The sequence below is a fragment of the Candidatus Pantoea floridensis genome, from assembly GCF_900215435.1.
Lineage (GTDB): Bacteria > Pseudomonadota > Gammaproteobacteria > Enterobacterales > Enterobacteriaceae > Pantoea > Pantoea floridensis.
The window spans coordinates 1,495,641-1,553,311 of record NZ_OCMY01000001.1 but is presented as its reverse complement, the minus strand read 5'-3'; the positions used below and the strand labels follow the sequence as shown (position 1 = coordinate 1,553,311).

Annotated in this window: 55 protein-coding genes (2 of these 55 cut by a window edge); 36 read left to right on the top strand and 19 right to left on the bottom strand. The window is 53.2% G+C overall.

What is annotated here, in order from left to right; genetic code table 11:
- The 4 genes in view from ugpA to ugpQ are tightly spaced (each overlapping or abutting the next) and all read left to right on the top strand, a layout consistent with a single transcriptional unit that may run on beyond the window.
- Positions 1–504: the 3' portion of a sn-glycerol-3-phosphate ABC transporter permease UgpA gene (gene ugpA / locus CRO19_RS07275; RefSeq protein ID WP_049851264.1), read on the top strand. 384 nt of this gene lie to the left of the window's left edge; the window shows 504 of its 888 coding nt (coding positions 385–888); the start codon falls outside the window, past its left edge; its stop codon occupies positions 502–504.
- Positions 501–1,346: a sn-glycerol-3-phosphate ABC transporter permease UgpE gene (gene ugpE / locus CRO19_RS07270; protein ID WP_097095250.1), complete on the top strand. Its 846-nt coding sequence runs from the start codon at positions 501–503 to the stop codon at positions 1,344–1,346. Before ugpA ends, ugpE begins: the two co-directional genes overlap by 4 nt.
- Entirely contained in the window at positions 1,347–2,420 is a 1,074-nt protein-coding gene (locus CRO19_RS07265) for a sn-glycerol-3-phosphate import ATP-binding protein UgpC (protein WP_097095249.1), read from the top strand.
- Positions 2,417–3,160, top strand: a complete 744-nt coding sequence (gene ugpQ, locus CRO19_RS07260) for a glycerophosphodiester phosphodiesterase (protein ID WP_097095248.1) — start codon at positions 2,417–2,419, stop codon at positions 3,158–3,160. The genes CRO19_RS07265 and ugpQ overlap by 4 nt, the downstream gene beginning before the upstream one ends.
- On the opposite strand, the gene CRO19_RS07255 is transcribed toward ugpQ, so the two are convergent.
- A complete protein-coding gene (locus tag CRO19_RS07255; protein WP_097095247.1) occupies positions 3,157–3,441 on the bottom strand; it encodes a DUF2756 domain-containing protein in 285 nt (94 codons plus the stop codon). The two genes, ugpQ and CRO19_RS07255, sit on opposite strands and share 4 nt — an antisense overlap.
- Positions 3,442–3,649: 208 nt before the next feature.
- On the opposite strand from CRO19_RS07255, the gene ggt reads away from it, so the two are divergent.
- Positions 3,650–5,401 (top strand): gamma-glutamyltransferase, encoded by a 1,752-nt coding sequence (ggt, locus tag CRO19_RS07250; protein ID WP_097095246.1) that lies wholly within the window; start codon positions 3,650–3,652, stop codon positions 5,399–5,401.
- A gap of 114 nt (positions 5,402–5,515) precedes the next feature.
- Here ggt and CRO19_RS07245 read toward each other — a convergent pair whose 3' ends face one another.
- Entirely contained in the window at positions 5,516–9,601 is a 4,086-nt protein-coding gene (locus tag CRO19_RS07245; protein WP_097095245.1) for an Ig-like domain-containing protein, read from the bottom strand.
- Positions 9,602–10,235: 634 nt separating this feature from the next.
- Here CRO19_RS07245 and CRO19_RS07240 point away from each other — a divergent pair.
- The 4 genes from CRO19_RS07240 to gntU all read left to right on the top strand — a co-directional run bounded on the left by CRO19_RS07240 (position 10,236) and on the right by gntU (position 14,099).
- A complete protein-coding gene (locus tag CRO19_RS07240) occupies positions 10,236–10,931 on the top strand; it encodes a pirin family protein (protein ID WP_097095244.1) in 696 nt (231 codons plus the stop codon).
- 151 nt (positions 10,932–11,082) lie between these two features.
- The gene (gene gntR / locus CRO19_RS07235) at positions 11,083–12,078 is read left to right on the top strand and encodes a gluconate operon transcriptional repressor GntR (protein WP_097095243.1); all 996 of its coding nucleotides are present in this window, start codon (positions 11,083–11,085) and stop codon (positions 12,076–12,078) included.
- A 141-nt stretch (positions 12,079–12,219) separates the two neighbouring features.
- Positions 12,220–12,756 carry a gluconokinase gene (gene gntK / locus CRO19_RS07230; RefSeq protein ID WP_097095242.1) on the top strand — a complete coding sequence of 179 codons (537 nt, stop codon included), beginning with the start codon at positions 12,220–12,222 and terminating at the stop codon, positions 12,754–12,756.
- A gap of 2 nt (positions 12,757–12,758) precedes the next feature.
- A complete protein-coding gene (gene gntU, locus CRO19_RS07225; RefSeq protein WP_097095241.1) occupies positions 12,759–14,099 on the top strand; it encodes a gluconate transporter in 1,341 nt (446 codons plus the stop codon).
- A gap of 85 nt (positions 14,100–14,184) precedes the next feature.
- On the opposite strand, the gene CRO19_RS07220 is transcribed toward gntU, so the two are convergent.
- From CRO19_RS07220 to CRO19_RS07195, 6 genes are all read right to left on the bottom strand, one after another.
- Complete coding sequence (locus CRO19_RS07220) at positions 14,185–15,810, bottom strand: Na/Pi cotransporter family protein (RefSeq protein WP_097095240.1); 1,626 nt, start codon at positions 15,808–15,810, stop codon at positions 14,185–14,187.
- Between the two features lie 110 nt (positions 15,811–15,920).
- A complete protein-coding gene (locus CRO19_RS07215) occupies positions 15,921–16,913 on the bottom strand; it encodes an ABC transporter ATP-binding protein (protein ID WP_097095239.1) in 993 nt (330 codons plus the stop codon).
- 2 nt (positions 16,914–16,915) lie between these two features.
- Positions 16,916–17,701, bottom strand: a complete 786-nt coding sequence (locus tag CRO19_RS07210) for an ABC transporter permease (protein ID WP_097095238.1) — start codon at positions 17,699–17,701, stop codon at positions 16,916–16,918.
- 10 nt (positions 17,702–17,711) lie between these two features.
- Entirely contained in the window at positions 17,712–18,557 is an 846-nt protein-coding gene (locus CRO19_RS07205) for an ABC transporter permease (RefSeq protein ID WP_097095237.1), read from the bottom strand.
- A complete protein-coding gene (locus CRO19_RS07200) occupies positions 18,557–19,366 on the bottom strand; it encodes an alkaline phosphatase family protein (RefSeq protein WP_097095236.1) in 810 nt (269 codons plus the stop codon). Before CRO19_RS07200 ends, CRO19_RS07205 begins: the two co-directional genes overlap by 1 nt.
- A 186-nt stretch (positions 19,367–19,552) precedes the next feature.
- Positions 19,553–20,614, bottom strand: a complete 1,062-nt coding sequence (locus CRO19_RS07195) for an ABC transporter substrate-binding protein (protein WP_097095235.1) — start codon at positions 20,612–20,614, stop codon at positions 19,553–19,555.
- Positions 20,615–20,838: 224 nt separating this feature from the next.
- On the opposite strand from CRO19_RS07195, the gene CRO19_RS07190 reads away from it, so the two are divergent.
- The 4 genes from CRO19_RS07190 (at position 20,839) to ubiA (ending at position 23,518) form a co-directional block, all read left to right on the top strand.
- Positions 20,839–21,537, top strand: a complete 699-nt coding sequence (locus tag CRO19_RS07190; protein WP_097095234.1) for a UTRA domain-containing protein — start codon at positions 20,839–20,841, stop codon at positions 21,535–21,537.
- 68 nt (positions 21,538–21,605) lie between these two features.
- Entirely contained in the window at positions 21,606–22,016 is a 411-nt protein-coding gene (gene psiE, locus CRO19_RS07185; protein ID WP_097095233.1) for a phosphate-starvation-inducible protein PsiE, read from the top strand.
- Positions 22,017–22,108: 92 nt separating this feature from the next.
- On the top strand, positions 22,109–22,627 hold the full coding sequence (ubiC, locus tag CRO19_RS07180; protein WP_097095232.1) for a chorismate lyase: 519 nt from the start codon (positions 22,109–22,111) through the stop codon (positions 22,625–22,627).
- 6 nt (positions 22,628–22,633) lie between these two features.
- Positions 22,634–23,518 (top strand): 4-hydroxybenzoate octaprenyltransferase, encoded by an 885-nt coding sequence (ubiA, locus tag CRO19_RS07175; RefSeq protein WP_097097606.1) that lies wholly within the window; start codon positions 22,634–22,636, stop codon positions 23,516–23,518.
- A gap of 47 nt (positions 23,519–23,565) precedes the next feature.
- Here the strand turns inward: ubiA and plsB are convergent, their stop codons facing one another.
- Complete coding sequence (plsB, locus tag CRO19_RS07170) at positions 23,566–25,989, bottom strand: glycerol-3-phosphate 1-O-acyltransferase PlsB (RefSeq protein WP_097095231.1); 2,424 nt, start codon at positions 25,987–25,989, stop codon at positions 23,566–23,568.
- Positions 25,990–26,116: 127 nt separating this feature from the next.
- Between plsB and CRO19_RS07165 the strand changes: the two genes are divergently transcribed.
- From CRO19_RS07165 to CRO19_RS07150, 4 genes are all read left to right on the top strand, one after another.
- Positions 26,117–26,485: a diacylglycerol kinase gene (locus CRO19_RS07165; RefSeq protein WP_097095230.1), complete on the top strand. Its 369-nt coding sequence runs from the start codon at positions 26,117–26,119 to the stop codon at positions 26,483–26,485.
- Between the two features lie 105 nt (positions 26,486–26,590).
- Positions 26,591–27,205: a transcriptional repressor LexA gene (gene lexA / locus CRO19_RS07160; protein ID WP_097095229.1), complete on the top strand. Its 615-nt coding sequence runs from the start codon at positions 26,591–26,593 to the stop codon at positions 27,203–27,205.
- A 134-nt stretch (positions 27,206–27,339) separates the two neighbouring features.
- The gene (dinF, locus tag CRO19_RS07155; RefSeq protein ID WP_097095228.1) at positions 27,340–28,662 is read left to right on the top strand and encodes an MATE family efflux transporter DinF; all 1,323 of its coding nucleotides are present in this window, start codon (positions 27,340–27,342) and stop codon (positions 28,660–28,662) included.
- 164 nt (positions 28,663–28,826) lie between these two features.
- A complete protein-coding gene (locus tag CRO19_RS07150; protein ID WP_097095227.1) occupies positions 28,827–29,039 on the top strand; it encodes a CsbD family protein in 213 nt (70 codons plus the stop codon).
- 71 nt (positions 29,040–29,110) lie between these two features.
- Here the strand turns inward: CRO19_RS07150 and zur are convergent, their stop codons facing one another.
- Entirely contained in the window at positions 29,111–29,632 is a 522-nt protein-coding gene (zur, locus tag CRO19_RS07145; protein WP_097095226.1) for a zinc uptake transcriptional repressor Zur, read from the bottom strand.
- A gap of 452 nt (positions 29,633–30,084) precedes the next feature.
- Here zur and CRO19_RS07140 point away from each other — a divergent pair, with 452 nt between their 5' ends.
- The 3 genes from CRO19_RS07140 (at position 30,085) to pspG (ending at position 32,969) form a co-directional block, all read left to right on the top strand.
- On the top strand, positions 30,085–31,335 hold the full coding sequence (locus tag CRO19_RS07140; protein ID WP_097095225.1) for a conjugal transfer protein TraF: 1,251 nt from the start codon (positions 30,085–30,087) through the stop codon (positions 31,333–31,335).
- A 108-nt stretch (positions 31,336–31,443) separates the two neighbouring features.
- Entirely contained in the window at positions 31,444–32,442 is a 999-nt protein-coding gene (gene dusA, locus CRO19_RS07135) for a tRNA dihydrouridine(20/20a) synthase DusA (protein ID WP_097095224.1), read from the top strand.
- A gap of 260 nt (positions 32,443–32,702) precedes the next feature.
- Positions 32,703–32,969: an envelope stress response protein PspG gene (gene pspG / locus CRO19_RS07130; RefSeq protein ID WP_097095223.1), complete on the top strand. Its 267-nt coding sequence runs from the start codon at positions 32,703–32,705 to the stop codon at positions 32,967–32,969.
- A 195-nt stretch (positions 32,970–33,164) separates the two neighbouring features.
- Here the strand turns inward: pspG and CRO19_RS07125 are convergent, their stop codons facing one another.
- Positions 33,165–34,148 (bottom strand): quinone oxidoreductase, encoded by a 984-nt coding sequence (locus CRO19_RS07125; protein ID WP_097095222.1) that lies wholly within the window; start codon positions 34,146–34,148, stop codon positions 33,165–33,167.
- A gap of 73 nt (positions 34,149–34,221) precedes the next feature.
- Here CRO19_RS07125 and dnaB point away from each other — a divergent pair, with 73 nt between their 5' ends.
- The 7 genes from dnaB to CRO19_RS07090 all read left to right on the top strand — a co-directional run bounded on the left by dnaB (position 34,222) and on the right by CRO19_RS07090 (position 40,929).
- On the top strand, positions 34,222–35,628 hold the full coding sequence (gene dnaB / locus CRO19_RS07120) for a replicative DNA helicase (RefSeq protein ID WP_097095221.1): 1,407 nt from the start codon (positions 34,222–34,224) through the stop codon (positions 35,626–35,628).
- A 128-nt stretch (positions 35,629–35,756) separates the two neighbouring features.
- Positions 35,757–36,248 carry an Lrp/AsnC family transcriptional regulator gene (locus CRO19_RS07115; protein WP_097095220.1) on the top strand — a complete coding sequence of 164 codons (492 nt, stop codon included), beginning with the start codon at positions 35,757–35,759 and terminating at the stop codon, positions 36,246–36,248.
- A gap of 227 nt (positions 36,249–36,475) precedes the next feature.
- Positions 36,476–37,090: a YitT family protein gene (locus tag CRO19_RS07110; RefSeq protein ID WP_097095219.1), complete on the top strand. Its 615-nt coding sequence runs from the start codon at positions 36,476–36,478 to the stop codon at positions 37,088–37,090.
- 48 nt (positions 37,091–37,138) lie between these two features.
- Complete coding sequence (locus CRO19_RS07105) at positions 37,139–38,332, top strand: amino acid aminotransferase (protein WP_097097605.1); 1,194 nt, start codon at positions 37,139–37,141, stop codon at positions 38,330–38,332.
- 176 nt (positions 38,333–38,508) lie between these two features.
- On the top strand, positions 38,509–40,050 hold the full coding sequence (locus CRO19_RS07100) for a catalase (RefSeq protein ID WP_370659784.1): 1,542 nt from the start codon (positions 38,509–38,511) through the stop codon (positions 40,048–40,050).
- Between the two features lie 108 nt (positions 40,051–40,158).
- On the top strand, positions 40,159–40,575 hold the full coding sequence (locus CRO19_RS07095) for a secondary thiamine-phosphate synthase enzyme YjbQ (RefSeq protein ID WP_097095217.1): 417 nt from the start codon (positions 40,159–40,161) through the stop codon (positions 40,573–40,575).
- A gap of 3 nt (positions 40,576–40,578) precedes the next feature.
- Positions 40,579–40,929 carry an MmcQ/YjbR family DNA-binding protein gene (locus CRO19_RS07090; protein WP_097095216.1) on the top strand — a complete coding sequence of 117 codons (351 nt, stop codon included), beginning with the start codon at positions 40,579–40,581 and terminating at the stop codon, positions 40,927–40,929.
- 6 nt (positions 40,930–40,935) lie between these two features.
- On the opposite strand, the gene CRO19_RS07085 is transcribed toward CRO19_RS07090, so the two are convergent.
- Positions 40,936–42,000, bottom strand: a complete 1,065-nt coding sequence (locus CRO19_RS07085) for an NAD(P)-dependent alcohol dehydrogenase (protein ID WP_097095215.1) — start codon at positions 41,998–42,000, stop codon at positions 40,936–40,938.
- A gap of 219 nt (positions 42,001–42,219) precedes the next feature.
- Entirely contained in the window at positions 42,220–45,048 is a 2,829-nt protein-coding gene (gene uvrA / locus CRO19_RS07080; RefSeq protein WP_097095214.1) for an excinuclease ABC subunit UvrA, read from the bottom strand.
- Positions 45,049–45,270: 222 nt separating this feature from the next.
- Between uvrA and ssb1 the strand changes: the two genes are divergently transcribed.
- Complete coding sequence (ssb1, locus tag CRO19_RS07075) at positions 45,271–45,819, top strand: single-stranded DNA-binding protein SSB1 (RefSeq protein ID WP_097095213.1); 549 nt, start codon at positions 45,271–45,273, stop codon at positions 45,817–45,819.
- 85 nt (positions 45,820–45,904) lie between these two features.
- Here ssb1 and CRO19_RS07070 read toward each other — a convergent pair whose 3' ends face one another.
- The 3 genes from CRO19_RS07070 to CRO19_RS07060 form a co-directional block, all read right to left on the bottom strand.
- On the bottom strand, positions 45,905–46,366 hold the full coding sequence (locus CRO19_RS07070; RefSeq protein ID WP_097095212.1) for an RES family NAD+ phosphorylase: 462 nt from the start codon (positions 46,364–46,366) through the stop codon (positions 45,905–45,907).
- On the bottom strand, positions 46,363–46,806 hold the full coding sequence (locus CRO19_RS07065) for an Xre family toxin-antitoxin system antitoxin (protein ID WP_097095211.1): 444 nt from the start codon (positions 46,804–46,806) through the stop codon (positions 46,363–46,365). Before CRO19_RS07065 ends, CRO19_RS07070 begins: the two co-directional genes overlap by 4 nt.
- Before the next feature lie 72 nt (positions 46,807–46,878).
- Complete coding sequence (locus CRO19_RS07060) at positions 46,879–47,406, bottom strand: isochorismatase family protein (RefSeq protein WP_097095210.1); 528 nt, start codon at positions 47,404–47,406, stop codon at positions 46,879–46,881.
- A 122-nt stretch (positions 47,407–47,528) separates the two neighbouring features.
- On the opposite strand from CRO19_RS07060, the gene CRO19_RS07055 reads away from it, so the two are divergent.
- Together CRO19_RS07055 and CRO19_RS07050 are read left to right on the top strand one after the other, a co-directional pair.
- Complete coding sequence (locus tag CRO19_RS07055; protein WP_097095209.1) at positions 47,529–48,359, top strand: AraC family transcriptional regulator; 831 nt, start codon at positions 47,529–47,531, stop codon at positions 48,357–48,359.
- 73 nt (positions 48,360–48,432) lie between these two features.
- A complete protein-coding gene (locus tag CRO19_RS07050) occupies positions 48,433–49,374 on the top strand; it encodes a DMT family transporter (protein WP_097095208.1) in 942 nt (313 codons plus the stop codon).
- Positions 49,375–50,307: 933 nt separating this feature from the next.
- Here CRO19_RS07050 and CRO19_RS07045 read toward each other — a convergent pair.
- Positions 50,308–50,703: a transposase gene (locus CRO19_RS07045; protein WP_097095207.1), complete on the bottom strand. Its 396-nt coding sequence runs from the start codon at positions 50,701–50,703 to the stop codon at positions 50,308–50,310.
- Between the two features lie 527 nt (positions 50,704–51,230).
- Here CRO19_RS07045 and CRO19_RS07040 point away from each other — a divergent pair.
- Entirely contained in the window at positions 51,231–52,487 is a 1,257-nt protein-coding gene (locus tag CRO19_RS07040) for an oligosaccharide flippase family protein (protein ID WP_097095206.1), read from the top strand.
- An 8-nt stretch (positions 52,488–52,495) separates the two neighbouring features.
- Positions 52,496–53,446 (top strand): ATP-grasp fold amidoligase family protein, encoded by a 951-nt coding sequence (locus CRO19_RS07035; RefSeq protein WP_097095205.1) that lies wholly within the window; start codon positions 52,496–52,498, stop codon positions 53,444–53,446.
- 56 nt (positions 53,447–53,502) lie between these two features.
- Here CRO19_RS07035 and CRO19_RS07030 read toward each other — a convergent pair whose 3' ends face one another.
- Both CRO19_RS07030 and soxS read right to left on the bottom strand, forming a co-directional pair.
- A complete protein-coding gene (locus CRO19_RS07030) occupies positions 53,503–53,784 on the bottom strand; it encodes a YjcB family protein (protein WP_097095204.1) in 282 nt (93 codons plus the stop codon).
- A 254-nt stretch (positions 53,785–54,038) separates the two neighbouring features.
- Positions 54,039–54,470, bottom strand: a complete 432-nt coding sequence (gene soxS, locus CRO19_RS07025) for a superoxide response transcriptional regulator SoxS (RefSeq protein ID WP_097095203.1) — start codon at positions 54,468–54,470, stop codon at positions 54,039–54,041.
- A gap of 98 nt (positions 54,471–54,568) precedes the next feature.
- Between soxS and soxR the strand changes: the two genes are divergently transcribed.
- The 4 genes from soxR to CRO19_RS07005 form a co-directional block, all read left to right on the top strand.
- Positions 54,569–55,045 carry a redox-sensitive transcriptional activator SoxR gene (gene soxR, locus CRO19_RS07020; protein WP_008109977.1) on the top strand — a complete coding sequence of 159 codons (477 nt, stop codon included), beginning with the start codon at positions 54,569–54,571 and terminating at the stop codon, positions 55,043–55,045.
- Positions 55,046–55,089: 44 nt separating this feature from the next.
- Entirely contained in the window at positions 55,090–55,755 is a 666-nt protein-coding gene (locus tag CRO19_RS07015; RefSeq protein WP_097095202.1) for a glutathione S-transferase family protein, read from the top strand.
- Between the two features lie 300 nt (positions 55,756–56,055).
- Positions 56,056–57,405: an NCS2 family permease gene (locus CRO19_RS07010; protein WP_097095201.1), complete on the top strand. Its 1,350-nt coding sequence runs from the start codon at positions 56,056–56,058 to the stop codon at positions 57,403–57,405.
- Positions 57,406–57,529: 124 nt separating this feature from the next.
- Positions 57,530–57,671, top strand: the beginning of a protein-coding gene (locus tag CRO19_RS07005; RefSeq protein ID WP_097095200.1) for a Na+/H+ antiporter. The gene runs 1,508 nt beyond the window's last position; 142 of the gene's 1,650 nt are visible here — the first part of the coding sequence; it begins with the start codon at positions 57,530–57,532; its stop codon lies beyond the right edge, outside the window.

The following is a 57,671-nucleotide window of genomic DNA, read 5'->3' as shown; positions in this document are numbered from 1 at the left end:
CTGTTCAATCCAGGGCTAGGGTTATTCAGCCACCTGCTGAACCAAATGGGCTACAACTGGAACTATGCGCAAAACAGCGGCCAGGCGATGTTCCTGATTGTACTGGCGTCGATCTGGCAGCAAATGAGCTACAACTTCCTGTTTTTCTTCGCGGCGTTACAGTCAATTCCCAAATCGCTGGTGGAAGCCGCCGCCATCGACGGTGCCGGTCCGGTGCGCCGTTTCTTTAATTTGTCGCTGCCGCTGATTACGCCGGTAAGTTTTTTCCTGCTGGTAGTGAATTTGGTTTACGCCTTCTTCGATACCTTCCCGGTGATCGATGCCGCAACCGGCGGCGGCCCGGTACAGGCGACCACTACGCTTATCTACAAAATCTATCGCGAAGGCTTCACCGGGCTGGATCTCTCCTCCTCTGCGGCGCAGTCGGTGGTGCTGATGCTGCTGGTGATTGGCCTGACTATCCTGCAATTCCGCTTTGTCGAGCGTAAGGTGCAATACCAATGATTGAGAATCGACGCGGGCTGGATATCTTCAGCCATACCTTGCTGGTGCTGGGCGTGCTGACCATTCTGTTCCCGCTTTATATCGCCTTTGTGGCGGCGACGCTGGATAACGAGGCGGTGTATCAGGTGCCAATGACGCTGGTACCGGGATCGCATCTGTGGGAGAACATCTCGCGCATCTGGACGCACGGCGTCAACGGCAATGGTCCGGCATTTGGCATGATGATGCTTAACAGCCTGCTGATGGCGCTCGGCATTACCGTCGGCAAAATCACCGTCTCAATGCTCTCCGCCTTCGCGCTGGTGTGGTTCCGTTTCCCGCTGCGCTCGCTGTTTTTCTGGCTGATTTTCATCACGCTGATGCTGCCGGTTGAAGTGCGTATTTTCCCGACGGTGGAAGTGATTTCGACGCTGAATATGCTCGACAGCTACAGCGGTTTGACGCTGCCGCTGATGGCGTCCGCTACCGCCACCTTCCTGTTCCGCCAGTTCTTTATGTCGCTGCCGGACGAGCTGATAGAGGCGGCGCGTATCGACGGCGCCAGCCCGATGCGCTTCTTCTGGGACATTGTGTTGCCGCTATCCAAAACCAATCTCGCCGCGCTGTTTGTGATCACCTTTATTTATGGTTGGAACCAATATCTTTGGCCGCTGCTGATCATCAACGACGCCAGCCTCAGCACTGCGGTAGCGGGAGTGAAAAGCATGATCAACACCAGCGGTGGCCCAACGCAATGGAATGAAGTGATGGCGGCAATGTTATTAACCCTGATTCCACCGGTGGTGGTGGTACTTGTGATGCAACGTGCCTTTGTGCGTGGCCTGGTGGAGAGTGATAAATAAATGGCAGGCGTAACCCTTCAGACCGTTACCAAATCGTATGACGGCAAAAATCAGATCATTCAGCCACTGAATATCACCATCAACGATGGCGAATTTATGGTGATGGTGGGGCCTTCCGGCTGCGGCAAATCGACGCTGCTACGCATGGTGGCGGGGCTTGAACGCGTATCGTCTGGCGATATCTATATCGACGACAAACGCGTCACCAACATGGAGCCGAAAGATCGCGGCATCGCCATGGTGTTCCAGAACTACGCGCTCTATCCGCATATGACGGTGGGCGAAAACATGGCCTATGGCCTGAAAATTCGTGGCATGGGCAAAGTGCAGATCGCGCAGCGGGTGATGGACGCGGCGCGCAGCCTGGAGTTGGATCATCTGCTGCATCGCCGTCCGCGCGAGCTGTCGGGCGGACAACGCCAGCGCGTGGCGATGGGCCGCGCCATCGTACGTGAACCGGCGGTGTTCCTGTTTGATGAGCCTTTATCGAATCTGGATGCGCGCCTGCGCGTGCAGATGCGTCTGGAGCTGCAACAGCTGCATCGCCGCTTGAAAACCACCAGCATCTACGTGACGCACGATCAGGTTGAGGCGATGACGCTGGCGCAGCGCGTGATGGTGATGAACAAAGGGGTGGTGGAGCAGGTGGGTACGCCGGTGGAAGTTTACGAACGTCCGGCCAGCCAGTTTGTTGCCTCCTTTATCGGCGCGCCGGCCATGAACCTGCTGCCGGGTCAAATTAACAGCGATGGCACGCGCTTTACGCTGGATGCACTTAACAGTTTGTTGCTGGGTGAGAGTAAAGCCAAATGGGCCAACCGCCCGCTAACGCTCGGCATTCGTCCGGAACATATTCAGCTCAGCAGTCGCGATGCCGGCGGTATTCCGCTGGTGGTCGAGACGCTGGAGATGCTCGGTGCCGATAATCTGGCGCATGGCCGCATTGGCAACGCGCGCATGGTGGTGCGTTTGCCACACAGCGAACGTCCGCAGGCGGGCAGCACCTTATGGCTGCATCTGCCGTCAGATGCGTTACACTTCTTCGATTCAACCTATGGAAAGCGTCTGGAATGAGTCAACACAACTGGCCTTACCCGCACATTGTTGCGCATCGCGGGGGCGGAAAACTGGCCCCGGAAAATACCCTCGCGGCGATTGATGTCGGCGCGCAGCATGGTCATACCATGATCGAGTTTGATGCCAAACTATCGGAAGATAAGCAAATTTTCCTGCTGCATGATGACACGCTCGATCGCACCAGCAATGGCTGGGGCGTGGCCGGCGATCTGTCGTGGCACAAGTTGTCACAGCTGGATGCCGGCGCTTGGTTTAGCCGTGATTATGAAGGCGAGCCGCTGGCGCTGCTGAGCGAAGTGGCAGAACGTTGCCGCCAGCATCAGATGATGGCGAACATTGAGATCAAACCGACCACCGGTAAAGACGTTGAAACCGGCCGCAACGTGGCGCTGGCCGCGCGTGAACTGTGGCAAGGACAAACGGCGCCGTTGCTATCCTCGTTCTCTTACGCCGCGCTGGAAGCGGCAATGCAGGCGGCACCAGAGCTGCCGCGTGGTTTGCTGCTGGATACGTGGCCTGACAACTGGCAGGCGCTGACTGCGGCACTGGATTGCGTGTCGATCCACCTGAATCACAAATTACTCGATGCCGAACGCACCGCGCAGCTGAAAGCGGCCGGTTTGCATATTCTGGTGTATACCGTGAATCAGCCCGCACGGGCGCGCGAGCTGCTGAGCTGGGGCGTCGACGCCATCTGCACCGATAGCATCGACATTATTGGTCCTGATTTCCGCTAGTTTTGCTGCTGTTTTTGGCCCGGCTGCGATTGAATCACCTGCTGCTGGGCACTGTTCCGCTGTTCCTGCACTTTGCGCTGCACGTCCTGGCTCTGCTGCTGTTGATCCTGCTGCAGCTTGCGCTTCTGCTGTTGCTGCTGATTCTGCATTTGCGACTGCATACGCTGCTGGCTCGGGTTGTAGCCGGGCTGATTCGGGTCGTTAGTGCTGTTCAAGGTATTCGCCATGCTGCTTAACGGCAGCAATGCTGCGATCATAATTAGCCATTTGTTTTTGTTCATGGTCTTCCTCCATCAATGCAGCCTGCTGCTGTGTGGTGTTATTGCCTGACTGGCAACAACGGCTACTTGTATAAGTTTATGCTATATCTCAAACACCTCTTCCAGGAGTGCGCCTAATTTAACTTTACTGCTACTCTTTTTACTGTGTTTGCAAACACTTGCATCAATTGATAACAAATGTAAATAACTTAAAAAGGGTGGTAGCAGGATGAGAATTAAGAGCAACCTACGTCAGCTCAGTTGGGCGTTGCTGATGAGTTTTACCGTCGTGCAGGGGGGACAAGCCGCGCCAGCCAATGCGCCGCCGGTCTCTTACGGCATTGATAGCGATACCTTTCATCCGGTGAAAGCCAAACATGGCATGGTCGCATCGGTTGATGCGATGGCGACCGAAGTGGGTGTTGATATTCTCAGGCAGGGCGGTAACGCGGTAGATGCGGCAGTCGCGGTAGGCTTTGCGCTGGCGGTGACGCATCCGCAGGCCGGTAACCTTGGCGGTGGCGGCTTTATGCTGCTGCGTACCGCGTCCGGCCGCACCACCGCAATCGATTTCCGCGAAATGGCTCCGGCGCGAGCTTCGCGCGATATGTTCCTTGATAAGCAGGGCAATGCGGATAGTAAGTTATCACTCACTTCTCATTTAGCTTCTGGCACGCCAGGCACCGTTGCCGGGTTTGCGCTGGCCGCGCAGAAATATGGCACCTTGCCGCTGAGCACTTTGCTGGCCCCGGCGATCAAACTGGCACGTGACGGCATCGTGGTTAATGATGCGCTGGCTGACGATCTCGCCACCTACGGCAAAGAGACGCTGATTAACCACGACAACAGCCGGGCGATTTTCTACAAAGCGGACGGCCAGCCGTATCAGAAAGGCGAACGGCTGGTGCAGAAGAATCTCGCGCGTAGCCTGCAGCTGATTGCCCAGCAAGGGCCGGATGCGTTCTATAAAGGTACAATTGCCGATGAAATTGCCGGTGAAATGGCGCAGCACGACGGATTGATTGGCAAGCCGGATCTGGCTGCCTACCGTGCCGTGGAGCGCAAGCCGGTCAGCGGCACCTATCGCGGCTATGAAGTCTTCTCCATGCCGCCGCCGTCGTCCGGCGGGATTCACATCGTACAAATCCTTAATATTCTGGAAAACTTCGATCTGGCGAAATGGGGCTTTGGTAGCGCCGATGCGATGCAGGTGATGGCGGAGGCGGAAAAATATGCTTATGCCGACCGTTCAGAATATCTTGGCGATCCTGATTTCGTTAACGTGCCGCAGCAGGCGCTAACCAGCAAAGCCTATGCCAAAACGCTGGCGCAGCAAATTGACGTGAATAAAGCGCGCCCCTCCAGCGAGATCAAACCGGGCAAGCTGGCACCCTATGAAAGCAATCAAACCACGCACTTTTCCGTAGTGGATAAAGACGGCAACGCGGTAGCGGTCACCTATACGCTGAATACCTATTTCGGCAGCGGCATCGTGGCCGGAGAGAGCGGCATCCTGATGAACAATGAAATGGATGACTTCTCGGCGAAACCGGGCACGCCAAACGTGTATGGCTTAGTAGGTGGCGAGGCGAATGCGGTACAACCGGCCAAACGTCCGCTGTCATCAATGTCGCCCACCATCGTGGCGAAAGACGGCAAAACCTGGTTAGTCACCGGTAGCCCGGGCGGTAGCCGTATTATCACCACCGTGCTGCAAATGGTGGTGAACAGCATTGATTTTGGTATGAACGTGGCAGAAGCCACCAATGCACCGCGTTTCCATCATCAGTGGTTGCCGGATCAGCTGCGCGTAGAAAAAGGTTTTAGTCCCGATACGCTGCGCCTGCTGGAAAGCAAAGGTCAGCATGTGAAGGTGATGCCAGCCATGGGCAGCACGCAGAGCATTATGATTGGGCCGGATGGCACGCGCTATGGCGCCTCGGATCCGCGTTCAGTGGATGATTTGAGCGCGGGTTATTAAAAACGGTTGGTAAAAGCCAATCAGCCGTTTAGTAAACCATAAAAAATGCCAGTCAGTTTTGCTGACTGGCAGAATGGTAAATTAGTGGGTCTAATTAAAGTAGACGCAGGTGTATTATTTTACGCAAACATACTCTACACCCGCGAAGTTGGTGAGATCACCTTTTTCTCCATTGTTACGGTATAAATCAATTGCTTTACTGTTCCAATAATCTGAGACCCTCAGCCAGGCATTCGTATATTCACTTGATACTTTTTTATCGCGGAAGTCGCCACCATTTTGGAGGAAGGCTAATCCTTCTTTTGAACTAAGTACATGTCCTTGACCATAAATATTACAGTAGTTCTGTGCAGTACTTAAATTATCGGTATTGTGATCGCTAACCATTGACCAGTAATAAACGCCATTCAGTTTAAATACGGTACGAATAATAACGTCACGAGTTTGATTATTCACGCTTGTGCTGGCGCTTATCGTCGCTGTGATATTGCTCTGCTCCATATAGTCCATCCCATTCAGCGTTATTTCGGCTTTACCTGAATCATCCGTATTAGAAACTGGCGCGCTCAATGTAGAAAGCGTGGTTGTCCATTGCACAGGATAATTGGCGACTTTATTACCGTTTGCATCTTCAACGATTGCCGTCAGGATGGCGGTATCGTGGCTGTTGCCGGTAATTTTCACTTTATTACTGGTGAGGGTTTTGATCTGGGCCGTCGTCACATCAGCGGTGAAAGTCACGTTCGCCGCATTCACATTGTTTCCACCACTCAGAGCAGCATTCAGGATGGCATCACCTGACACTTTACTACTCAGTTGAATAGTGGCTTCGCCCGCTCCGTTTGTGCTGCTGCTGGTTGCACTCAGATCGCCACGATTGGTCTTCCAGTTTACCTTAATGTTTGGCAGCGGATTGCCGTGAGCATCTTTAACCTGTGCGGTGTAGGTAACCGCTTCAGTACCATTCGCAATCACGGTCGTTTTGTCAGCTTTCACCTCGCTATCCAGAGCGGCCGTACTGTTATCGGCAATAAAGGTCACCGCAGTTGCAGGAGTGGCGGCACCCTTGTTAACGGCGGCGCTTACCACGGCCGTGCCTGCTAAGGTACTCGAAAGCTGGATGGTTGCCTTGCCTGCCTGATCGGTATTACTGCTATTGCTTTTCAGATCGCCATGATCGCTGGTCCAGCTAACGGCGATGCCCTGAACAGGGTTGCCGTGTGCATCTTCGACCTGCGCCGTATAGGTAACGGCTTCATTGCCATTGGCAATAGCACTGCTCTTATCGGCCTGAAGGTTGCCGCTACCAATTGTGGCACTAGCCTGATCGGCTGAGAAGCTCACGGCTTGCGCATTTATCGCCGCTTTATTGTTAACCGTTGCGCTAACGATGGCATCACCGGCGGCGGTACTGCTCAGATGGACTTCGGCTTTACCTGCATTATCCGTCGTGCTGCTGGACACATTGAGGTTACCGCGATCGCTACTCCAGCTAACCGCCATACCGACGACAGGATTACCTTGAGCATCTTTAACGAGCGCACTGTACGTGATGGCATCGCTGCCATTGGCCACTGCGTTCGTTTTGTCTGCTGTCAGGTCGTTGGTACCGATGCTAGCGCTGCTGCTATCGGCGATAAAGGTAACGATAGGTGCGTTTGTGACGGCACCATTATTTACCGATGCGCTGATGGTGGCCGTTCCAGCTCGTGTGCTGCTCAGCGTCACGCTGGTGTTGCCATCCTTATCCGTTACCGTGCTGTTTTTATCCAGATTGCCGCGATCGTTCGCCCAGCTGATAGTGGCGCCTGTGACCGGGTTGCCATGCGCATCTTTGGCTTGTGCAGTATAAGTAACGGTATCGATGCCATTCGCCAGGGCGCTGGTTTTACTGGCTTTAAGGTCATCTTTCCCCAGTTGGGCACTTGAACTGTCGGCGACAAAAATAACCGAGGTTGCTTTGACTTCTGCTGCGCCATTAACCGAAGCGGCGAGCGTAGCCAACCCTGCCTGGGTGCTGGTCAGATTTACAGTGGCTTTACCATTGGCATCAGTACTGCTGTCAGCGCTACTTAGTTTGCCTAAATCCGTCGTCCATTTGACGTTAGCTGCGGGAATTGGGTTGCCATTGGCATCTTTCACCAGCGCGGTATAAATAATCGGGCTAGCACCATTTGCGGGCGCATCGTTACGATCGTGAGTGAGATCGCCCTGATCGATGACGGCAGAAGAATTGTCTGCAATGAAGCGACTTTCGACCTGGGTACTCCCGCCATTGGCGGTTTTGGCCATGACCGTTACCGTTTCAGCGACGGTATTAGTAAACAGTAGGTTGGCATAACCTTGATTATCACTGATAACGTTTAGACTTCCGCTGTTCACAACCTGTGCGGAGCCGCTCAGGCTAAAGGTGACGTTGATTCCCGCTACTGGGTTTCCGCTGGCATCCGTTACGCGCGCACGTACTCGATTCTCGCTTTTGCCATTCGCGATAGTTGCGTCCTGCTCTAACTTGAGATCGCCGTCCTGAACGACCGCTGAATCGGCATCACTGATTTGCTGTATGGAAAGAGCAGGTAATGCCTGGGCGTTCACCGTGGTAGCAATATTTAAGGTTGCCACGCGCGTTCCAGCGGTTATCAACGCAATATAGCTGCCATCAGTTTGTTCACTGATTTCTCCAATTGAGGCAGGTACTGCAGGAACCTGTACAGCCTGTGTTTTAATACGGCTGGTTTTCGCAGTGGAAATATCTTCTTTGAGCGCGACTTTAATATCTGCCGCCATTCCCCGAATAGGTTGCGAACTATCATCAATGAGTTTAATCACCAGCTGCGTAGTGGCGCTGCCATTGGCGATAATGGAATTTGCAGCGCTGCCCACGCTACTGTTTTTCATACTCAAGGCAGGCGGAGTGACTTTAATCGTGGTATAGGCGGCTTTAGAAACATTACCGCGTGTATCGTGAGCAATACCGCTAAACGCATAGCTGTTGGCACTACCGGCAAGATATTTCGGTAAGGCCAGCTGATAACTGCCGTTACCTTGATCGATGACTTTGCCGCCTGCCGCTACGAGCGCGGCGTCATTCCATACAACGGTGGAAAAACCATATTTTCCCTGTGTTTTATAAACGAGTGGAATAACCTTGCTGCTTTCACCGGTAATTTCAGCCGCCATGAATAAATCAATTAGCTGTTGTTTGCGATACTCAAGCACAATGTTGTTATTACGCTCAACCAGATCCATTGCACTGCCAGCCAGCGTGCGTTTATCACCCACTCGAGTGGGATCAATCTGTGAAGCCAGAGATTGGCCAAGTTGCCAGGATAATTGCAATCCGAATGCCGTCTCACTATTTTGACCGCCTTTTTTATGATCGGCAGTGAAAGAGATGAGGGGAATCGGCGTCCAGCTCAATCCTGCGGTAACAGCATCCGGGTTACGCTGACGCTTATCTTTACCGAACAGTGCGACTTCATCACCATAATACTTCTCATACATCATACGTCCGCCAAGCGCGGGATAGGCAGGGAGCCAGGCTTCAGCACGCAGATCAAAACCGTTAGCCGGGCGCGCATCATAATCGGTAACATCGCCGGAATTACGCCAGTCAGAAAGACGCCAATAACCGTTACCCGAGAGTTTGACGTAATCGCGCCACGCTTCCACGCCGGTGCCCAATCGTTTATGGCCACGGCTGATATTCTGATCGTAGAAAGCGTTATAGCCAAACATCCATTCATCCACAAAATGACGCATGCCTAGCCCCATATTGCCGGTTAACTCACCGTCAACCTGGCGAAAACCACCTTGGGTGAAGAACAGGTGTTCGTTGCTTTTATCCAGCGGCAGCAAGAGGTCCACGGCCCCACTGCGAGGCGTAAAATGCTGATTGGCGTTTAATTCAATGCGTGCGGTGCCAAAATTCTGCAACCACTGTTGCAGCTGCTGCGTCATCAAGCTGGACGCCTGTTGCGTGGCCAGTCCATTAAAGTTGCCGGATTGCGCAGCCTGACCGAGGGTATTCAGCTGTCCCGCAGCGGCGTTCAGTGGTGAATCATCTGCAGATAAGGGTTTTTCAGCTCTTGCGCTATTAATCCAGAGCGGAGAAATCGACATGCCGATTTGCACGGCGATTTGTAAATAAGCCAGAGGTTTAAGCCAGCCTTTCGTGGCTTTTTTTCTAATCGTATCCATGATGAGAACCTGGTATCCAAAAAATAAGAAGTGAAGGGAATTTCCAGGTGAAAGTTTAAGAGCGATGAACAAGGAATCTTGTAAAGAAATGTCTTGAAAATTTGGCAGAGAGGATGAAGTAGAGGCAGGTTATTACTTAACAATGCGCAATAAATTGCGCCGCTACGGTATGTGCACGCAGTTGTAGCGGCGCGGTTCTGGTTGGCTGTACATGCGCGATAATGCGGCGGCATCTTCGGGAATAGCATGGCGAATGACGATCTGACTCATCGAGCGGCTCCTTGGGCAAAATGGTTAAAATCCCCTTTAACATCAAGGAATTCTCAATTAACGTCAATGCAAAATAATTCGCGAAAGGGGTTTACAGACGCGAATGATAATGATTATTATTGCCATGCGAGCTCGGAAACGTCTCCTGACATCTGGGTAAGCACGACATTGCTCACATTGCTTCCAAGTATTATTTAGCCAGCTCGGGTGCTGGCTTTTTTTTGCCTGCGATTTCCCTTCTTCATCTACCCAGTCCATCTCGCCAGATGTTATTCATGATTTTTGAACAGAGGCGTGAAGTTTTTCAGCTATCAATCAACTCATCTCAAGTCCAGACTGTAAAAAACATTGAGGAGAATTGAACATGATTTACGTACGTAAAGCTGAAGAACGCGGTCATGCTAACCACGGTTGGCTCGATAGCTGGCACACTTTTTCCTTTGCCGATTACTATGATGCCAACTTTATGGGCTTCTCCGCCCTGCGTGTGATTAACGAGGACGTGATCGATGGCGGTCAGGGTTTTGGTACGCATCCGCACAAAGATATGGAGATTCTGACGTATGTGCTTTCTGGCACCGTCGAGCATCAGGACAGTATGGGCAACAAAGAGCAGATCCCGGCGGGTGAGTTCCAGATCATGAGTGCTGGCACGGGCGTGCGTCACTCGGAATACAACGCCAGCGCCACCGATCCGCTGCATCTGTATCAGATCTGGATTATTCCAGAGCGCAAAGGCATTGAACCGCGCTATGCGCAGCGCCGTTTCGCTGATGTGAAAGGCCGCCAGTTTGTGCTGACGCCAGACGAGCGTGATGGATCGCTCAAGGTGTTCCAGGACATGACGCTGTCACGCTGGGTATTTTCCACAGGCGAAAGCGATGACGTGGCGATTGAAGCGGGCCGCCGCGTGTGGATTCAGGTGGTGAAAGGGAAAATCAGCGTGAATGGCGAGCAGGTAGGCACCAGCGATGCGCTCGCGATCTGGGATGAACATGCGCTGAGCATCAAAGCCGACAGCGATGCTGAAATTCTGCTGTTCGATTTGCCGCCGGTATAAAACCGCGTAATAAATGTATTGGTCGCCATTCTTGGCGATCGATACATTTGATGGGGTGCGGATTCGTACGCGCCCGGTCGGCGTGGTACGAGGCGTGGAAAATGAAAAATTAATGATAAACTTCATCTATCTCTGATTTCAGGCGCATAAGATGAAGAAGAAAAGACCGGTATTACAGGACGTAGCCGATCGCGTCGGCATCACAAAAATGACCGTCAGCCGCTACCTGCGCAATCCCAATCAGGTCTCTGCGGCGCTACGTGACAAAATCGCCGTGGCGCTGGACGAGCTCGGCTATATCCCCAATCGCGCCCCCGATATGCTCTCGAACGCCACCAGCCGCGCTATTGGCGTGCTGCTGCCTTCCCTGACCAACCAGGTTTTTGCCGATGTGCTGCGCGGTATTGAAGCTGTCACCGACGAAGCGGGTTACCAAACGCTGGTGGCGCACTTTGGTTACAACGCGCAGAAAGAGGAATTACAGCTGCGTTCGCTGCTCGGTTGGAACATCGACGGCGTGATCCTTACCGAACGCACTCACACGCCAGGCACGCTGCGCATGCTGGAAGTGGCTGGCATTCCGGTGATTGAGATGATGGACTCGGTGACGCCATGCCTCGATATGGCGGTGGGCTTCGATAATGTCGAGGCGGCGCGTCAGATGACGCATGCTATTCTGAAAAAAGGCCATCGTCACACCGTGTATCTCGGTGCGCGCCTTGATGAACGTACTTTGCAGAAGCAGCAGGGCTACGAAAAAGCGATGCGTGAAGCGGGACTCACGCCGCATAGCGTGATGATGGAAGATGCCTCGTCATTCAGCGCCGGTGCGCAACTGCTGTGTGAAGCACAAAAGCGTTATCCCGAAACCGATAGCCTGTTCTGTACCAACGATGACCTCGCGGTTGGCGCAATGTTTGAGTGCCAGCGGCAGGGTTTGCACGTGCCGCAACAGATGGCGATTGCCGGGTTCCACGGCCATGATATTACGCAAGTGGTAAATCCACGGCTCGCCACGGTGCTGACGCCACGTGAGCGTATGGGGCGAGAATCGGCGGCGATGCTGCTGGCGCGGATTGGCGGCGATCGGACGGTAATGCAACCGCTGGATGTGGGGTTTGAAATTGCCGAAGGTGACAGCATCTGATTTTGGCGATTTTTTGAGTCAGTTCACACTTTCGTGCTTTTCCGCCTGACAAGGGTTGCCAGTCTTTCAGCGGCCTCCGACAATGATGACTGAAATTGTTATCGGTAACATTAGGCGGGTTTCCTGCCGGAGCGCAAAAAAATGACAACGCCATCTCCATCGCACCACGTCTTTATCCTGATGGGCGTTTCCGGCAGCGGAAAATCTGCCGTCGCCAATCAGGTTTCTCACCAATTAAACACTGCGTTTCTTGATGGAGATTTCCTTCATCCGCGCAGCAACATCATGAAAATGGCCGAAGGCCATCCGCTGGACGATAACGATCGCCAGCCGTGGCTGCAGGCACTGAATGATGCGGCGTTCGCCATGCAGCGCACGCAGGAAATCTCCATTATTGTCTGCTCGGCGCTGAAAAAGTCCTATCGCGACATCCTGCGTCAGGGCAACGAGAACCTGAAGTTTATCTACCTGCAGGGCGACTTCGAAACCATCGAATCACGTTTGAAGGCGCGTAAAGGTCACTTTTTCAAACCGCAGATGCTGGTGACGCAGTTCGCCACGCTGCAGGAACCCGGCGCTGATGAGCCCGATGTACTGGTGGTTGATATCAATCATTCACTGGATGAGGTAGTTGCGGCCACGGTTGCGACCATTGAGGGTGCAATCAACAAGGGTTAGTCATGAGTACCGCAACGCTAGTGTTAACCGCAGCAGGCTCTGTCCTGCTGCTGCTGTTTTTGGTAATGAAAGCGCGTATGCACGCCTTTGTTGCCCTGATGTTAGTCTCTATTGGTGCTGGTCTGTTTTCCGGCATGCCGCTCGATAAAATCGCCGAAACCATGGAAAAAGGCATGGGCGGAACGCTCGGCTTTCTCGCCATTGTGGTGGCGTTGGGTGCGATGTTCGGCAAAATCCTGCATGAAACCGGCGCGGTCGATCAAATTGCCATCCGTATGCTGAAAACCTTTGGTGAAAGCCGCGCGCACTATGCGATGGGCGTTGCCGGGCTGATCTGCGCGCTGCCGCTGTTCTTTGAAGTGGCGGTAGTGTTGCTGATCAGCATTGCATTTGCGGTGGCGCGGCGCACCAAAGGTAATCTGGTGAAACTGGTGATTCCGCTGTTTGCCGGTGTAGCGGCTGCGGCGGCGTTCCTGCTGCCGGGACCGGCGCCAATGCTGCTGGCTTCGCAGATGCACGCCGATTTTGGCTGGATGATTCTGCTCGGCCTGTGCGCGGCGATTCCCGGCATGCTGATTGCTGGTCCGCTGTTTGGTAATTTCATCGCGCGTCATGTCAGCTTTAGCGCACCGCCGGAAGACCATCAGCCGGAAGTGGAAGAGGGCAAGCTGCCGTCGTTTGGCTTTAGCCTGTCGTTAATCCTCTTCCCGCTACTGCTGGTGGGGCTGAAAACCATCGGCGCGCGTTTCACCACGCCGGGCACCCATCTGTATGAGTGGCTGGAGTTTATCGGCCATCCGTTCACGGCGATTCTGCTGGCTTGTCTGGTGGCGATTTATGGTCTGGCGTACCGTCAGGGCATGGATAAAGAGAAGGTGATGCAGGTATGCGGCAGCGCGCTGCAACCGGCGGGGATTATTCTGCTGGTGATCGGTGCGGGCGGCGTGTTTAAGCAGGTGCTGGTGGATTCGGGTGTGGGCCCGGTGCTGGGACACGCGTTGACCGGCGCAGGTATGCCGATTGCGCTGGCGTGCTTCATTCTTTCTGGCGCGATCCGCGTGATTCAGGGCTCGGCTACCGTGGCGTGTTTAACCACCGTGGGTTTGGTAATGCCGGTGATTGAGCCGCTGCACTACAGTGGCGCTCAGCTGGCAGCGCTGTCGATTTGCATCGGTGGTGGTTCGATCATCATCAGCCACGTTAACGATGCCGGTTTCTGGCTGTTTGGCCGCTTTACCGGCGCGACCGAAGCCGAAACGCTGAAGACCTGGACGCTGATGGAAACCATTCTCGGTACCACCGGCGCGATTGTCGGCATGATTGCGTTTAGTTTGCTGTCGTGATGTAAAACCCGCGCAATAAATTGCGCCGCTACGGAACAATGCAGATATTTGTAGCGGCGCGATTCATCGCGCGTCTTTGAACGTATCAATCCTCATCCCGCTCGTCATCCGGCTGATCTAACACCGTGTACGCCACGGCGCAGAACAGCGAATTCAAACGTTTCATATCGCCTAGCAGCCCAAGATGCAGCGAGCTGGTCTCGATACTTTGCACGTTCTGCATATGCAAACGCTCAACGTGCGCGTGGGAGAAGCGGCGGATCAGAATCCGGAAGCGATGCTTAGAGCGGCGCAGGCGTTTGGCGCTGGTGACGTCGTGTGAAAGGAACACCGACAAACTCAGGCGCAAATTGTAGAGTACCTGCTCCTGCAAGGTTTGCAGCTCCTCCAGTCCTTCCGCTGAAAATGCCCGGCGCGCGGTCAATGATTTGTCCGCCACGTCGGCGCACATACGCTCAATAATATCGCCCGCTTGTTCAAGGTTGAGCGCCATCTCAATAATCTCCGCCCAGCGGCGTGAATCATCCTCAGGCAAATCCTCTTTCGGCATGCGCGCCAGATAAAGTTTGATGGCGGTGTACAGCACATCCACATCATCATCCAGCCGCCGCACCGCGCGTTCTTCGCGCAGGTCGCCGTGTACCACTTTATTAAACGACTCAATCATTTGCTCAACCACATCGCCGATGCGCAGCGTTTCGCGCGAGGCGTTAGCGAGCGCTAACGCAGGCGTATCCAGCGCGCTGCTATCAAGGTGTTTGGGCTTAAGGTGAAGCTCATTTTCCGCATCATCGTCAATCATACGGCGGCAGAGGCGCGCCATCGGTTCGGCGAACGGCACCATGACTAAGCAGCGAATCAGGTTGTAGAACACGTGGAAGAAGATCACCAGCTCTTCATCATTGACCGGCAATTTATCCAGCACGTCGGCGACAAAATTGACGAACGGCAAAATGGCGATGCTGCCAATCAGCTTAAACAGCAGGCTGCCGAGCGCAACACGCTTGCCTGCCGCATTGGAGCCGCTAGCATTAATCATGGCCAGTAAGCCGCTACCGAGATTGGCGCCAATCACCAGACACAGCGCAACTTTAAACGAGATGACGCCGGTGGCCGTCAGCGTAGCGGTAATCAGTACCGCCGCCAGGCTGGAGTAACTGATAATGGCAAACACCGCGCCAATCAGCGCATCGAGCATCACGTCGCCGGTCAGCGTGGAGAACAGCACCTGCACGCCTGCCGCCTGCGTAATGGGTTTGGCGGCGGCGACAATCAGCTGTAGCGCCAGCAAAATCAGGCCCAGGCCAATACTGGCGCGGCCAAGTTGGCCTCCGCGCGTTTGCTTACGACTGAGGAAAAACACCACGCCAAAGAAGATAAACAGCGGCGAAAGCCACGTCAGATCGAAGGTCAGGATGCGCGCCATGATGGCGGTACCGACATCCGCGCCCAGTACCACCACCAGCGCCGGCGTCAGGCCCACCAGATTCTGTGCAACAAACGATGTGACGAGTAGTGTCGTGGCGTTGCTGCTTTGAACTAATGCGGTGACGCCAATCCCGGCAAGAAACGCCATAGGTTTTTTTTCGACGCTGCGGCTGAGCACGCGGCGCAGATCGGCACCGTACACGCGCATGATGCCGGTGCGCACAATGTGCGTACCCCATACCAGCAGCGCAACGGCAGAGAGAAGATTAAGCAGAGTTAACACGTATAGAGGCTCCTCATCCGTCAGGCTTAAACAGTACCGATTGCCAGCCTGACGGTGAGCACAACCGGTAAATCCTTCGCCGCGTTGCGTTGCCCATTTTTTCGTTTAAATTAAGCGACCTGGCGCAACGTCGACATCTCTAACTGTAGCCCAATCTGCATGCCAGCGGGATGCAAATCTGCCACGCTGCGGTTCAGCACATCAATGGAAAGCTCAATATTTTGCGCTCGCACGCGATAGCGAATCACATTGCCGAGCAGGCTGTGGCTGAGGATAGTGGCGGGAATACCTGCCTGCGGTGCGCACAGTTGGATCGACTCGGGACGAATTGCCACCTGGCCGCTAAAAGCCTGACCCGTCAGCTGCGTCGCCTCTTCAGCGCTTAACAAATTGAAGTTGCCCATAAACCCTGCGGCGAACAGATCGGCCGGTTGGGTATACAGCATTTCAGCGTTGCCGTTCTGCACGATTTTTCCGCGGTTCATTAATACGATGCGGTCCGAAAGCGTCAGCGCTTCTTCCTGATCGTGGGTTACAAAAATGGTGGTGAGTTTTAGCTCGCGCTGAATATTGCGGATCTGCTCGCGCAGATGGCGACGGATGCGCGCATCCAGCGCCGACAGCGGCTCATCCAGCAGCAGTAAGCGCGGACGCGTCACCAGTGAACGCGCCAGCGCCACGCGCTGACACTGCCCACCGGAGAGCTGATGCGGATAGCGGCGGGCGAAATCGGTGAGCTCAACCAGCGCCAGCACCTCCATCACACGTTTTTGAATATCGCTGCTGGGAAGCTTCTGCATCTTCAGGCCAAACGCCACGTTCTTCTCCACCGTCATATTCGGAAATAGCGCGTAGCTCTGAAAGACCATGCCGATGGTGCGCTTCTGCGGCGGCAGTGGCACCAGATCCTGACCCTGCAGCAGCACCTTACCGCTATCAACGTCGGTTAATCCCGCGATGCAGCGCAGCAGGGTGGATTTGCCGCAGCCGCTGGGGCCGAGCAGGGTGACAAACTCGCCCTCTTCGGCGCTGAAATCGATATTTTCAAAAATAGAGGTTGGGCCGTAGCTTTTGTTCAACTGGGTGACGTTCAGGTAACTCATGGTTAGCCTCGTTCAGGATTGAGGGCATTCGCCAGCCAGGTGACCAGCAGGACGACGGCAAAATAGGAAATCACCAGCGCGCTGGTGAAGTGGCCGCTGCCGTTGCGCATATTGAAAAGATAAACCTGCAGGGTTTCATAGCGGGTACCGACCAGCATGTTAGCGAAGACAAATTCACCGATCAGGAAAGAGAAGGAGAGCAGCACCGCAATAAACACCCCTTTGCGCAGGTTTGGCAGCACCACAAATAGCGCGGCTTGCCAGGTGCTGGCGCCGAGTAGTTGCGCGGCATCAATCAGCTCTTTCAGGTTGATCGCCTGCATATTGTTAGAGATGGCGCGATAGATAAACGGCAGCGCGATGGTGAAGTAGCAGCCAATCAGAATCCACGGCGTGCCGGTGAGCATCAATGGCGACGAGGAATAGAGCTGCAGCAGACCAACGGATGAAACCACCGGCGGCACGGCGAACGGCATCAGAATCAGCACGTTCATTAGCGCATCCAGCTTTGGATAATAGTAAGCAATTACAAACATGGCAGGCAGCACCAGCACCAGCGAGAACAGCAGTGCGCCGAAGCAAACCAGCAGCGAATGACCCAGCGCCGTTAGAAAACGCGGATCGCTCCATAGCGCAGTCAGCCATTTAAGCGTGAAGCCCTGCGGCAGAATGGTGTCGCTCCAGCTGGTTGAAATGCCATACAGCAGCGTCGCCAGCAGCGGCGCGGCTAAGATGCACAGCAGCAGCCAGACAATCAGGCGATGGTAAAATTTTTCTGCGCGAGACACGTGTGGCTCCTTAAGACGCTTTGGCGTTGAGATAGCTGCGGCGCACCAGATACTGCTGCACCACGGTGATCAGCGCCATGATCAGCACCAGCAGCATTGCCAGCGCGCCACCGGTATTGGGATCAAGCGAGATATCACCGGATACCAGCGCGGCAATGCGCACCGGCACCACGTTAAAGTTACCGGTGGTCAGCGCGTAAATGGTGGCGTAAGCGCCGAGCGCGTTAGCCAGCAAAATCACGAAGGTGCCGAGCAGCGCCGGGAACAGAATGGGTAAACCAATGTGCCACCAATAGCGCCAACGGCCCGCTCCCAACAGCGCGGCGGACTCTTGCCAGTCACGGCGCAGGCCATCAAAAGCCGGATAGAGCAGCAGAATGCCGAGCGGGATCTGGAACCAGGTGTAAACCAGCACCATGCCGTCACGCGAGAACAGCTTAAAGCCTTCCAGCATGCCGTAATGGCGCAGCAGCAGCGTCAGGCAACCGTTCAGCCCCAGCAGTATGACAAAGGCAAATGCCAGCGGAACCCCGGCGAAGTTGCTGGTCATGTTGGTAAATGACATTAAAAAGCGCTGAAATCGCCCACTGCCGAGTTGATGCAGCGAATATCCAGCAATCAGCGAGATCAGCAGACCATAAATGCTTGACCAGATGGAGATATCCAGCGAGAGACGAAACGCCTGTAAATAGAATGGCGAGGTGAGAATGTCGCTGTAATTATCGATGCCCCAACGCTCGTTGATGTCGCTCCAGAAGCTATTAATGGCAATCCATAGCAGCGGGGCGAGCTGAAACGCCACCCAAAACAGTGCAAAGGGCAACAGCAGCAGAGACGCGAGCGTTTTTCCTTTCATTACTGCGGCTCCGCCAGTAAACCATGGCAGATCGGCTTGTCGTGTTCGACGTTAAGTAAGCTGCAGACGATGCCGCACAGCTCGGTTTGCTGAGGCTGAAGATCGGGTTTTAATGAAAAACCGGTCCCAAACACAAACAGCGGTACCTGCGTCTCTTCCGGTAAAATGCCACCGTGCGAGCGGTCATCGTTCATGCCGTGATCGGCGGTGACAATCACCTGATAACCCGCCGCCAGCCAGCCGGGCATCCACTGCGAAAGATAACCATCAGCCATGCGCGCGCGGTTGCGGTACTGGGATGATGACAGGCTGTGCTTGTGCCCGGCATCGTCAATGTTCATGGGGTGGATGAGCAGGAAGTCCGGATCGTGGCGCAGGCGCAGACTTTCTGCATCTTCAAACAGGTGAGAATCCGGGTAACCGTCGTCCCAGTAAAAGTGCCCATACTGAATCGGCAGATCGGGCGCAACCGTGTGTCGGTCGCGCGCTGCGTTGAATGGAGATTGATTATAGAGCTCACTCACCCAGTGATACGCCGCCGCTGCGGTAGTAAGGCCAGCAGCTCGTGCGTAATGGAAGATGCTGCGTTGATTACTCAGACGGCTGACGCCGTTATGAATAATGCCGCTGCGCACTGGCGGAATGCCGGTAAGAATGCATTCGTACAGCGGGCGTGACAGCGAAGGCAGTTCGCAGGTCAGCGTATAATATTGGCCGTTGCCCTGCGCGCATTCCGCAAACAGATAGCCCATCGCGTGCTGTGCCACCTGATTACTCAGGCCATCCAACACCACCAGGATTGTTTTCATCCTTTCTCCTCAAGAAATACTTTTCGATATGAGATTAATGCCCGCACATACCGTAGCGGCGCAATTTATTGCGCATCGCCCTGGCAGGCTCTATATGCGCGATAATCACATCAACACAGCGCGATAAATCGCGCCGCTACAAAGAGTGCGTGATGTGATTACCGAACATAATCGAACCACGCTACATCATTGCTTCATATTAATGATGACGTTCTCTTGCCACAGGCGCGGCAGCATTTTCGACGTCTTATCCCATGCGGCCTGATCTTTGATCGGACGAGCATTTTTATACTCAGACTGCGGCAGCAGTTTGGCCTGCACGTCAGCTGGCAGGGTTAAATGCTCGGCACGAATCGGACGCGCATAGCCTTTCGCCAGGTTGATCTGACCTTCATCAGACAAGATATATTCGCGCGCCAGCTTGGCGGCGTTTGGATGCTTAGCGTATTTGTTGATGATGGTTGAGTAGCCAGAGGTGACGGAACCATCGGATGGAATCACCACTTCGTAGCGATTTTTATCGATCTGATCGCGGTAGTTCAGGCCGTTAAAGTCCCACACTACAGCCACCTGGATTTCACCTTTCTCGATGTTGGCAATCACCGGATCGGTCACGCCAAGGCGACCCTCTTTCGCCAGGTCGCCGAAGAAGCTCAGCGCCGGTTTCACGTTCTTCTCGTCACCGCCCAAGGCATAGCTGGCGGCCAGTACGCCGTTAGCTGCCTGAGCCGCAGTGCCGACATCGCCGATAGTGACCACATACTTACCTTTCTTCAGATCGGCCCAGCTGTGCGGCACGTCCTTCACCTGCTGCTTATCCACCAGGAACGCGATGGTGCCGGTATACGCCAGCATCCAGTTGCCATCCTGATCTTTTGCCCAGCTCGGGATTTGATCCCAATGCGTTGGCTTGTATGGCTGTGCTACGCCTTTCGTCACGGCAATTGGACCGAATGCGGCACCCACATCACCGATATCGGCGCTGGCGTTCTCTTTCTCTGCCGCAAATTTTGCCAGCTCCTGTGCAGAGGACATGTCCGTGTCACTGTGCTTCAGGCCGTATTTGCTGTTGAGATCACTCCAGGTATCTTTCCAGTTTGCCCAGCTGTCTGGCATGCCGACGCTGTTGACCTGGCCTTCCGCGCGCGCCGCTTTTTCCAGCGCGGCGAGGTCATTATCTGCGGCGTGCGCGGCAGGCAGCGCAAGCAGTACGGCACTGGCTACTACAGAGGCGATTAACGCTTTCATCTCGATTGCTCCCGGTATATGTTGTGGGACTTCTTGGTCTAGTCCAGCAAGAACCGAGCCAATGTAGCCCGAGTAGATGAAGGTTTTATGACCATGGTGGTGAAATGTGGTGTGGCGCGACGATCCACATGCGGTTACAGCGCGCTAAAGCGTGGGTTGTTCCTTGTCACATTGTAGTCATCGAACTGTCATAGTGCAGATTTGCCCCAAAATGAGGCTAAAAAATGTTGTCTAAAACGGCAGATGTGATTGCGGCAGGGCTGCGGGAACGTATTGAAAACGGTGAATTTGCCAGCGGTCGTTTGCCTGCGGAACGCGCCCTAAGTGAACACTATTCCACCACCCGCATCACGCTGCGTGAGGCGCTCGGTTTGCTGGAAGCGCAGGGCATTATCTTTCGTGAACTGCGTCGCGGCTGGTTTATCGCACCACCGCGTCTGGTTTACAATCCATCGCATCACAGCCACTTTCATGCCATGGCTGCTGAGCAAGGGCGCGTGGCCAGTACCGAAGTGCTTGAAGCCAGTGAAGTGCCCGCACAGCTAGCGATTGCGCGTCATTTACAGTTGCTGGAAGGCGATAAGGTATATCGCGTTCGGCGCTTACGGCGTATCGACGGACGCGCAGTATTGTATGTTGAGCATTACCTCAACCCAGCCTTTTTCCCGGGGTTAATGGCAGAGGACCTCACGCGATCGCTTACCGATCTCTACGATCAGCGTTACGGCATTCGCTATGGCGGCGCGCGTTTTACCATTTTGCCTGGGCCGCTTCCGGCACGTGCCGCTCCTGCCCTGAATGTGGCCAGCGGCACGCCGGGCTTGCTGATCACTCGCATCAACCGCGATCAATACAAGCGCGTCATTGATTGTGACTGCGAGTTCTGGCGCTACGACGCGCTCTGCGTGGATGTCGAAGTATAAATATTGTGATTTTGATCACACTACAGCATGATAGCGCCAACCATTTCAGCGGAGACTAAGGCGCAAAAATGACAACAAAATCAGGCGTAGGGCAATATATTTCATTGCTGCTGCAGTGGGTGCTCAATATTGGACTGATCATCCTTGCCATAATCCTCGTGGTGTTTCTCGGCAAAGAAACCATTCATCTGGCCAATGTGCTCTTTAGCACCGGTGAGCAGACGTCTTCCTATCTGCTGATTGAAGGCATCGTCATCTATTTCCTCTATTTTGAATTTATCGCGTTGATTGTGAAATATTTTCAGTCGGGATATCACTTCCCGCTGCGCTATTTCATCTACATTGGTATCACGGCGATTATTCGCCTGATCATCGTCGACCATAAAAACCCCTTCGATACGCTGTATTACTCAGCTGCGATCCTGATCCTGGTGGTAACGCTGTGGCTGGCGAACAGTAACCGGCTGAAGCGTGAGTAATTAATATTCTTTCAATGACGTGGCACAACGAGCCGTGCCACGCATTCTGCTCTGCGCTAAACTAGGGCAACTTTTTTTCTGGAGATGCCCTGATGTCGCATGAAGCGCTGCGCCAGTTACGCGCACTGCACTGGCTACCAGCCTCTTCCCCGCTGCTTTCTGCCCCGCTAATTGACTGGTTGATGGAAGAGGATTCCATGACGCGTCGCTTCGAACAGCATTGCCGCCAGGTGACCGTTGAACTCATCCGCGAAGACTTTATTGGCATAGATGAAGTGACGGATGAAGCCGCGTTTTTGCCGGCAGACCAACGGTTCTGGCTACGCGAAATCGTGCTGTGCGGCGATGGCGAACCCTGGTTGATAGGCCGAACCGTGGTACCGGAAAGCACCCTGAACGGTCCGGAGCTGATGCTGCAACAGCTGGGTACGCGTCCTCTTGGCCGCTACCTGTTTTCTTCTTCTACCTTGAGCCGCGATTTTATCGATGCAGGCCAGGTGGGCGATCTGTGGGGACGGCGTTCCCGCCTGCGTTTATCAGGCAAACCGCTGCTGCTTACTGAACTGTTTTTACCTGCGTCGCCGCTGTATCGCACGCTGGACCAAGGATAAATGACCGTGCAAAACACTCTTCCCATGACCAAATGGCAGGCTTACCGCCGACTGATGCGTATCGATAAACCGATCGGCACCGTTTTACTGCTGTGGCCGACGATGTGGGCGCTGTGGCTTTCCGGCATGGCGATTCCGCCGCTGCCGGTGCTGCTGGTATTTGTCCTCGGCGTTATTGTGATGCGTGCAGCGGGCTGCGTGATCAACGATTACGCTGACCGCAAAATCGATGGTCATGTTAAGCGTACCGCTTCACGTCCACTGGCCAGCGGTGCGGTGACGGAGAAGGAGGCCAAACTGCTGTTTGCCGGCCTGGGAATTCTGGCATTTATGCTGGTGTTGACCATGAACACCATGACCATTTTGCTCTCCTTTGGCGGCCTGGCGCTGGCATGGGTGTATCCGTTTATGAAGCGCTACACGCATCTGCCGCAGGTGGTGCTGGGCGCGGCGTTTGGCTGGGCGATTCCGATGGGATGGGCCGCAGTTAGTGAGTCCTTACCTTTGGTTTGCTGGTTAGTATTCCTGGCGAATATCTGCTGGACGGTGGCCTATGACACGCAATATGCGATGGTTGACCGCGATGACGATGTGAAGATTGGTGTGAAGTCGACGGCCATTTTGTTTGGTCGTTACGACAAGCTGATTATCGGTCTGCTGCAGCTGGCGACGCTCGCCCTGATGGCGTTGGTCGGAATGATGCTCCATTTGAACGGCGCGTTTTACTGGTCGCTGTTACTCGCTGCGGGACTGTTTGTGCATCAGCAGAAGCTGATTGCTCAGCGCGAGCGCGATACCTGCTTCCAGGCGTTTCTGAATAACAACTATGTGGGCATGGTGTTATTTATCGGCATCTTGCTCAGCACCGTACCGTTCGCCGATTTGCTGTAAACAAAAAAGGCGCACCGATGTGCGCCTTTTTATCGCGGGTCGCCAGGTTAATCGTGCGCGACCGCGCTCTCAATCGTCAGACGCACATCGCTTGTCACTAACTCCGCCAGCATCTGCCACATCATATGACTACGTTCTGCATCTGCATCACCTTTGTCACTGATATAGCCTTCATCGCGCAGCGTCAGTACCAATGCGGTAAACACCGCTTTATCGAAGAACTCCGGCGCGTTGATACCGTGCAGCACTGAGAGACGTTGAGCCAGCGTGCGGCTCTCTTTCTCCAGCGTGCCACGGTTAATCGCCGGTTTCGCGCTGAGAATGGCGAAGGTAATCGCAAAGCGCTGCAACGTTTCACGAATACCCGCTGCCAGCAGCTGCAATGAACGATGACGTGCCGGGCTCATTTTGAGCTGGCCATCCTGCAGTGTAATCAGCCCCTGACGTGTCATTTCTACGCACAGTGCATTCAGCAGGGCGGGCAGCTCAGCATTATCCCAACGCAGGAACAACTCGCTCTTCAGCATTGGATACACCAGGCTAACCTGCCGCAGCAACTCTGCTTCGCTGATTTCACGATGCTGCTGCACGATGGCGGCGATCAGCGATGGCATCACCAGCATATGATGGATATTGTTGCGGTAGTAAGTCATCAGCACCGCCTGCTCGCGCGGCAGAATGATGATGTCGCCAATGTTGTCTTGCTCAGTCTCGAACTTGTTCATGCCCATGGCGTGATCAAGCAGTGCTTCGGCGCTCATATCCGGCACGGTTGCTTCCGGCGAATAGGGCACGTTGCGCAGCAGTTGGGTGTAGCACTCCAGCTGCTCAATCAACTGTTCGCGAGTGAGTGAACGCTGACGTGAGGCCAGTAGCGCGGTGACGCACAGGTTCATGGCATTCGCGGCACCGGCTTCGTTGATGCGCACCATCAGCTTCGCCGCAATGTCATTTACGGCTGGCGTCATCCAGGCTGGACGTTGGGGTTCGATAGGATCGATCGCATCACGCCATTCCGGCACGTTTTTGTTCAGATAGTTCATCAAGGGCAGCGGTTCGCCAAAGTTGACGTAGCCCTGACCAAGATTGCGCAGCTTACGTAAGCCGCGCACCATCTGCAGGAAACTCTCTTTCTCTTTGGCCGCGCCGCGCAGTTCTTTCGCGTAAGTGCCCACTTCCATCACGTGCTCATAACCAATATAAATTGGCACGAAAGTGATGGGACGGCTGCCGCCGCGCAGCATGGCTTGCAGCGTCATTGATAGCGTGCCGGTTTTCGGATCCAACAATCTACCGGTACGCGAGCGGCCGCCTTCCACAAAATATTCCACCGAGTAACCACGGCTAAACAGTTCGCCGAGATATTCACGGAACACGGTGGAATAAAGTTTATTGCCCTTGAAGGTACGACGAATAAAGAACGCGCCAAGACGACGGAAAATCGGGCCCGCAGGCCAGAAGTTCAGGTTGATACCCGCAGCAATGTGCGGCGGCACCAGGCCTTGATGATAAAGCACGTAGGAAAGCAACAAATAGTCCATATGGCTGCGGTGGCAGGGCACATAAACAATCTCATGTCCATCCTGCGCCAGCTGACGTACGCGCTCGCCACCGTGAACGTTGATGCCTTGATACAGCCGGCTCCATAGCCAGCCCATCACGCGGTCAGTCACTTTAATCGCTTCGTAGGAGAAGTTTGCCGCCACTTCTTCCATCATTTCGATGGCGTTCTGCTGGGCTTTCTCATGTGAGATCTTTTTGCTGCGCGCCTCATCTTCTACCGCTTTTTCAATCGCCTTGGATTGCAACAGCTTGTTGAAGAGATCCTGGCGTGCAGGCAGACGTGGACCCACAGCGGCCAGACGCTGGCGAGCAAAATGAATGCGCGCGACACGCGCCAGCTTCTGTGCAATCGACTTATCAGTGCCGTGTTCGGTCGCCATCTGACGTAACGAAACGGTTTGCGAGAAGCGGACAAAGCTATCGCGACCGTGCCACAAAATGGCGAAGAATTTCTGTACGCCATTCAGAACGCGTAGATGCGGTGTGGATTCACCTGATGTTTCACGTCCCGGCGCGCGGCCAAACATCACCGCGACCGGCAACATTTGTACATCGAGCTGCGGGTTGCTGCGGTGTAAATCCAGATAATCGTGGAACAGCTTTACCGATTCGGGATTGGCCACGAAATAGGGAATAACGCGTGGGCCATCGTGAATAAACACGTGGCGCGGCAGCAAGGTGCCATCGATCTCTAGCGGAGCCAGCGGATCGGGCAAATCGTGTTTCAAACATTGTGCACGAAGTGTGAGCAAGTCAGCCTTTGAATCGTAAGGCAAAACATACATCACTGGACGTGTCGGATCGATTCCGTGTTCAGAGATAGGATCGGTCGGAATGACCTTACTTTTTACCAAAATAGAGAGTGGTAAATTCAATAATTTGTAATAGAGTTTACGCCAACCTGACATAGACAACTTAAAGCCTCTTGTTAGCAAAGCGCGGCAAGCATACCAGAAAGTGCAGCGAAGATCTGTGGCTCTGCCACCTCATACTGCCCACACATTGACGTCAAAATAGATCAAGGGTTCCCTAAACATGGCAAATAACGTCACCGGTATTGTAAGAATAGTGAAAGCAGCCGGTTATTCCTGGCAGGGGCTGCGTGCCGCATGGCAGCACGAGGCGGCATTCCGCCAGGAAGCGATAGCCGCGCTGGTGGCGATTATCGTGGCCTGTTGGCTGGATGTGGACGCCATTTCCCGCGTGCTGATGATTGGCTCCGTGGTACTAATTGTCATTGTCGAAATCCTTAATAGTGCCATTGAATCCGTCGTTGACCGCATTGGCCAGGAGCAACATCCCTTATCAGGGCGCGCCAAAGATATGGGCTCGGCTGCGGTATTGCTGACTATCTTACTGGCTCTTTTTGTTTGGATCGTGCTGCTCTGGACGCATTTGAGATAGCCATTCCAGATTCATCAAACCGCTGATTTTTCCCTCTGTTACGGTTTTCATTTCGCCAATACCTGTATATACTCACAGCGACTGTATAAACAACCAGGGGGCGGGATGAAAGCGTTAACTGCACGGCAGCAACAGGTCTATGACCTGATTCGCGACCATATTAACCAGACGGGCATGCCGCCAACGCGTGCGGAAATTGCTGCGCAACTGGGATTTCGCTCGCCCAATGCTGCTGAAGAGCATCTGAAAGCGCTGGCGCGTAAAGGCGTAATTGAAATTGTTTCCGGCGCATCGCGCGGGATTCGCTTATTAATGGAAGAAGAGCCGAGCGAAGGCTTGCCATTAATTGGTCGTGTCGCTGCGGGCGAGCCGCTGCTGGCACAGGAGCATATTGAAGCGCACTATCAGGTGGATGCAAACCTGTTCAAACCCAGCGCGGATTTCCTGCTGCGTGTGAGCGGTATGTCGATGAAAGACATCGGTATTATGGATGGTGACTTGCTGGCGGTGCATAAAACGCAGGAAGTGCGTAACGGACAGGTTGTCGTAGCGCGCATTGATGACGAAGTCACGGTCAAACGCTGGAAAAAGCAGGGCGCGATTGTCCATCTTCTGCCGGAAAATAACGATTTCCAACCGATTGTGGTAGATACCCGCGAGCAATCATTGACCGTTGAAGGTCTGGCCGTTGGGATCGTGCGTAACGGCGAATGGCTCTGATTCGTTCCTGATTCCCTCCTACTGCGGCGGCGTATGCTGCGCTGGCCGCAGTCTGCTAGTTACTTCTTTTTGACATTTTCTGCGGCACTGTCGGGCGCAATCACGCTGGTTACCGCAAATAACGGAATGGGCTGATGCAGCTGTTTTCCCCTTCAGATAAAGCGCTTTGGCGGCTGGCGCTGCCGATGATCCTCTCTAACATCACCGTTCCATTGTTAGGCGTGGTGGATACTGCCGTTATTGGTCATCTCGATAGCCCGATTTATCTTGGGGGCGTCGCCGTGGGTACCACGGCAACCAGTTTTATCTTTATGCTCTTGCTGTTTCTGCGCATGAGTACCACTGGCCTTACCGCGCAGGCGTTTGGTGCCAATGACAAAACGGCGCTGGCACGCGCCCTGACCCAACCGCTGTTGATTGCTTTGGTTTTTGGTTTGCTATTTATGGTGCTGCGAACGCCGGTAAGCAGTTTGGCAGCCGCATTAATGGGCGGCAGCCCAGAAGTGCAGCAGCAGGCCAAAATTTTCATTGAGATTCGCTGGCTTAGCGCGCCCGCCACCTTGGCTAATCTGGTTATTCTTGGTTGGCTGTTAGGCGTGCAATATGCGCGTGCGCCGATGGTATTGCTTATCGTCGGGAATCTGGTGAATATCCTGCTCGACCTTTTATTTGTCCTTCAGCTGCATTGGGGAGTGGCCGGTGCAGCGGCGGCAACGGCGCTGGCTGAATATGTCACGCTGGGAGTAGGTTTGTGGATGGTGGCGCGCGTACTCAAACTGCGCGGTATTCATTTCGCTCTACTAAAAAGCAGCTGGCGTGGCGATGCCGCGCGGCTGTTCCGTCTTAATCGCGACATCATGCTGCGCTCCTTAATGCTTCAAATCTGCTTTGCATCCCTGACCATTCTGGGGGCGCGCATTGGTCCAGATGTGGTGGCGGTTAATGCCGTATTGCTGATGTTCCTCACTTTTACCGCCTACGCGCTAGATGGCTTTGCTTATGCGGTTGAAGCCTGCTCGGGTGAAGCGGTAGGCGCGAAAGATCGCAGTCGATTAATACTTATCTGGCACGCGGCCTGTCGTCAGGCCTGTTTTGTCGCCGCAATATTTGCCCTGATTTATGCGTTCACGGGGCCGCAGATTGTGGCCATGCTGACATCACTGGAAGCGTTGCGTGAAATGGCCGACAGATATCTCATCTGGCAGGTGATATTGCCGTTGATAGGCGTCTGGTGTTATCTGCTGGATGGCATGTTTATTGGTGCGACGCGTGGTCGTGAGATGCGTAACAGCATGATGATAGCCGCCATGGGTTATGGCCTGACGCTGCTAACATTACCCTGGCTTGGTAATCACGGTTTATGGCTGGCGATAACGGTATTCCTGGCGCTACGAGGGGTGACGCTGTGGCTGATGTGGCGCGGTCATTGGCAGCGCGACAGCTGGTTTAATGCCTGAATAAGCGAAGCGTAACCTACAGATTAATCTGTAATTTCCTGCAAACTTCGAAGCGGCAACTATAATTAACTCATACGGCGCAGATGAATAGCGCATCGTGTGGGTATGTTCTTTGATATACAGAGAATGTATCCGTCTCACTCAGGATGAAGTGGAGGATTATTATGAATAAAGACGAAGCTGGTGGAAACTGGAAGCAGTTCAAAGGGAAAGTGAAGGAGAAGTGGGGCAAGCTTACGGATGATGATATGACCGTGATCGAAGGTAAACGCGATCAGCTTGTCGGTAAAATCCAGGAACGCTACGGTTATGCGAAAGATCAGGCAGAGACCGAAGTGAAAGACTGGGAAAGCCACAACAAAGATTACCGCTGGTAATCGACGTCTTATTAAGGACGATGCTCCTACCCACCGATCATTATGATCGGGTCGGCACAAGGAAGTGCCAATTAAGCCTTTCTCACCCGCTTTTTACTCTCACTCTGATGGTCGTGTTCGCAACTATCATGCCGCGTACAAGCCGCAACTTCCGTGCAATTCTCGCATAAGCCATGTGCTTCAATCACCGTATGACGCAGTGAAAACCCCGCCTGATCTGCCAGTGTCGCAATGGTTTTTTCCACTCCATGTGCATGCTTTTCACTTACCGCCGCGCAGCCATCACACACCAGCATCACAGAAGTGTGCGCTGGTTCGTCGAAATGGTGGCAAACCACATAGCTATTATTCGATTCCACGCGGTGAATGAATCCCTGCTCCAGCAGAAAATCCAGTGCACGATAAATCGTGGGCGGTTTGGCTTGAGGTTCACTGACGCGCAGCTGATCCAGCAGGTCGTAAGCGCTAATTGATCCATTTTGCTCAGCCATCAGACGCAATACTTCAGCGCGCTGAGTAGTAAGGCGCACGCCGCGGTCAAGGCAGAGTGATTCAGCCTGGGTAAGCAGCTGTTCGGGCGTGAGGTTAGACATGAGCATTCTCCGGGTTGCAGGTTATGTTATTTTATCACACAATTTTTTCTACTGCTGTTATTGCTTTTTTAGGCGTGTTTTCTGCTAAAAAAACCGGTTAATCAATTTGTTACCGTTCCACTTTGTATTGACCTTCAGTTTTTGCCCATTTTCCCGATGTAAACCTCTATGTAGCCAAGGCAACGGCCGCTGGGATTTTGCTTTGCAACTCACCAGGTTAGCGTCTATGGTTCAAAAGGTCTTAAGTAATTTCTGGTATCAATTTAAACACTGTTAATTTTTCTGCATAAAAACACAGCGGAATGGTGTGAAAGCATCCAATTCTGCGAATAGCAGTGCTATTTCCTTTCAATTCACAGCAATGAAGCGTTAGCCATGGTTCAGAATAGCGGCTAACTAAACTGTTCCGTCGGTGAGTGGCTCAGCGACATTTCAAAGGTGATGGCAGGCTCATGGTGAAGACACTATTCAGGCACAAAAAAGTTGCTTATCTTGTTGGTTTGAATGCGGTATTTATTTCTTCTTCAGCTTTAGCAGCAGGCACATGGTATGACGCACGCAATGATGCCATGGGAGGAACAGGCGTAGCTTCTTCCACCTGGAGTTCTGCGGTGCTGGCTAACCCAGCATTGATGACGAAAGCTCAGCCGGAAGATAACGTCAGCATCATTTTCCCTTCAGCTGGCGCACAGGTTACTGACAAAGACAAATTGATCGACCGCGTTGATGACATCACGGATAGCGTCGATCGTTATCAGGACGTGATTGATAACCTCACTTTTGCGGATTACCTCAATGGTTATCCACAGCTGAAAGCGGCTGCAGGTGATGTGGCTAACCAGCTTAGCGATCTTCGCGGCAATAAAGCCAATGGAACTGCGGGTGTGGCGCTGGCCGTCACCGTTCCCAATGAAACCTTGCCTTTTGCGTTTATCACTAAGGCCTATGGAACTGCGCACGTACGTGCCAACATCGCGGATAGCGACATCGCCTATCTGCGTGGTGTTGCTAACGGTACCGTTATTCCTGTGCCGGGCGATGAGGACAAATTGCGTTCCAGCGCTAACGGCCTGGCGGCGTTAATCACCGATTATGGTGTATCAGTGGCGCATGAGTTCTCTATTGCCGGCCATCCGGTTTCTGTTGGTATCACGCCAAAACTGCAGAAAACCTGGCTGTATAACTACACCGCCAGTATCTATAACTACGACAAGAGCGACATCAACAGCAGCCGTTATCGCAGCAGCGATACCGGGTTTAACGTGGATGCCGGTGTTGCCACTGATTTTGCTGATAACTGGACTTTCGGTGTGACGGGGCAGAACTTAATCTCGCGTGATATCGATACTAAAGAAGTAAACGGTTATCGCGATACCTATCAAATTCGTCCGCTGGTCACGACTGGCCTCGCGTGGAATAACGGGCCGTTTACCCTGGCGGGTGATGTTGACCTGACAGAAACCAAGCGCTTCAAATCAGAAGAGTCCAGCCAGTATGCCGGCGTAGGTGCAGAGTATCGCGTGCTGGATTGGCTGGCGCTGCGCGCCGGTTATCGTGCCGATCTGAAATCGAATGATACCGACGTAGTTACCGCAGGTTTGGGCATATCGCCGTTCAACAATACGGTTCATCTGGATCTGGCCGGTTCAGTGGGCAAAGACAATACCGTGGGTGCAATGTTGCAGCTTGGGTTTAACTTCTAATCCTCACTCAACGGTTACTCCTGATAACGGGCGGCTGTGCCGCCCGTTCTGCTGTGATATGATTGCGCAGTTTCTCATCACTTAACTACTGCGGATTTACTGCGTTTCATGACCGATACTTTCTCCTCGCAACGTTTTTCAATTGCCCCGATGCTTGACTGGACCGATCGCCACTGTCGGTATTTTCATCGCAAGCTGAGCGGCGATACCCTGCTGTATACCGAAATGGTGACCACGGGTGCCATCATTCACGGTAAAGGCGACTATCTGGCCTACAGCGAGGATGAACATCCTCTGGCGCTGCAACTTGGGGGCAGCGATCCCGCCGCACTGGCACAGTGCGCCAGACTAGCAGAAGCGCGTGGCTACGATGAGATCAACCTGAACGTCGGTTGTCCCTCGGACCGCGTTCAGAACGGGCGTTTTGGTGCCTGCCTGATGGCGGATGCTGCGTTGGTCGCCGATTGTATTAAAGCGATGCGCGATGTCGTGAGCATTCCGGTAACGGTAAAAACCCGAATCGGCATTGACGAGCAGGATAGTTATGAATTCCTGTGTGATTTTATTGGCACCGTGGCGCAGCAGGGCGGCTGCGATACCTTCATTATCCACGCGCGCAAAGCCTGGCTGTCGGGTTTGAGCCCAAAAGAGAATCGCGAAATTCCGCCGCTGGATTATCCACGCGTTTATCAGCTGAAACGTGATTTTCCAACGCTAACCATGGCGATCAACGGCGGCATAAAAACGCTGGAAGAAGCCAAACTTCATCTGCAGCACATGGATGGCGTGATGATGGGCCGCGAAGCCTATCAGAATCCGGGCATTCTGGCGCAGGTCGACCGCGAGCTGTTTGGTCGTGATGTACCGCAGGTCGATCCGGTAGCGGTGGTGCGTTCGATGTACCCCTATATTGAAGCGGAACTGTCGAAAGGTACGTACTTGGGACACGTCACGCGCCATATGCTCGGCCTGTTCCAGGGCATCCCAGGCGCTCGCCAGTGGCGTCGTTATCTGAGTGAAAACGCCCACAAAACCGGTGCCGATGTGCGGGTGCTGGAAGCGGCGCTAGCCTTAGTTGCGGATAAAATCCCGCAGGAAGCGCTTTAACCATTGTTGGGTAAGGTCACCATGAAGGGTGCCCCTACGTGGATATAGCTGGGTTTTGGTAGGGTGCGCATTAATGCGCACCAGACAAATAGCACGACAATTCTTGAGATATGGTTTTTTCCACACCACAAGTTGGCTATTTTCAGCACGTGCTCATTCGCCCATGGATCTTCACTTCAATACTTTGAAATAGTTAGTGCATTTACGAGTTGGCACGCATCTTGTAATACTCCTGAAGTTACTCACACAGGAGCACCTTCGTGGAAATTCTCTTTGTTCTCGGCTTTTTTCTAATGCTGTTACTCACCGGCGTTTCATTGCTTGGTGTTATCGCCGCATTGATTGTTGCCACCGTCTTTATGTTCCTCGGCGGCCTGCTGGCAGTTGTTATTAAATTGTTACCATGGCTGGTGCTGGCGGTTATCACCGTATGGCTCTATCGCGCATTTAACACGCCCTCGGGTGAGGCGAAATTAAACAGGCTGAAAAGAAAAATCAGTAAGTTAGAGAGAAATGGTTGGCGGTAATTGCGGGAAAGATCACAGACTCAGACATTGCTTAGACCAATTTCGCAATTAAACATATTTTTTACTTATGTTTTCTGCCAGGATGATTGGCGTTGTTTCAACACGAATTCATCGCCGCTGTCCCTACACCAGCGCGAACTATAAAAAAGAAAGAAAAAGGGGCTTCCTACGGGAAGCCCCGTTTGCTTTTAGCGATCAGGGAATTAGCAGACTTGAACCCTGTGTTGCACGGCTTTCCAGCACCTGATGCGCACGTACCGCATCGCTTAAGGCAAATTTCTGCTGCTCAGGTACGTTAAGCTGAATTGCCCGGCTGGCGATCAGTGAGAACAACTCATTACTGGCGGCGTCGAGCTCTTCCCGGTTGGTGATATAGCCAAACAGGGAAGGTCGGGTAACGAATAGCGAGCCTTTCTTATTCAATATGCCGAGATCGATTCCGGTCACCGGACCCGAGGCATTACCAAAGCTCACCATCAATCCGTGGCGGCGCAGGCTATCCAGCGAAGGTTCCCAGGTATCTTTCCCTACTGAGTCATACACCACCGCGACCTTCTCGCCCTTGGTTAATTCGCTTACGCGTTTCGCAATATCCTCTTCACGATAGTTAATGGTGGCCCACGCACCCGCATCTTTTGCAATCTGCGCTTTCTCGGCCGAACCCACGGTACCTATCAGGTGTGCGCCCAGCGCTTTCGCCCACTGGCAGGCAATCAAACCGACGCCACCGGCCGCGGCGTGGAACAGGAAGATTTCGTCGGCTTTCACTTTGTAGGTTTGGCGTAGCAGATACTGCACGGTTAAACCTTTGAGGAAAGAGGCCGCGCCTTGCTCAAAGCTGATGCTGTCTGGCAGGATCACCAGGCGGTCTTCTGCCACATTGTGCGCTTCACTGTAGGCACCCAACGTCGCCTGGCAATACACCACGCGGTCGCCTGCTTTGAATCGCGTCACTTTTGATCCCACGCGCTTCACCACACCCGCGGCCTCGGTGCCCAGGCCCGATGGCAACGCCGCCACCGGATACAGGCCGCTGCGTACGTAGGTATCAATGTAGTTAATGCCAATCGCCTTATTTTCCACCTGCACTTCATGCTCGGCGGGATCGGCTAACTCGAAATCGGCCCATTGCAGCACTTCTGGGCCGCCGTGTTGGTTGAACTGAATACGCTTTGCCATTCTGACTCCTGTGATTGTTCATCCTGGGACGGTATACTTGCGCGTCCCTTTCACGATCGGTAATGCATTCACTATGGCAGGAAATAAACCCACCAACAAATCGAACGAACCCCGCGATCGGCAGCTGGAAGGCGTGAAAATGCCACCGCATTCCATAGAAGCGGAGCAGTCGGTGCTCGGTGGGTTGATGCTGGATAACCAGCGCTGGGATAACGTCTCAGAACGTGTCGTCGCCAGCGACTTCTTTAACCGCTCGCACCGTTTAATCTTTACGGAAATGCAGCGTTTACTCGAAGCGGGCCAGCCGATTGACCTGATTACGCTCTCAGAATCACTGGAAACACTCGGTGAGCTTGAGATGGCGGGCGGCTTTGCTTATCTGGCCGAGCTGGCAAAAAATACACCAAGTGCTGCCAACATCGGTGCTTATGCCGATATCGTGCGTGAACGAGCGGTAGTACGAGAAATGATCGCGGTGGCGAACCAGATCGCTGATGCCGGTTACGATCCGCAGGGTCGCAGCAGCGAAGATCTGCTCGATTTCGCCGAATCTAACGTCTTCAAAATTGCCGAGCAGCGCGCCAATAAAGATCAGGGCCCGCAGAACATTGAGCAGATTCTGGAAGCGACGGTATCGCGTATTGAATCACTGGTCTCAACGCCGCATGACGGCGTGACCGGTGTTGATACCGGTTATCAGGATTTGAACAAAAAAACCGCCGGATTGCAGGGCTCAGACTTGATTATCGTGGCGGCGCGCCCCTCGATGGGCAAAACCACCTTCGCCATGAACCTGTGCGAAAACGCCGCGATGTTGCAAGACAAGCCGGTGCTGATTTTCAGTCTGGAAATGCCCAGCGAGCAGTTGATGATGCGTATGCTGGCGTCGCTCTCGCGTGTGGATCAGACGCGCATTCGTACCGGCCAGCTGGAAGATGAGGATTGGGCGCGCATCTCCGCGACGATGGGGATTTTGCTCGAGAAGAAGAACATGTTTATTGATGATTCTTCTGGCCTGACGCCCACCGAAGTGCGTTCGCGCGCGCGTCGTATCTTCCGTGAAAACGGCGGGTTGAGCCTGATCATGATCGACTACCTGCAGCTGATGCGTGTGCCGTCGTTGTCGGATAATCGTACGCTGGAGATCGCCGAGATCTCGCGCTCGTTAAAAGCGCTGGCGAAAGAGCTAAACGTGCCGGTTGTTGCCCTTTCACAGCTTAACCGCTCGCTGGAGCAGCGCGCCGATAAACGCCCGGTGAACTCGGATCTGCGCGAATCGGGCTCGATCGAGCAGGACGCCGACTTGATCATGTTTATCTATCGCGATGAGGTCTATCACGAAAACAGCGATCTGAAAGGCATCGCTGAGATCATCCTTGGCAAGCAGCGTAACGGCCCGATCGGTACGGTACGCCTGACCTTTAACGGCCAGTGGTCACGCTTTGATAACTACGCTGGCCCGCAATACGACGACGAATAATCCTTTCTCTGCGCCTGCATGCACGATTTGTGCATGCATTTCACGTCATCAGAAAATAGTGTTGGACAACCCCGCCTTCAATCGGGTTATCTGTAGCAAAGCGCACCCTATAACGCTGTGGAAACAGAATGACTCAGGTAGACGATCACGACCTTAAGATACTGACATTACTACAATCTAATGGCCGCCTTACCAACCAGGAACTCAGTGATTTAGTCGGGCTTTCGGCGTCGCAATGTTCACGCCGCCGCATCAATCTTGAACAGGCGAATCTCATTCTCGGCTATCACGCCCGCCTTTCGCCCGATGCAGTTGGCCTTGGTATGGTGGGATTAATTGAAGTTCGTCTGAAAAATCATACGCCGGATTATGAAGAGAGTTTCCATCGCATGGTGGAAGAAGAAGCCGCTATTGTTGATGCCTTCAAAACTACCGGCGATGCAGATTATTTACTGAAAGTGGCGGTGGCCGATTTAGCGTCGTTAAGCGCGCTGATTAGCCAGCTAGTGGCGGGGCATCAAAGCGTCGCGCACGTTAAAACATCCGTGGTTTTAAGCCGCTTAAAAGAGAACGGTTTGATGATCATCCCCCAGCACAAAACGCGCCAAAAAAGTGCATGATGTGCTAATCTGGTGCAATAATTGCCGAGTTAATGCAAAAAACGCGCATCAGAAAATAGATTTGTGCATAAGTTGATGGTTTATCCTTAATTGATGCACAAAAACCTGCAATAAAGCGCCTTAGTTATCAATTGGATAATCACTGGCACCCATCGGTGGTGACAAAACGTCGCCGATGTGGTGCGTTTTTTGCATTTGACGGGCATCATTTGCAATGAGATTAACCCATGGATAACGTTGTACAACCGACCAAAGTTCCCCATTCGCTGATTGAAGATGCGCTGGCAATTGTCCTTGGCACGCTGATGGTGTCGTTTGGCGTGATTATGCTGAAACAGGCGGGCGCGCTGACCGGTAGCTCGGCAGGTATTGCCTTCTTGATTAGCTACCTGACGCCGCTCTCCTTCGGCAGCGCGTTCTTCCTCATCAATCTGCCTTTTTACTGGCTGGCCGTGCGCCGCATGGGCTGGGAATTCACGCTAAAAACTTTCTGTGCTGTGGGCCTTGTGTCGCTGTTTACGCATCTGCATCCTCTCTTTGTGCATTTTTCTGCGCTAAATCCGTTTTATGCGACACTGTTCGGTAACGTGGTGATGGGCATTGGGTTTATAGTGTTGTTCCGTCACAAAGCCAGCCTTGGCGGCATCAATATTTTGGCGCTCTGGTTGCAGGACCGTATCGGGCTGCGAGCCGGGAAATTGCAAATGGCGGTGGATACCTGCGTGGTGCTGGCCTCGCTGTTTGTGGTATCAATGCCGATGCTGTTGGCCTCAATTGCGGGCGCGGTGATCCTTAATCTCATCATCGCAATGAATCATCGTCCCGGCCGTTACATGGTTTGATGACGCATCATTACCTCATACTTAAGAACAATCATGGAGATCTGCACCGTGTTTCAAAACGTTGATGCCTATGCCGGCGATCCGATTCTGTCGCTGATGGAAACCTTCAAACAAGATCCGCGCGATAACAAAGTTAATCTGAGCATTGGTCTTTATTACAACGAAGCGGGCATCATTCCTCAGCTGCAGGCGGTTGCCGCAGCGGAAGAGCGCTTGCAGGCACAGCCACATCAGGCATCGCTGTATCTGCCGATGGAAGGTTTGAACGCGTACCGTAATGCCATTGCGCCGCTGCTGTTTGGCAAAGAACATCCAGTGCTGAAAGCGGGGCGGATTGCCTCAATCCAGACGCTGGGTGGTTCAGGCGCGCTGAAAGTCGGTGCCGATTTCCTGAAACGTTACTTCCCCCATTCAAACGTGTGGGTGAGCGATCCAACGTGGGAAAACCACATCGCGATCTTTAACGGTGCCGGTTTCGAGGTGAATACTTACCCGTGGTATGACGCGGAAACCAACGGCGTACAGTTTGAGGCGTTCATCGCCAAACTGAAAACGTTGCCGAAGCAATCCATCGTGCTGCTGCATCCATGCTGCCACAACCCAACCGGCGCCGATCTGACTAACGCGCAGTGGGATGAAACCACCGACGTACTTAAAGCGCAGGAGTTGATTCCGTTCCTCGATATCGCGTACCAGGGTTTTGGTGCGGGAATGGAAGCGGATGCCTATGCGATTCGCGCGATTGCTGCAGCCGGTCTGCCTGCGCTGGTCAGCAACTCGTTCTCTAAAATCTTCTCGCTTTACGGCGAGCGCGTTGGCGGACTTTCTATCGTCTGCGACAGCGCCGAAGAGTCTGTGCGCGTACTCGGCCAGCTGAAAGCCACCGTACGCCGTAACTACTCCAGCCCACCCAACTTTGGCGCGCAGGTGGTTTCATGCGTACTGAACGACGAAGCGCTGCTGACCAACTGGCTGGCTGAAGTGGAAGCAATGCGTTTGCGCATTATCGAAATGCGTCAGGCGCTGGTGGAAGTATTACGCGCTAAGCTGCCGGGGCAAAACTTTGATTACCTGCTGAAGCAGCGCGGTATGTTCAGCTATACCGGCTTGAGCGCCCAGCAGGTTGATCGCCTGCGCGATGAGTTTGGTGTGTATCTGATTGCCAGCGGCCGCATGTGCGTTGCGGGTCTTAACAGCCGTAACGTCAATCAGGTGGCCGAAGCCTTTGCTGCGGTGATGTAACGCCTTTTCTGCTGTTGAAAAACCGCCAGCCTGAGGTTGGCGGTTTTTTTATAACTTTTTTGTTATGTATAAACGGGACCGGTCTCGTTAGATCTTAATTTCTTGAATGTAAAGATGCTCGCGCCGACAGCGGCCGTACGCGACAACCTGTTGCGAACGCATACATACAAGGAAGCATGCTTATGACCCGGACAGCCCGTTCTTATTTACTCAATCCATTGGCTTGTGCTCTTGCCTTAGCCTTCTCACTTCCAGCTTTCAGTACCGAATTAACGCGCGACAATGGCGCTCCAGTAGGTGATAACCAGAACTCACAAACTGCAGGCGATCAAGGCCCTGTGCTGCTACAGGATGGGCAGTTGATCCAGAAGCTGCAGCGCTTTGACCGTGAACGTATTCCCGAGCGTGTCGTCCACGCACGCGGCACGGGTGCTCATGGTGAGTTCCGTGCCAGCAAAGACATCAGCGATTTGACGATGGCTGAAGTGTTCAAGCCAGGCAGCGTGACGCCAGTCTTTGTGCGCTTCTCATCCGTGGTACACAGCAAACATTCGCCGGAAACACTGCGCGATCCGCGTGGTTTCGCCACGAAGTTTTATACCAGCCAGGGCAACTGGGATTTGGTTGGCAATAACCTGCCGGTGTTCTTCATCCGCGATGCGATTAAATTCCCGGATATGGTCCATGCTTTCAAGCCCGATCCGCGTAGCAACCTTGATAACGATGCGCGCACCTTTGATTTCTTTTCCCACGTCCCGGAAGCCACGCACGCCTTAACCATGCTGTTCTCCAACATGGGCACGCCGGCTAATTATCGTCAAATGGACGGCAACAGCGTCCATGCCTATAAGTTCGTCAACGCGAAAGGCGAAGTGCACTATGTGAAGTTCCACTGGAAGACGCTGCAGGGCGAGAAAAACCTCGATCCAGGTGAAGTTGCCGCCATTCAGAGTACCTCTTACAGCCATATGACTGAAGATCTGGTCACGGCGATTAACAACAAAGCCTTCCCGAAGTGGGATCTCTACATTCAAACCATCAAAGCCAGCGATCTCGATAAATACGATTTCAACCCGCTGGACGCGACTAAAATCTGGCCGGGCATTGCCGAAGTGAAGATCGGCCAGATGGAGTTGAATCGCAACGTTGATAACTTCTTCCAGGAGACCGAGCAGGTGGCGATGGCGCCGTCAAACCTGGTTCCGGGCATCGAAGCGTCTGAAGATCGCTTGCTGCAGGGACGTCTGTTCTCCTACGCCGATACGCAGATGTATCGCGTGGGTGCTAATGGCCTGAGCCTGCCGGTTAACGCGCCGCGCGTGCCGGTCAGCAACGGCAATCAGGATGGCGCGATGAACAGCGTTCAAGCCGATGATCATGGTGTTAACTATCAGCCAAGCCGCATTTATCCTCGCGAGGAGCTGCAAAGCGCACGTTACAGCCACACTCCACTGAGCGGAAGCACGCAGCAGGCGATCATCGCGAAAACCCAGAACTTCAAGCAGGCTGGCGAGCTATATCGTTCGTTTAGCGATAAAGAGAAAACCGATCTAGTTAACTCGCTTGGCGGCGCGCTGAAAGGTGTTGATGTGCAAAGCCGCGCCATTATGCTGTCGTTTTTCTATAAAGCCGATAAAGAGTACGGCACGCGCCTGGCGGCGATCACCAAAGATGACGTTGGCAGCATCAAAGCGCTGGCAGACAAGCTGAACGACTAATCTTCAGGCGGCAGACATCACGCTCTGCCGCTTTTTCCTTCCTGCAGGGTTTACCTTTCGCTGACATGCTGCACACTTAAACGGTGTATTTCATTTAGGGATTCTGGCATGTGGTATCAACAAACGCTTACGCTTGACGCCAAAACGCGTGGTTTTCATCTGGTCACTGATGAGATTATCGACCAGCTTAATGTCTTATCCGATGTGCGCGTCGGCCAATTGCATCTCTTGCTGCAACACACATCGGCCTCTTTGACGCTGAATGAGAATTGCGATCCCACGGTGCGCAGCGATATGGAGCAGCATTTCTTACGCCAGGTTCCAGAAAACGCGCCTTATCAGCACGACTACGAAGGGGCTGACGACATGCCCGCGCATATCAAATCTTCGCTGTTGGGTGTTTCACTGCTGATCCCGATTAATCGTGGTCGCCTGCTGCTGGGAACGTGGCAGGGGATTTGGCTCGGCGAACATCGCGTACACGGCGGTGCGCGGCGCATCGTGGCGACCTTACAAGGGGAATAAAACATGAATACTTCGGATCTACTGACTTACTGCATGGCCAAGCCGGGCGCAGAGCAGAGCTACAAAGAGCAGTGGCAGGCGACGCAAATCAAAAGCGAGGGCGTGCTTTTCGCCATGCTGTACGAGGTGAAGGGGCGCCCAGCGTTATCGCTGAAGGCTTCTCCGGCGCTGGCGGAGTTATTACGCGAGGAACATAGCGATGTGTTTCCTAGCGAGCATTTGAACAAGTCGCACTGGAGCACGTTGTGGCTGGATGGTTCGCTGAAAGATTCGCAAATTTACTATCTGGTGGATGCGTCCTGGCAACAGGCTGACGCCACGCGCGAAGCGGGCGTCAACCATGACGAAAACTGAGGCGAATTACGCCGCAGATTCCTCACGCAGGGTGTTGATATCAATCACGAAGCGATATTTCACGTCGCTTTTCAGCATACGTTCGTAGGCTTCGTTGATTTGGTTCATCGCAATCAATTCGATATCGGAAGTGATACCGTGCTTGCCGCAGAAATCCAGCATCTCCTGGGTTTCAGCGATGCCACCAATCAGTGAGCCGGCGACGCTGCGACGTTTGAAGATCAGGTTAAATACCTGCGGTGCCGGGTGATCGTGCTCCGGCGCGCCGACCAGCGTCATGTTGCCATCACGCTTCAGCAGGGTGATGAACGGATTAAGGTCGTGCTGTGCCGCCACGGTATTCAGAATGAAGTCAAAGCTATTGGTGTGCTGTGCCATCTGATCGGCATCTTTCGAAATCACCACTTCGTCAGCGCCCAGGCGCTTACCATCTTCAATTTTTGATGGTGAGGTAGTGAACAGCACCACGTGTGCGCCCATCGCGTGCGCCAGTTTCACGCCCATGTGACCAAGACCGCCCAGGCCGACGATACCCACTTTTTTACCCGGGCCGACGTTCCAGTGGCGCAGCGGCGAGTAAGTGGTGATACCAGCACACAGCAGCGGCGCAACGCCTGCCAGGTCGAGATTTTCAGGTACGCGCAGCACGAAGCTTTCATCTACCACCATATTGGTGGAATAACCGCCGTAGGTAATCGCACCGGTTTGGCGATCTTCACCGTTATAGGTGCCAACGAAGCCGTTTTCGCAATACTGCTCCAGCCCTTCCTGACAGCTTGGACAGCTGCGGCAGGAATCGACCATACAGCCAACGCCGACCAAATCACCCACTTTGTAGTTGTGCGTGTGCGCACCAACGGCCGTTACGCGACCCACGATTTCATGGCCTGGCACTACCGGGAAAACGGTGTTGCGCCATTCGTTGCGGGCGGTATGTAGATCAGAGTGGCAGACGCCACAGTACAACACTTCAATCTGCACATCATGATCGCGCAGTTCGCGTGGCTTAAAGTCGAACGGAGCGAGTTTTGCTTTCGCGTCCTGTGCGGCATAGGCATGCGTAATATTCATGGTGTCTCCAGTAGGATGTGTCGTGAGATTTTTGCGGGATCCCGTTCAGTACATGGAAGGGATAAAAGGGCGTAAGGACGCCAAAAGGAACGTTGTAAGGATAGTCAGCAGGATGAAAAGCGTATATGCCTGAAGTTGTCTGATTCTTGCCTGTTCCTGCATTTCGCGGTGGAAATCGACACTAAAAATAAGGCCCGCGCTGGCGGGCCTGAGAGAAATTTACTTCTTCAACATAGGTTTAAGGAAGCGGGCGGTATGCGAGCGTTCACACTCCGCTACCGTTTCTGGCGTGCCCGCAATCAGGATTTCACCGCCGCCGCTGCCGCCTTCCGGGCCGAGATCGACAATCCAGTCCGCGGTTTTGACCACGTCGAGATTGTGTTCAATCACCACGATGGTGTTGCCCTGATCGCGCAGCTGATGCAGCACTTCCAGCAGCTGCTGGATATCGGCAAAGTGCAGACCGGTGGTTGGCTCATCAAGGATGTACAACGTCTGGCCAGTACCGCGTTTTGACAGCTCACGCGCCAGCTTAACGCGCTGGGCTTCACCGCCAGAGAGCGTGGTCGCTGACTGACCGAGACGGATATACGACAGGCCAACATCAATCAGCGTTTGCAGCTTACGCGCCAGCGCCGGCACCGCATCGAAGAACTCACGTGCTTCTTCGATGGTCATGTCCAGCACTTCGTGGATGCTCTTGCCTTTGTATTTAATCTCCAGCGTTTCGCGGTTATAGCGTTTGCCTTTGCACTGGTCGCACGGTACGTAGATATCGGGCAGGAAGTGCATTTCTACCTTGATCACGCCGTCGCCCTGGCAGGCTTCACAGCGTCCGCCGCGCACGTTGAAGCTGAAGCGGCCCGGATTATAACCGCGTGAACGCGCTTCCGGTACACCAGCGAACAGCTCGCGCACTGGCGTAAAAATGCCGGTATAGGTCGCGGGATTCGAACGCGGCGTACGGCCAATCGGGCTCTGATCGATATCGATCACTTTATCGAAATGTTCCAGACCGGCGATCTCACGATAAGGCGCCGCTTCGATGGTGGTTGCACCGTTAAGCTGGCGCTGTGCAATCGGGAACAAGGTATCGTTAATTAGCGTTGATTTGCCGGAGCCGGATACGCCAGTGATGCAGGTGAATAATCCTACCGGGATCGTCAGCGTGACATCTTTAAGGTTATTGCCGCGCGCACCGGTGAGTTTCAGCACTTTAGTGGGATCGCCTTTCACGCGCTCTTTAGGGATGGCGATTTCGCGTTTGCCGCTTAAGAACTGGCCGGTAAGCGATTGTTCATTGGCCATAATCGCATGGACATCGCCTTCCGCCACCACCTGACCACCATGCACGCCTGCACCTGGTCCAATATCAATAACATGGTCAGCCGCGCGAATCGCATCTTCATCGTGCTCAACCACAATCACCGTATTGCCCAGATCGCGCAGGTGAATCAGCGTGCCAAGCAGCCGCTCGTTGTCGCGCTGATGCAAACCGATAGAGGGTTCATCAAGCACATACATCACGCCCACCAATCCCGCACCAATCTGGCTCGCCAGACGAATACGCTGCGCTTCACCGCCGGATAGCGTTTCCGCTGAGCGCGACATCGACAGGTAATTCAATCCGACGTTTACCAGGAAGCTCAGGCGATCGCCAATCTCCTTAAGGATTTTTTCCGCGATCTGCGCGCGCTGGCCGCTCAGCTTCATATTCGCGAAGAAATCCATCGCATGACCAATGCTCATCTCAGAGATGGTCGGCAGGTTGGTGTCTTCGACAAATACATGGCGCGCTTCACGACGCAGACGCGTGCCTTCACAGCTGGCACAGGCGCGGTTGCTGATAAATTTCGCCAGTTCTTCACGCACCGCATTGGATTCCGTCTCTTTATAACGGCGCTCCATGTTGTGCAGCACACCTTCAAACGGATGGCGACGTACCGAGGTATCGCCCCGATCGTTAATGTATTTAAATTCGATATTTTCTTTGCCTGACCCGTAGAGGATCACCTTGCGCGCGTTGTCGCTCAGGCTGTTGAACGGGGCTTCGACATCGAACTGCAGATGCTCTGCCAGCGAGCGCAGCATCTGGAAGTAATAGAAGTTACGGCGATCCCAGCCGCGGATAGCGCCGCCGGCCAACGACAGCTCCGGATTTTGCACCACGCGATCGGGATCGAAATATTGCTGTACGCCCAAACCATCACAGGTTGGACAGGCACCGGCTGGGTTGTTGAACGAGAACAGACGCGGTTCAAGCTCGCGCATGCTGTAGCCACAGATTGGGCAGGCAAAGTTAGCTGAGAACAACATCTCTTCAGCATCGGTATCGTCCATATCCGCAACGATCGCCGTACCACCGCTCAATTCCAGCGTGGTTTCAAACGATTCAGCCAGACGCGTTGCCAGATCGTCGCGCACGCGGAAGCGGTCAATCACCACTTCAATGGTGTGTTTCTTTTGCAGCTCAAGCTTGGGTGGATCGGAGAGATCGCACACTTCACCATCAATACGTGCGCGGATATAACCCTGTGCAGCAAGGTTTTCCAGCGTTTTGGTGTGCTCGCCTTTGCGATCTTTCACCACTGGCGCTAGCAGCATCAGGCGGCGACCTTCTTCCTGTGACAACACCTGATCGACCATCTGACTGACGGTTTGTGCCGCCAGGGGAACGTCATGATCGGGGCAGCGCGGCTCACCGACACGCGCAAACAGCAGACGCAAATAGTCGTGGATTTCCGTAATCGTGCCGACGGTAGAACGCGGGTTGTGTGACGTTGATTTTTGCTCAATGGAAATGGCGGGCGAAAGACCTTCAATATGGTCAACGTCCGGTTTCTCCATTAATGAAAGAAACTGGCGCGCATAGGCCGACAGCGATTCGACATAGCGACGCTGGCCTTCGGCATACAGCGTATCAAACGCCAGCGAAGACTTACCGGAACCCGATAGACCGGTGACCACAATAAGCTTATCGCGAGGAATGATCAGGTTGATGTTCTTCAAATTATGGGTGCGAGCACCGCGGACTTCGATCTTATCCATTCACCTTTCCCGGATTGAACAACACTCGCCATGCCTTGCCAGCATGACCAGCAGAAACGCATCATTATGGCACAAAAAATAAACTGAATAAATATCCAGTGTTTTTGCTAATATTGGGATAGGGAAAATTTGGAATCCCGCTCTAAAGTGGGCACACAGCAATGTGACGTGATACAATTTTTCGCTTAGACTTTTAGCATCAACTCATCGGGAGACAGCAACATGGCCAGTCGTGGCGTAAACAAAGTGATTCTAGTCGGGAATCTGGGTCAGGATCCGGAAGTGCGCTACATGCCAAATGGTGGCGCGGTAGCCAACATTACGCTGGCCACGTCAGAAAGCTGGCGCGATAAGACCACCGGTGAAAACAAAGAGATCACTGAATGGCACCGCGTGGTGCTGTTTGGCAAGCTGGCGGAAGTAGCCGGAGAATACCTGCGTAAAGGTTCTCAGGTTTACATCGAAGGGCAGCTGCGTACCCGTAAATGGACTGACCAGAGCGGCCAGGAAAAATACACCACTGAAGTGGTGGTAAATGTTGGCGGCACCATGCAGATGCTCGGTGGACGTCAGCAGGGCGCGAACGCCGGTGGCGCACCCGCGGGCGGCCAGGGCGGCAATAACAACGGTTGGGGCCAGCCACAGCAGCCACAACAGCAGCCGCAAGGCGGCAACCAGTTCAGCGGCGGTGCTCAGCAGCGTCCACAGCAGCAGAGCGCACCGGCGAACAATGAACCGCCGATGGATTTTGACGACGACATTCCGTTCTAAACGCTCTGCTGAGCGTTATCGGTTTCGTTGCTTTGAAAGCCCCGTCATACGGGGCTTTTTGTTGTCTTGAGAGTCAGCTTTTGATTTACTTGATCAGTCGATGATCGAATGCAAAGGGGAGCTTTTGTACACTCGGTAGAAAGCCCTTAAATGCCGGATGCTGAGGATTCAACACCGCATTGTTTTCCATCGGAATAATGCTTGAGGGAATAATCAGCGCTGCACCTTCCCCCGATTGAAGCCAACCTGTACCTAAATCCATGGTCGAAACCGGAGCCGGATCCTGGCGCCAATCGGCAGGCAAAAAATCTTCAGTAATGTAGGAGACTTCGTCGTCAGGGATCTCAATGCTGAATAAGGTGTACTCATCCAAAATCGACTCATTCGAGACATGCACCAGCACTTCAAGCGCGGCAAGTGAAACCGAGGTCGCGACATAAATGGTTGGGTGGCCTTTATGATTCCAGCGGCCACCAAACTGTTTCGCACCATTGCCGGTCCAGGCTTCAGAAGCATATTGCGTTTTGATTAGCCGGAAGAAAATCATGAGAAGACGCCATGCTCCAGTCGTCCAATCAAATCAAGCACATCTAATGCGCCGCTTTCCGTTGCTAGCAAGGTAATCGGTGCAACGTTACCTAATCCTTTCACCGGCCGGCTTAACCATTGAGTAGCGTCTTCTTTATTGCCACCAAACAATTGAACGGCAGCATCCATGACACGGACAAAGCGGGCGATACGTTCGCTCTCATCGGGTGACAAGCTTTTACCTGCGCTTTTACGGCGGGCAATATTACGCTCATTGATGCCAGTGACCTTCATGATCTCGGCTCTGCTCATCGCCGACCAATGACGAATGTCGTCGATCACCGCGACCGGTAAGCCTGCCTCGAGCATGCGAGTTAGCTCCAGTCCCCGTGGGGGTAAGCCAGCAAAGCGCCAAAGCGCGTTGTCATGTGATTTACCATCAGGAATGTAGGCTCGCATAGATTTCTCCAAATCTGACAAATGTCATACTCTATTATTGACACTTGTCAGAAGTTTTCAATAGCAGAACCGTTAATGCGGCCGCCATTCCCGTAATAACGCTTCCGTCTCACGCACCCGCACCGGATTACCCGGCATAATCAAATCGGCCCACACTTCGTTGTGCTGATTGATCTGCTGTTGCGCGGAAACATAAGTGCGGTCGGCGGTGGTGTGCGCATCGGCGGCGACAGTGATGTGATAGCCGAGACTGGCGCCGACTTTGATGGTGGTATCGACACAGTAATCGGTCGCGCAGCCGCAAATGACGAAGCTGTTAATACCAAATTGGTCGAGCTGAGCGGCGAGGTCGGTTTGCCAAAAGCTGTCGCACGCCGTTTTGTTGACGAAGAGGGCATTAGCCGGCTGCTGCAGTTCGGGGACAATCGCCCAGCCCTCTGAATCTACCTCTAAGCCTGGGCCCACATGCTGGATGAAAATCACCCGATCGGCGGCGGCAGTTAACTGATTAATGCGTTCGCACCGTCCAGAACGATCAAAGCGCGGCATTGCCAGCACGCCATTTTGCATGTCCACGACCATAACTACTCGATTAGCCATCGTTATCTCCTTTTCAGTCCTTTGAGTGTCAGGTGAATACGTGAAGAGGTAAAGCAAATCCGTTTTGCATTTATCGGCATCCCCGCGCATGCTTATAGTCGCTTTTAATCTGGAGGTGGGTTGTGAAGGTGGTTCCTGACGTTTTTCCTTGTGAGCAAGATCGGGCGCAGTTTCAGCATTTCGCTGAGCTGCCAGGCATTGAGCTTTATCAGGCGCACATCTCCCGCTACGCTTTTGAGCCGCATACCCATGAAGCCTTTGGCATCGGCACCATAGAGTCTGGAGCCCAGCGTTTCCGCTATCGTGGTGCCAACTACACCGCGCCCCAACATTCGCTGATAATGATGAATCCCGATGAGCTGCACACCGGTGAATCAGCCTGCGATGACGGTTGGCGTTATCGTATGATCTACATCGATCCGCAGGAAATGGATCGATTAACCGGCGATCGTCACTGGTGGTTCAGCGAGGCGCTACGTACTGATGTGCGTCTGGCACAGCCGTTTTCTCAACTGCTGGCACAGATGTGGCAGGCAGAAACCGCGCTGGAGCGTGAAAGCACGCTGCTCGAACTGCTGGAACTGATGCGTCCACTGGCACGCCAGGGCGAACCGCGCCCCGCAGAAGCGACGCATCGCTTTGATGCCGTTCGCGACTATCTGCGCGAAAATCTCGCCGAGCCGGTGCGGCTTGAAGATCTCGCAGCGCTGGCGTCACTGTCGCCGTGGCATTTTCTGCGCAGTTTCAAACAACACTTTCACGTCACCCCGCATCAAATGCTGATGGCATTTCGCTTGTTCGCGGCCAAACAGCAGCTGGCACGCGGTGAAAGTGCCGCGACGGTTGCGGCATCTGTCGGCCTAACCGATCAGGCCCATCTCACGCGTGCATTCGCCCATCGCTACGGCATCACACCTGGACGCTACCAAAAACAAGTCTTCCACTCGCGCTAACCGCAATCTGCTACAAGCCTTTAACTATCTGCTCCATCACACTGCAGCAAATTACCTGTAAAGGAAGAGATGTATGTTTGCTGGAGTACTGTTTGCGCTGGCCGCGGGGCTAATGTGGGGGCTGATCTTCGTCGGCCCGCTACTGATTCCGGATTATCCCGGCACCTTACAATCGGCCGGGCGCTATGTGGCATTTGGTTTATTGGTGTTGCCGCTGGCCTGGTTCGATCGCCGCCGCTTGCGTCAGCTAACGCGCAAAGATTGGGTTGAAGCGCTGAAGCTATCACTGATTGGTAACCTGCTGTATTACACGTTTCTTTCCAGCGCGATTCAACGAACCGGTGCACCGATCTCCACCATGATTATCGGCACGCTGCCGGTGGTGATGACCGTGACGGCCAATCTTTGCTATGGCCACGTGGAGGGACGCCTGCCGTGGCGTAAGCTGATGCCGGCTTTACTCATTATTGCTGTTGGGCTGATCTGCGTGAATATGGCCGAGATGCAGACGCAGGGGCCCGATTTTGATTGGTCGCGTTATCTGCTGGGTTTGTTGTTTGCGATACTGGCTTTAGCGTGCTGGACCTGGTATCCCCTGCGCAATGGTTTATGGTTGCGTGCTCATCCGCAGCATAAAGCAGGCAGCTGGGCGACGGCACAAGGTTTAGTGACGCTGCCGCTGGCGCTGGTGCTCTTTCTCTTAGTTTGCGGACAACTTCACTGGCAGCAACCTGAGTTTGCTCTGCCGTTTGGGCCACAGCCGCAGCGCTATCTGCTGTTAATGCTGGGACTGGGACTGTTTTGCTCATGGCTGGGCACATTGTGCTGGAATGCTGCCAGCCAGCGCGTGCCAACGGTGATCATGGGGCCGCTGATTGTCTTTGAAACCTTAGCCGGTTTGCTGTGGGCATTTCTGTGGCGACAAAGCTGGCCGCCGCTATTAACCCTAATGGGTATCGGCTGTCTGCTCGTGGGTGTGATCTATGCGATGCGTATTAAACCGCAGAAGGCTTAAGGTCTCAGATAGCGCGACTGGATAAACGATTCAGGAGCGCTTTTCCCTGTGTTTTTAAGAATTTCCCCCACGCTTTCCACCCTTCGTATTGCCCTTTTTACCGCACACTTTGCCCGCCATATAACAATACGGCTCATTTCATCCCTTTTTATCGCGCCTTTTTGTCATAAAAGACGCGATCCGGATAAGCAGCAAGGGGGAATTTAATGATGTTAAGGCCACTTAAACGCGCCCTGAGGACACATCACCGTGGCTAAAGTGCGTTCCGGCGAGGTAAAAACAGGCGTGAAGAGGCGCAAAAAGGTGCATTTAACCTGCCTTTTATCGCCCCCTGGCACTGAAGTCGGCCGTTGAAAAGCCACTTTTTGCTTAAGGGAATACGCCGTTGTTAAGAAACATTCGATTAGGCGTGAACAAAAAACCATTAAGCGCGGCGATGATTATGGTGAAAGAATTTACCTTATCCGCCACTTTTTAGCCGTTATTGTTTAGGAGCAATAACGTATCTAATCAGGATAATTCCTGGCAGCAAGTTGGCGGATTTAGACTAGTTCCGTTGAAACAGGTAATCGTAAAGTCAGGCAATAGATCCAATTGAAAACAGAGGCAATGTGTTAGCGGTTACACGGCGTTGTTCATTAATGCTTAACAGAATTGTCTGCATTCAGGGCTGATGATTAATGTTGGTAAAGTAATAGCCGAAGCGCCAATCTCACGTTAATGAGATTGGACTTCGTCTAAATGGCTTGAATAGAGAGACTTTTGCTGATGTGAATCTATTTTACCGCAAAAAAGGAAGCAATTCCGCGATGGTATTCATCAGGAAAAATTGGTTCGAATTGTTATGTTGTGAACGCCGAATTAAATGATCTTCATATCTTCTGGTAAGAACAAATCTCAGCATTAAGTCAAATAACATCGGCCTTAATAATGCTAGCGATTATCTGTTCCTGATGGATAGTGATAAACGCTACGGCTAATATCCAGCAAGCGGCAGCTACGACGGGTACCTATGTCGAACGTGGTTTGCAGGAAGTTAACGGCCTGGCGCTTTTCATTTGTGGTGAAGAAGTTTTTTAGCACGCTTTGCAGCATCTCTTTGTCCGAACTCAGTGATTGCAGCTCGCGCGTAAGGTTAAGTAGCTGATCTTCCAGCTCCTTGATTTTACGACCTTCTTCGGAGGATAACCCTGAGAATTTCTTCTTCCAGCTATAGAAAGTGGCCTCGGAAATGCCTAGCTCCTCACAAATCTCCCTGACTTTCACTCCCGTTTCAGAAGCTTTAATGGCATTTGTGATTTGCTCTTCGCTATATCGTGACTTTCTCATAAATGCTATTACCTTTCTTATCAATTAGTGGATGAGAATTACTGTATTAATATCTGGCACTGCAAAAACACTATTAATGCAGTATTAAAGTGCGCGATTTGAATTGCGAGGGTTAAATTAAGATATTTAGAAGAAATATCATCATGGGATAAATCTTATTTTATTCTGAATGGCATTGAACGCCTTCCGGGCGTTAGGTTTTTGATATAAATTCACTCCATCCCAAATGCAGAAAAAATACTACATTCATTGGAAAAACGGCATAACCCAGACGCTGAAATGCTCGGGTGTGCCAGTAAACGTTTGTGCGGAATTTAAGCTGAAATCGTTTACATCCACGGAGTTTCGCACCGGATATAATCGGAATTTTCCTGAATATAGTTCTTAATTCCTGACGCGAGTCTCATTTTTCGGACCAGTTTGGTTTGAAGTTCATTAATTAAGTCAGGCCCACTGAGCGCTTGTTAATTCATTTCAAGGATGTTGTACCGAAAGTTGTTGTAGTTCGTAATACTAAGGATCAGTCAATGAAATTGAGCGTAATGTCGAATGCCGCCTGGATGATGTCTGAAAAGATTGTCTCCGTGTTCGGCGTCATATTTGTGACCTCCTACGTGGCAAAATCCTTTGGCCCAACCATCTTTGGCCAAATGGCGTTTTCGACCTCACTGTTTTCCATGGTGCAAACCGTGGCGATTTTCGGTACGGAAACCATTCTGTTTAAGCGGATTAGCAAAAGCGCACCGAAAGGGCTGCGCCTGATGACCGTAGCGCGCAATATGCGCCTGGTTTTGCTTTTGCTCACATCGCTGCCGGTGTTGATTTGGGTCTGGTACAACATGCAGGAAAATTTCCTCGCCTTTGCACTGGCCTCGTTTATTTCCTCGGTGTTTGTGACGCAGGACACTTTCAGCGTCTATAACAATGCGCGCTTAGCGTCACGGCTGAACACCATCGCTAACTCGGTGGGATTGCTGCTGGGATTCACGCTGAGTTTCCTCATTGCCTGGCTACACCTCAATCCGCTGTGGCTCACCGTATCCATTGTGGCGGTGACGCTGGTGCCGTATGCCATTAAGCGCATTAATTTTTACCGCGAAAATGAGGATGTGGCACCGCCACAGGAGAAGCGCAACGCCTATTTGCGCTACCTGCTCTATGCCGGATTGCCGCTGGCCATTTCCAGTATTTTCATCTCAGTGCAGGTGAAAGCGGCCCAGATGTTCCTGGCGGGCATCGCTTCAGCGCGCGACCTCGGCCTGTTTGCCGCGGCAAATACTATTTCGGCTTCATGGATTTTTATTCCGGTTGCCATCATCACTTCCTGCTTCTCGGAAATCTTCCGTGAGCGTGGAGAAGCCGCCATGAAGCTGACAGCACGGCTCAATGGTTATGTCATGGGTGTTTCATTGTTGTTGTTAGCGGTGATCGCGATGTACGGCGAAAAAATCATCATCGCTTTGTATGGTCACGAATACACACAGTCAGGAAGTCTCATTACGTTGTTGTCGTTAGCAACCTGCTTTTCGGCGATGGGGACCGTAGCGTATCGCTACATGGTCAAAGAAGGCGGGTTTAATTATCTGTTGAAGAAAATTGTTTGCCTGATGGTTATCAGCTTGCCGCTGTCGTGGTGGCTGATACAGGGCTACGGCATCATGGGTGCCGCCTGGAGCGTTTTCATCTCAGAATTGCTGTCTCTTACCGTAATGAATTACTTCTTCAAAAATGGCGTCATCCAAAAAATCCAGGTTTCCTCACTCAACTACAAAACCTACAAATGAGGTCAGATATGCTCAAGTTGAAAGAAGAACTCAGAAGAAGCGTGCAGTACTTCATTAAGAAGATGCCCTGGGCAACCCAGGATCGTATCTACTACTTTCATAAGTTTCGTAGATTACCCAACCTGCGTGAGCCGAAGGTCTTCAATGAGAAGGTGCTGTACCGCAAATTCGTCCACGGCGACTATCAGATCTACGGACGCCTGTCGGACAAATATTCAGTGCGTGAATATATCGCCGAGAAAGTGGGTAGCGAATACCTGATCCCGCTGGTATATGAAACCAGCGATCCCAGCTCGCTGCACACCTTGCCGAGCTGGAAAAATACGGTGATCAAACCGAATCATGCCTCCAACATGGTGGAAATCCTGCTGGAAGAGCCGGACGCGCTGAAGAAGCAGCAGATTATTAACGACTGTCATCGCTGGTTGAAAACCGACTTCGCCAATGAGGCGCGTGAGATTCACTATCGCTACATCAAGCCGCGTATTCTGGTGGAGCAGTACATCGGTGATGGTAAAACGGCACCGATTGATTACAAATTCCACATGTTCAATAAGCGCGATGGCAATTTTGAATATGTGCTGCAGGTGATTTACAACCGCTGTAATCCGCTGTTGTCGATGAACTTTTATGTTAACAATCTGAAAGAGGCCTATCACAAGATTCGTGATACCGGCCTGGACGTGACACCGCAGATGGCGTCGTTACAGCACGCCCTGGCGTTGAGCAAAACGCTGGCCAGTGATTTCGATTACGTGCGCGTGGATTGGTACATCGATAACGACCAGATCTACTTTGGCGAATTGACCTTTACGCCGGGAGCTGGCTTAGTGACCGGTCTGGATCGCGGGCTTAATCAAATGATGGGTGATATGTGGATTCAGGATCGTCGCGGTACGAAGATACCGGGCGTCACGGTTGCGGATGTCGCCATCCCGGCCGTATTGAAGAAAATTTAAGAATCACACAGCAAAATAAAAAACCCCGCCTTGGCGGGGTTTTTTATTGGCGGCGATTAAGGCATCGGCCAGTCTGCTGGCGCCTGGCTCATCACCTGGATAAAGGCGTTCTTAGAGATTTCCATAAAGTTATGCAGATTCTCCATGCTTAACGTAATGCCAAGCAGGCCGGTAACGAACCAGCAGGACATGCCCACACCAATACCTCCACACAGCAGCGCCATCACGTGATGACTGTTTTGACGCAGTCGAATTTTCATGGTGCTGGCAAAGAACATCATTACTGCGCTCAGGAGTTCCCAGCGCATAACAATCAAACTGGTGGTTAACGTGGCCATCTGCAAAAAACCTCTTAGAATCAGTGATATCCCCGACATTCAATGGACATCACTGGCGGCAAAGAAGGAAGGTCAGGGAAGCCCTTCTGGCCGTCTTACTGCAAACAAGAAAGTGTGACTTGGCTCACATTATATCACTCGATTTTAAATTTTGAACAAAATTTATACCTTGTATGGTAGAAATTTTTTCATCAAAGAGGGAGGAATTTGCGGGCAAAAAGAGAGGTGCGCCCGCTTGGGGCGCGCAGAAAAGGTTAGCTAACCGGGCAGCACTCGCCGGTTGTACGTTGGGCAAAGCTGTTCATACTGCTCTCGACGCAGTCAAAACTGAGCAAACGTGGACGCTGCATCATCGCCTGACGACGCATGGTATGACGATAAGCGGTCGGCGTTTGCGAGAACTGACGGCGGAACACGCGTGAGAACGTCTGCTGCGAATCGTAGCCGTACTGCATGGCGATATCGAATACCGGGCGCTGGGTTTGACGCAGCGCTTCTGCGGCCAGCGTCAGACGACGTTCGCGAATATAGCCACCCAGCGTCTGTTTCGTGACGGCACGGAACATACGCTGCAGATGCCATTTTGAGTAACCTGATTTTGCTGCGACTTCATCAATTGACAGCGCTTTATCCAGATTCTGATCGATCCAGTGGGTCAGCGAATGAATGATTTCCTGTTGCATCATAGCCTCATCCTTCTGATGGTTAATACCTGGTTAGAAATTCGTAGTTTTGTTGGGGTGCGAGTATAATTCCTCAAGTTAACTTGAGGTAAAGGCCCAAAATGAAAAAAGAACGCAATTACCCGAAGCCGGTGCTGACGCCGGGTGAAGTGGCGAAACGCAGCGGTGTGGCGGTCTCGGCGCTGCACTTCTATGAAACCAAAGGATTGATTTTTAGCTCACGCAACGGCGGTAATCAGCGCCGTTACAGCCGAGATGTGTTGCGCCGCGTGGCGATCATTAAAATTGCGCAGCGCATTGGCATTCCGCTGGCAACGGTGAGCGATAGCCTGACGCACGTGCCGGCCAATAAGCGTATGTCTACGCAGGAGTGGGATGCGCTAACGCAGCACTGGCGTGAAGAACTGGATAAGCGCATCGAAACCCTTACGCGTTTACGTAACGATCTTGATGGCTGCATCGGCTGCGGCTGTTTATCGATGCGTGACTGCCCGCTACGCAATCCCGGTGACCGCCTGGGCGAACAAGGTTCGGGTGCGGTACTGCTCGATCCTGAACAAGACGAGCAGAAACGGTAATCGACTATACTTGCCGGGACACTTTTACCGGCAAGGAAAACCGTATGATCACCGTTCACCATCTGGAAAATTCCCGCTCGCACCGCGTGTTATGGCTGCTGGAAGAGCTCTCGGTGCCTTACCAAATCAAACGTTATCAGCGTGAAAACAGCCTGCTGGCGCCTGATTCCTTAAAGAAAGTCCATCCGCTGGGTAAATCCCCGGTGATCACCGATGGCAATCGGGTTATTGCCGAATCGGGCGCTATTCTCGAATATCTGCAAATGCGCTATGACAGTGAACATCAGCTGGCCTTGAGTGATGAGGATGAACAGATTCAGTCGCGTTATTGGCTCCATTACGCCGAAGGATCGCTCATGCCGCTGTTAGTGATGAAACTGGTGTTTGCTCAGCTGGGCAAGAAGCCGGTGCCGTGGCTGCTGCGTCCAGCGGGCATCGCGCTGAGTAAGGGCATTCAAAAGGCCTGGCTGAACAAACAGCTGGCGTTGCACGGCAGCGTCATCGAACAGCATCTTAGCCAGCACGCTTATTTTGCCGGTTCACGTTTTAGTATCGCCGATGTGCAGATGAGCTTCCCGCTGCTGGCGCTGCAGATGCGCGGTTCACTGCGTGAGATGCCCGCCACCGCACGCTGGCTGGAAACCATGCAGCAGCGCGCCGCCTGGCAACGCGCCATTGAGCAGGGCGGCCCGATTCAACTGCAGAGTTGATTGAGGCCAGGTCGTCACGAATGACGCCCCTACAAAGCCCATGATCGTAGGGTCGCCATTCATGACGACCTGGGAACCCCATCGGCTGGATTTATCCTGCAATCCCCGCGATTAGTAGTTGAAAACACCATGCCAAACGCCAGATAATCGTTTGCCTTTTTTCCCTATCTCTTTTTACCAACAGGAATACGCGGCGACGTAAACGTTTGCCTGGATTTTCACCATGAAAATCTCGCATCAGGGAGCAGCAAACGCGCGCCGTGCGGCAACTCACATCACAAAAAATATTGAGGAATGATTATGTCTGGTGAATCGCGCCCGGCCAGTGGAAAACTGGACGCCTGGTTCAACATCTCTGCACGCGGCAGCAGCGTGCGTCAGGAAATATTAGCGGGTCTGACGACGTTTCTGGCGATGGTCTACTCGGTTATCGTGGTCCCCAGCATGTTGGGCAAAGCGGGCTTCTCGCCGACGGCGGTGTTCGTTGCTACCTGTCTGGTCGCAAGCTTTGGCTCAATCATCATGGGCTTGTGGGCAAATCTGCCCATGGCGATTGGCTGTGCTATCTCACTGACCGCTTTCACTGCCTTTAGCCTGGTGCTCGGCCAGCACATTAGCGTACCGGTGGCGCTCGGCGCGGTGTTCCTGATGGGCTTACTGTTCACGCTGATTTCAGTGACCGGTATTCGCACGTGGATTCTGCGTAACTTACCGATGGGGGTGGCGCACGGCACCGGCGTGGGTATCGGCCTGTTCCTGATGTTGATTGCCGCAGACGGCATTGGTTTGGTGGTGAAGAACCCGGCGGCGGGCTTGCCGGTGGCGCTCGGCCATTTTGCTTCGTTTCCGGTGATCATGGCGCTGGTGGGACTGGCGGCCATTTTCGGTCTGGAGAAACGTCGCGTACCGGGCGGCATCCTGCTGACCATTATTGCGATCTCCATTATCGGTTTGATTTTCGATCCGGCGGTGACCTACCAAGGTCTGTTCGCCATGCCGAGCCTGAAGGATGCCAACGGTCAATCGGCGATGTTTAGCCTGGATATCATGGGTGCGCTGCAACCGGTCGTGCTGCCAAGCGTGCTGGCGCTGGTAATGACTGCGGTATTCGATGCCACCGGCACCATTCGCGCGGTAGCGGGGCAGGCGAATCTACTGGATAAAGAGGGCCAGATCATGAACGGTGGCCGCGCGCTGACCACGGATTCTGTCAGCAGCCTGTTCGCCGGTCTGGTGGGCGCATCACCCGCTGCGGTTTATATTGAATCGGCCGCAGGTACGGCGGCAGGGGGCAAAACCGGTCTGACGGCGATCGTGGTCGGTTTGTTGTTCCTGGTGATTCTATTTATGTCGCCGCTGGCGTATCTGGTTCCCGCTTACGCCACCGCCCCCGCGCTGATGTATGTTGGCCTGCTGATGCTCAGCAACGTGGCAAAAATCGACTTCAATGATTTCGTGGATGCGATGTCTGGGTTGCTGACCGCAGTCTTCATCGTGCTGACGTGCAACATCGTAACCGGCATCATGCTCGGCTTCGCTTCGCTGGTGATTGGTCGCCTGTTCGCGGGTGAATGGCGCAAGCTGAACGTTGGCACAGTGGTGATTGCTGTCGCGCTGGTGGTGTTCTACGCCGGTGGTTGGGCTATCTAAAAAACCAAGATTTTTCTCTTTCTGCTCCTCGCCGCACATCGGGTTGCCCGCTGTGCGGCGTTTTGTTTTACACTTTCCCACGCAACAACATCGCTTTAATGAAATTGATTCGCCTAAGGAAAGCATGGAAATCTTCTTTACTATTCTCATCATGACGCTGGTGGTTTCACTCTCCAGCGTGGCGGCACGTATTCTGCCGTTTCAAATTCCTCTTCCGCTGGTGCAGATTGCCGCCGGTGCGCTACTCGCTTTTCCCGTCTTCGGCC

Excerpts from the sequence above, each read along its gene's own strand:
- CRO19_RS07195 (WP_097095235.1), bottom strand. The coding sequence starts at position 20,614 with ATGAAAGCGTTAATCGCCTCTGTAGTAGCCAGTGCCGTACTGCTTGCG.
- CRO19_RS07010 (WP_097095201.1), top strand. The coding sequence starts at position 56,056 with ATGTCTGGTGAATCGCGCCCGGCCAGTGGAAAACTGGACGCCTGGTTC.
- dnaB (WP_097095221.1), top strand. The coding sequence starts at position 34,222 with ATGGCAGGAAATAAACCCACCAACAAATCGAACGAACCCCGCGATCGG.
- CRO19_RS07035 (WP_097095205.1), top strand. The coding sequence starts at position 52,496 with ATGCTCAAGTTGAAAGAAGAACTCAGAAGAAGCGTGCAGTACTTCATT.
- CRO19_RS07060 (WP_097095210.1), bottom strand. The coding sequence starts at position 47,406 with ATGGCTAATCGAGTAGTTATGGTCGTGGACATGCAAAATGGCGTGCTG.
- gntK (WP_097095242.1), top strand. The coding sequence starts at position 12,220 with ATGACAACGCCATCTCCATCGCACCACGTCTTTATCCTGATGGGCGTT.
- CRO19_RS07100 (WP_370659784.1), top strand. The coding sequence starts at position 38,509 with ATGCTTATGACCCGGACAGCCCGTTCTTATTTACTCAATCCATTGGCT.
- CRO19_RS07040 (WP_097095206.1), top strand. The coding sequence starts at position 51,231 with ATGAAATTGAGCGTAATGTCGAATGCCGCCTGGATGATGTCTGAAAAG.
- CRO19_RS07215 (WP_097095239.1), bottom strand. The coding sequence starts at position 16,913 with ATGAGTTACCTGAACGTCACCCAGTTGAACAAAAGCTACGGCCCAACC.
- CRO19_RS07255 (WP_097095247.1), bottom strand. The coding sequence starts at position 3,441 with ATGAACAAAAACAAATGGCTAATTATGATCGCAGCATTGCTGCCGTTA.
- uvrA (WP_097095214.1), bottom strand. The coding sequence starts at position 45,048 with ATGGATAAGATCGAAGTCCGCGGTGCTCGCACCCATAATTTGAAGAAC.
- CRO19_RS07050 (WP_097095208.1), top strand. The coding sequence starts at position 48,433 with ATGTTTGCTGGAGTACTGTTTGCGCTGGCCGCGGGGCTAATGTGGGGG.
- CRO19_RS07115 (WP_097095220.1), top strand. The coding sequence starts at position 35,757 with ATGACTCAGGTAGACGATCACGACCTTAAGATACTGACATTACTACAA.
- dinF (WP_097095228.1), top strand. The coding sequence starts at position 27,340 with ATGCAGCTGTTTTCCCCTTCAGATAAAGCGCTTTGGCGGCTGGCGCTG.
- CRO19_RS07030 (WP_097095204.1), bottom strand. The coding sequence starts at position 53,784 with ATGGCCACGTTAACCACCAGTTTGATTGTTATGCGCTGGGAACTCCTG.
- CRO19_RS07065 (WP_097095211.1), bottom strand. The coding sequence starts at position 46,806 with ATGCGAGCCTACATTCCTGATGGTAAATCACATGACAACGCGCTTTGG.
- CRO19_RS07090 (WP_097095216.1), top strand. The coding sequence starts at position 40,579 with ATGAATACTTCGGATCTACTGACTTACTGCATGGCCAAGCCGGGCGCA.
- ugpE (WP_097095250.1), top strand. The coding sequence starts at position 501 with ATGATTGAGAATCGACGCGGGCTGGATATCTTCAGCCATACCTTGCTG.
- gntU (WP_097095241.1), top strand. The coding sequence starts at position 12,759 with ATGAGTACCGCAACGCTAGTGTTAACCGCAGCAGGCTCTGTCCTGCTG.
- CRO19_RS07190 (WP_097095234.1), top strand. The coding sequence starts at position 20,839 with ATGTTGTCTAAAACGGCAGATGTGATTGCGGCAGGGCTGCGGGAACGT.
- CRO19_RS07265 (WP_097095249.1), top strand. The coding sequence starts at position 1,347 with ATGGCAGGCGTAACCCTTCAGACCGTTACCAAATCGTATGACGGCAAA.
- CRO19_RS07015 (WP_097095202.1), top strand. The coding sequence starts at position 55,090 with ATGATCACCGTTCACCATCTGGAAAATTCCCGCTCGCACCGCGTGTTA.
- ssb1 (WP_097095213.1), top strand. The coding sequence starts at position 45,271 with ATGGCCAGTCGTGGCGTAAACAAAGTGATTCTAGTCGGGAATCTGGGT.
- CRO19_RS07150 (WP_097095227.1), top strand. The coding sequence starts at position 28,827 with ATGAATAAAGACGAAGCTGGTGGAAACTGGAAGCAGTTCAAAGGGAAA.
- ubiC (WP_097095232.1), top strand. The coding sequence starts at position 22,109 with ATGTCGCATGAAGCGCTGCGCCAGTTACGCGCACTGCACTGGCTACCA.
- soxS (WP_097095203.1), bottom strand. The coding sequence starts at position 54,470 with ATGATGCAACAGGAAATCATTCATTCGCTGACCCACTGGATCGATCAG.
- CRO19_RS07085 (WP_097095215.1), bottom strand. The coding sequence starts at position 42,000 with ATGAATATTACGCATGCCTATGCCGCACAGGACGCGAAAGCAAAACTC.
- CRO19_RS07070 (WP_097095212.1), bottom strand. The coding sequence starts at position 46,366 with ATGATTTTCTTCCGGCTAATCAAAACGCAATATGCTTCTGAAGCCTGG.
- CRO19_RS07095 (WP_097095217.1), top strand. The coding sequence starts at position 40,159 with ATGTGGTATCAACAAACGCTTACGCTTGACGCCAAAACGCGTGGTTTT.
- lexA (WP_097095229.1), top strand. The coding sequence starts at position 26,591 with ATGAAAGCGTTAACTGCACGGCAGCAACAGGTCTATGACCTGATTCGC.
- CRO19_RS07165 (WP_097095230.1), top strand. The coding sequence starts at position 26,117 with ATGGCAAATAACGTCACCGGTATTGTAAGAATAGTGAAAGCAGCCGGT.
- CRO19_RS07200 (WP_097095236.1), bottom strand. The coding sequence starts at position 19,366 with ATGAAAACAATCCTGGTGGTGTTGGATGGCCTGAGTAATCAGGTGGCA.
- CRO19_RS07240 (WP_097095244.1), top strand. The coding sequence starts at position 10,236 with ATGATTTACGTACGTAAAGCTGAAGAACGCGGTCATGCTAACCACGGT.
- CRO19_RS07110 (WP_097095219.1), top strand. The coding sequence starts at position 36,476 with ATGGATAACGTTGTACAACCGACCAAAGTTCCCCATTCGCTGATTGAA.
- gntR (WP_097095243.1), top strand. The coding sequence starts at position 11,083 with ATGAAGAAGAAAAGACCGGTATTACAGGACGTAGCCGATCGCGTCGGC.
- CRO19_RS07140 (WP_097095225.1), top strand. The coding sequence starts at position 30,085 with ATGGTGAAGACACTATTCAGGCACAAAAAAGTTGCTTATCTTGTTGGT.
- psiE (WP_097095233.1), top strand. The coding sequence starts at position 21,606 with ATGACAACAAAATCAGGCGTAGGGCAATATATTTCATTGCTGCTGCAG.
- ugpQ (WP_097095248.1), top strand. The coding sequence starts at position 2,417 with ATGAGTCAACACAACTGGCCTTACCCGCACATTGTTGCGCATCGCGGG.
- CRO19_RS07205 (WP_097095237.1), bottom strand. The coding sequence starts at position 18,557 with ATGAAAGGAAAAACGCTCGCGTCTCTGCTGCTGTTGCCCTTTGCACTG.
- plsB (WP_097095231.1), bottom strand. The coding sequence starts at position 25,989 with ATGTCAGGTTGGCGTAAACTCTATTACAAATTATTGAATTTACCACTC.
- CRO19_RS07125 (WP_097095222.1), bottom strand. The coding sequence starts at position 34,148 with ATGGCAAAGCGTATTCAGTTCAACCAACACGGCGGCCCAGAAGTGCTG.
- CRO19_RS07045 (WP_097095207.1), bottom strand. The coding sequence starts at position 50,703 with ATGAGAAAGTCACGATATAGCGAAGAGCAAATCACAAATGCCATTAAA.
- ggt (WP_097095246.1), top strand. The coding sequence starts at position 3,650 with ATGAGAATTAAGAGCAACCTACGTCAGCTCAGTTGGGCGTTGCTGATG.
- zur (WP_097095226.1), bottom strand. The coding sequence starts at position 29,632 with ATGTCTAACCTCACGCCCGAACAGCTGCTTACCCAGGCTGAATCACTC.
- soxR (WP_008109977.1), top strand. The coding sequence starts at position 54,569 with ATGAAAAAAGAACGCAATTACCCGAAGCCGGTGCTGACGCCGGGTGAA.
- CRO19_RS07245 (WP_097095245.1), bottom strand. The coding sequence starts at position 9,601 with ATGGATACGATTAGAAAAAAAGCCACGAAAGGCTGGCTTAAACCTCTG.
- dusA (WP_097095224.1), top strand. The coding sequence starts at position 31,444 with ATGACCGATACTTTCTCCTCGCAACGTTTTTCAATTGCCCCGATGCTT.